This window comes from Bizionia sp. (assembly GCF_048259285.1).
Taxonomy (GTDB): domain Bacteria; phylum Bacteroidota; class Bacteroidia; order Flavobacteriales; family Flavobacteriaceae; genus Algorimicrobium; species Algorimicrobium hallyeonense.
On the sequence record NZ_JBLXHU010000002.1, the window covers coordinates 115343 to 173013 of the forward strand.

Annotated in this window: 51 protein-coding genes, 1 tRNA gene and 6 pseudogenes (2 of these 58 running past the window's edge); 29 read left to right on the plus strand and 29 right to left on the minus strand. The window is 35.0% G+C overall.

Going from position 1 to position 57671, the window contains the following annotated elements; translation table 11 throughout:
- The 3 genes from ACN0QX_RS01515 to ACN0QX_RS01525 form a co-directional block, all read right to left on the minus strand.
- Positions 1 to 1055, minus strand: the start of a protein-coding gene (locus ACN0QX_RS01515; RefSeq protein WP_417195147.1) for a M56 family metallopeptidase. Its footprint begins 1108 nt before the window's first position; only the first 1055 of its 2163 coding nucleotides appear in the window; it begins with the start codon at positions 1053 to 1055; its stop codon lies beyond the left edge, outside the window.
- Between the two features lie 88 nt (positions 1056 to 1143).
- Positions 1144 to 1512, minus strand: coding sequence for a BlaI/MecI/CopY family transcriptional regulator (locus tag ACN0QX_RS01520; RefSeq protein ID WP_248396094.1), 369 nt, complete (start codon positions 1510 to 1512; stop codon positions 1144 to 1146).
- Between the two features lie 228 nt (positions 1513 to 1740).
- On the minus strand, positions 1741 to 3129 hold the full coding sequence (locus tag ACN0QX_RS01525) for a dipeptidase (protein WP_417195150.1): 1389 nt from the start codon (positions 3127 to 3129) through the stop codon (positions 1741 to 1743).
- Positions 3130 to 3288: 159 nt separating this feature from the next.
- Between ACN0QX_RS01525 and ACN0QX_RS01530 the strand changes: the two genes are divergently transcribed.
- The 4 genes and pseudogenes from ACN0QX_RS01530 (at position 3289) to ACN0QX_RS01545 (ending at position 7131) form a co-directional block, all read left to right on the plus strand.
- Positions 3289 to 3370, plus strand: a tRNA-Leu gene (locus tag ACN0QX_RS01530).
- A gap of 257 nt (positions 3371 to 3627) precedes the next feature.
- Entirely contained in the window at positions 3628 to 4611 is a 984-nt protein-coding gene (locus ACN0QX_RS01535) for a DNA topoisomerase IB (protein ID WP_248396089.1), read from the plus strand.
- A 349-nt stretch (positions 4612 to 4960) separates the two neighbouring features.
- Positions 4961 to 6070, plus strand: a pseudogene (locus tag ACN0QX_RS01540) (MFS transporter).
- A 461-nt stretch (positions 6071 to 6531) separates the two neighbouring features.
- Complete coding sequence (locus tag ACN0QX_RS01545) at positions 6532 to 7131, plus strand: class I SAM-dependent methyltransferase (protein ID WP_417195152.1); 600 nt, start codon at positions 6532 to 6534, stop codon at positions 7129 to 7131.
- A 145-nt stretch (positions 7132 to 7276) separates the two neighbouring features.
- On the opposite strand, the pseudogene ACN0QX_RS01550 reads toward ACN0QX_RS01545, so the two are convergent.
- The 9 genes and pseudogenes from ACN0QX_RS01550 to ACN0QX_RS01590 form a co-directional block, all read right to left on the minus strand.
- Positions 7277 to 8524 (minus strand): annotated as a pseudogene (locus ACN0QX_RS01550) (amidohydrolase family protein).
- Positions 8525 to 8677: 153 nt separating this feature from the next.
- Positions 8678 to 9562, minus strand: coding sequence for a pirin family protein (locus ACN0QX_RS01555; protein ID WP_248396069.1), 885 nt, complete (start codon positions 9560 to 9562; stop codon positions 8678 to 8680).
- Positions 9563 to 9736: 174 nt separating this feature from the next.
- Positions 9737 to 11020, minus strand: a complete 1284-nt coding sequence (locus ACN0QX_RS01560) for an OFA family MFS transporter (protein WP_417195154.1) — start codon at positions 11018 to 11020, stop codon at positions 9737 to 9739.
- A gap of 162 nt (positions 11021 to 11182) precedes the next feature.
- Positions 11183 to 11656: pseudogene (locus ACN0QX_RS01565) on the minus strand (Dps family protein).
- A 192-nt stretch (positions 11657 to 11848) separates the two neighbouring features.
- Positions 11849 to 12748: a 2,3-butanediol dehydrogenase gene (locus ACN0QX_RS01570; protein ID WP_417195155.1), complete on the minus strand. Its 900-nt coding sequence runs from the start codon at positions 12746 to 12748 to the stop codon at positions 11849 to 11851.
- 104 nt (positions 12749 to 12852) lie between these two features.
- A pseudogene (locus tag ACN0QX_RS01575) lies at positions 12853 to 13763 on the minus strand (DUF5996 family protein).
- Between the two features lie 58 nt (positions 13764 to 13821).
- Positions 13822 to 14139 (minus strand): annotated as a pseudogene (locus tag ACN0QX_RS01580) (GNAT family N-acetyltransferase).
- Between the two features lie 231 nt (positions 14140 to 14370).
- Positions 14371 to 14574 (minus strand): (4Fe-4S)-binding protein, encoded by a 204-nt coding sequence (locus ACN0QX_RS01585; RefSeq protein ID WP_417195157.1) that lies wholly within the window; start codon positions 14572 to 14574, stop codon positions 14371 to 14373.
- Between the two features lie 19 nt (positions 14575 to 14593).
- A complete protein-coding gene (locus ACN0QX_RS01590; RefSeq protein ID WP_417195159.1) occupies positions 14594 to 15388 on the minus strand; it encodes a DsbA family protein in 795 nt (264 codons plus the stop codon).
- 310 nt (positions 15389 to 15698) lie between these two features.
- On the opposite strand from ACN0QX_RS01590, the gene ACN0QX_RS01595 reads away from it, so the two are divergent.
- Positions 15699 to 16061, plus strand: coding sequence for a winged helix-turn-helix transcriptional regulator (locus ACN0QX_RS01595; protein ID WP_376858048.1), 363 nt, complete (start codon positions 15699 to 15701; stop codon positions 16059 to 16061).
- 98 nt (positions 16062 to 16159) lie between these two features.
- Here the strand turns inward: ACN0QX_RS01595 and ACN0QX_RS01600 are convergent, their stop codons facing one another.
- From ACN0QX_RS01600 to ACN0QX_RS01670, 15 genes and pseudogenes are all read right to left on the minus strand, one after another.
- Positions 16160 to 16540, minus strand: a complete 381-nt coding sequence (locus ACN0QX_RS01600) for a nuclear transport factor 2 family protein (RefSeq protein ID WP_417195162.1) — start codon at positions 16538 to 16540, stop codon at positions 16160 to 16162.
- A 70-nt stretch (positions 16541 to 16610) separates the two neighbouring features.
- A pseudogene (locus tag ACN0QX_RS01605) lies at positions 16611 to 17102 on the minus strand (YceI family protein); the annotation flags it as partial.
- A gap of 131 nt (positions 17103 to 17233) precedes the next feature.
- Positions 17234 to 17794, minus strand: coding sequence for an NADPH-dependent FMN reductase (locus tag ACN0QX_RS01610; RefSeq protein ID WP_417195235.1), 561 nt, complete (start codon positions 17792 to 17794; stop codon positions 17234 to 17236).
- A gap of 219 nt (positions 17795 to 18013) precedes the next feature.
- Positions 18014 to 19186, minus strand: a complete 1173-nt coding sequence (locus ACN0QX_RS01615; protein WP_417195163.1) for an ABC transporter permease — start codon at positions 19184 to 19186, stop codon at positions 18014 to 18016.
- Positions 19187 to 19192: 6 nt separating this feature from the next.
- Complete coding sequence (locus tag ACN0QX_RS01620) at positions 19193 to 20158, minus strand: HlyD family secretion protein (protein WP_417195165.1); 966 nt, start codon at positions 20156 to 20158, stop codon at positions 19193 to 19195.
- The gene (locus tag ACN0QX_RS01625; protein WP_417195167.1) at positions 20148 to 21548 is read right to left on the minus strand and encodes a TolC family protein; all 1401 of its coding nucleotides are present in this window, start codon (positions 21546 to 21548) and stop codon (positions 20148 to 20150) included. The genes ACN0QX_RS01620 and ACN0QX_RS01625 overlap by 11 nt, the downstream gene beginning before the upstream one ends.
- 326 nt (positions 21549 to 21874) lie before the next feature.
- Positions 21875 to 22321 (minus strand): DIP1984 family protein, encoded by a 447-nt coding sequence (locus ACN0QX_RS01630; RefSeq protein ID WP_417195169.1) that lies wholly within the window; start codon positions 22319 to 22321, stop codon positions 21875 to 21877.
- 48 nt (positions 22322 to 22369) lie between these two features.
- Positions 22370 to 23905 carry a catalase gene (locus ACN0QX_RS01635; protein ID WP_417195170.1) on the minus strand — a complete coding sequence of 512 codons (1536 nt, stop codon included), beginning with the start codon at positions 23903 to 23905 and terminating at the stop codon, positions 22370 to 22372.
- A 156-nt stretch (positions 23906 to 24061) separates the two neighbouring features.
- Positions 24062 to 25306: a threonine ammonia-lyase IlvA gene (ilvA, locus tag ACN0QX_RS01640; RefSeq protein WP_248396037.1), complete on the minus strand. Its 1245-nt coding sequence runs from the start codon at positions 25304 to 25306 to the stop codon at positions 24062 to 24064.
- On the minus strand, positions 25306 to 26349 hold the full coding sequence (ilvC, locus tag ACN0QX_RS01645; protein WP_417195172.1) for a ketol-acid reductoisomerase: 1044 nt from the start codon (positions 26347 to 26349) through the stop codon (positions 25306 to 25308). The genes ilvA and ilvC overlap by 1 nt, the downstream gene beginning before the upstream one ends.
- Before the next feature lie 19 nt (positions 26350 to 26368).
- Complete coding sequence (ilvN, locus tag ACN0QX_RS01650) at positions 26369 to 26902, minus strand: acetolactate synthase small subunit (RefSeq protein WP_417195174.1); 534 nt, start codon at positions 26900 to 26902, stop codon at positions 26369 to 26371.
- A gap of 6 nt (positions 26903 to 26908) precedes the next feature.
- The gene (gene ilvB, locus ACN0QX_RS01655) at positions 26909 to 28603 is read right to left on the minus strand and encodes a biosynthetic-type acetolactate synthase large subunit (protein WP_417195176.1); all 1695 of its coding nucleotides are present in this window, start codon (positions 28601 to 28603) and stop codon (positions 26909 to 26911) included.
- 26 nt (positions 28604 to 28629) lie between these two features.
- Entirely contained in the window at positions 28630 to 30306 is a 1677-nt protein-coding gene (ilvD, locus tag ACN0QX_RS01660) for a dihydroxy-acid dehydratase (protein ID WP_417195236.1), read from the minus strand.
- Positions 30303 to 31205, minus strand: coding sequence for a branched-chain amino acid transaminase (locus ACN0QX_RS01665; protein ID WP_417195178.1), 903 nt, complete (start codon positions 31203 to 31205; stop codon positions 30303 to 30305). The genes ilvD and ACN0QX_RS01665 overlap by 4 nt, the downstream gene beginning before the upstream one ends.
- A gap of 559 nt (positions 31206 to 31764) precedes the next feature.
- Positions 31765 to 33357 carry a T9SS type A sorting domain-containing protein gene (locus ACN0QX_RS01670; protein WP_417195179.1) on the minus strand — a complete coding sequence of 531 codons (1593 nt, stop codon included), beginning with the start codon at positions 33355 to 33357 and terminating at the stop codon, positions 31765 to 31767.
- Positions 33358 to 33554: 197 nt separating this feature from the next.
- Here ACN0QX_RS01670 and ACN0QX_RS01675 point away from each other — a divergent pair, with 197 nt between their 5' ends.
- Positions 33555 to 35936 (plus strand): GAF domain-containing protein, encoded by a 2382-nt coding sequence (locus tag ACN0QX_RS01675; protein WP_417195181.1) that lies wholly within the window; start codon positions 33555 to 33557, stop codon positions 35934 to 35936.
- Here ACN0QX_RS01675 and ACN0QX_RS01680 read toward each other — a convergent pair.
- Positions 35923 to 37122: a Pycsar system effector family protein gene (locus tag ACN0QX_RS01680; protein ID WP_417195182.1), complete on the minus strand. Its 1200-nt coding sequence runs from the start codon at positions 37120 to 37122 to the stop codon at positions 35923 to 35925. The two genes, ACN0QX_RS01675 and ACN0QX_RS01680, sit on opposite strands and share 14 nt — an antisense overlap.
- Positions 37123 to 37328: 206 nt before the next feature.
- On the opposite strand from ACN0QX_RS01680, the gene msrB reads away from it, so the two are divergent.
- From msrB to ACN0QX_RS01740, 12 genes are all read left to right on the plus strand, one after another.
- Entirely contained in the window at positions 37329 to 37778 is a 450-nt protein-coding gene (msrB, locus tag ACN0QX_RS01685) for a peptide-methionine (R)-S-oxide reductase MsrB (protein ID WP_248396018.1), read from the plus strand.
- Positions 37779 to 37797: 19 nt separating this feature from the next.
- Positions 37798 to 38037: a glutaredoxin family protein gene (locus tag ACN0QX_RS01690; RefSeq protein ID WP_248396015.1), complete on the plus strand. Its 240-nt coding sequence runs from the start codon at positions 37798 to 37800 to the stop codon at positions 38035 to 38037.
- A complete protein-coding gene (locus tag ACN0QX_RS01695; RefSeq protein ID WP_417195184.1) occupies positions 38022 to 39596 on the plus strand; it encodes a protein adenylyltransferase SelO in 1575 nt (524 codons plus the stop codon). The genes ACN0QX_RS01690 and ACN0QX_RS01695 overlap by 16 nt, the downstream gene beginning before the upstream one ends.
- A gap of 19 nt (positions 39597 to 39615) precedes the next feature.
- Positions 39616 to 39864, plus strand: coding sequence for a peptide methionine sulfoxide reductase (locus tag ACN0QX_RS01700; protein ID WP_417195186.1), 249 nt, complete (start codon positions 39616 to 39618; stop codon positions 39862 to 39864).
- 12 nt (positions 39865 to 39876) lie between these two features.
- Positions 39877 to 40371, plus strand: coding sequence for a peptide-methionine (S)-S-oxide reductase MsrA (gene msrA / locus ACN0QX_RS01705; protein WP_248396009.1), 495 nt, complete (start codon positions 39877 to 39879; stop codon positions 40369 to 40371).
- A 30-nt stretch (positions 40372 to 40401) separates the two neighbouring features.
- Positions 40402 to 40686, plus strand: a complete 285-nt coding sequence (locus ACN0QX_RS01710; RefSeq protein ID WP_248396006.1) for a DUF427 domain-containing protein — start codon at positions 40402 to 40404, stop codon at positions 40684 to 40686.
- 3 nt (positions 40687 to 40689) lie between these two features.
- Positions 40690 to 41199 carry a peptide-methionine (S)-S-oxide reductase gene (locus ACN0QX_RS01715; RefSeq protein WP_417195189.1) on the plus strand — a complete coding sequence of 170 codons (510 nt, stop codon included), beginning with the start codon at positions 40690 to 40692 and terminating at the stop codon, positions 41197 to 41199.
- A 4-nt stretch (positions 41200 to 41203) separates the two neighbouring features.
- Positions 41204 to 42421: an alpha/beta fold hydrolase gene (locus tag ACN0QX_RS01720; protein WP_417195191.1), complete on the plus strand. Its 1218-nt coding sequence runs from the start codon at positions 41204 to 41206 to the stop codon at positions 42419 to 42421.
- A gap of 1 nt (position 42422) precedes the next feature.
- Positions 42423 to 43568: an ergothioneine biosynthesis protein EgtB gene (egtB, locus tag ACN0QX_RS01725; protein ID WP_417195193.1), complete on the plus strand. Its 1146-nt coding sequence runs from the start codon at positions 42423 to 42425 to the stop codon at positions 43566 to 43568.
- Position 43569: 1 nt separating this feature from the next.
- Positions 43570 to 44508, plus strand: a complete 939-nt coding sequence (locus tag ACN0QX_RS01730) for an L-histidine N(alpha)-methyltransferase (RefSeq protein WP_417195194.1) — start codon at positions 43570 to 43572, stop codon at positions 44506 to 44508.
- A 48-nt stretch (positions 44509 to 44556) separates the two neighbouring features.
- Complete coding sequence (locus ACN0QX_RS01735) at positions 44557 to 48231, plus strand: metallophosphoesterase (RefSeq protein ID WP_417195196.1); 3675 nt, start codon at positions 44557 to 44559, stop codon at positions 48229 to 48231.
- Positions 48232 to 48305: 74 nt separating this feature from the next.
- A complete protein-coding gene (locus tag ACN0QX_RS01740) occupies positions 48306 to 49175 on the plus strand; it encodes an acyl-CoA thioesterase (RefSeq protein WP_248395989.1) in 870 nt (289 codons plus the stop codon).
- Here the strand turns inward: ACN0QX_RS01740 and ACN0QX_RS01745 are convergent.
- Complete coding sequence (locus ACN0QX_RS01745; protein ID WP_417195198.1) at positions 49172 to 49975, minus strand: hypothetical protein; 804 nt, start codon at positions 49973 to 49975, stop codon at positions 49172 to 49174. The two genes, ACN0QX_RS01740 and ACN0QX_RS01745, sit on opposite strands and share 4 nt — an antisense overlap.
- Before the next feature lie 57 nt (positions 49976 to 50032).
- On the opposite strand from ACN0QX_RS01745, the gene ACN0QX_RS01750 reads away from it, so the two are divergent.
- From ACN0QX_RS01750 to ACN0QX_RS01800, 11 genes are all read left to right on the plus strand, one after another.
- Positions 50033 to 50725 carry a glycerophosphodiester phosphodiesterase gene (locus ACN0QX_RS01750; RefSeq protein WP_417195200.1) on the plus strand — a complete coding sequence of 231 codons (693 nt, stop codon included), beginning with the start codon at positions 50033 to 50035 and terminating at the stop codon, positions 50723 to 50725.
- Entirely contained in the window at positions 50722 to 51933 is a 1212-nt protein-coding gene (locus ACN0QX_RS01755; RefSeq protein WP_417195202.1) for an NAD(P)/FAD-dependent oxidoreductase, read from the plus strand. The genes ACN0QX_RS01750 and ACN0QX_RS01755 overlap by 4 nt, the downstream gene beginning before the upstream one ends.
- A 45-nt stretch (positions 51934 to 51978) precedes the next feature.
- Positions 51979 to 52224 (plus strand): hypothetical protein, encoded by a 246-nt coding sequence (locus tag ACN0QX_RS01760; RefSeq protein WP_066250464.1) that lies wholly within the window; start codon positions 51979 to 51981, stop codon positions 52222 to 52224.
- Positions 52214 to 52486, plus strand: a complete 273-nt coding sequence (locus tag ACN0QX_RS01765) for a hypothetical protein (protein ID WP_066250461.1) — start codon at positions 52214 to 52216, stop codon at positions 52484 to 52486. Before ACN0QX_RS01760 ends, ACN0QX_RS01765 begins: the two co-directional genes overlap by 11 nt.
- Positions 52487 to 53017 (plus strand): DUF1697 domain-containing protein, encoded by a 531-nt coding sequence (locus ACN0QX_RS01770; protein WP_417195204.1) that lies wholly within the window; start codon positions 52487 to 52489, stop codon positions 53015 to 53017.
- A gap of 9 nt (positions 53018 to 53026) precedes the next feature.
- Positions 53027 to 54136 carry a diphosphomevalonate/mevalonate 3,5-bisphosphate decarboxylase family protein gene (locus ACN0QX_RS01775; RefSeq protein ID WP_376858010.1) on the plus strand — a complete coding sequence of 370 codons (1110 nt, stop codon included), beginning with the start codon at positions 53027 to 53029 and terminating at the stop codon, positions 54134 to 54136.
- 64 nt (positions 54137 to 54200) lie between these two features.
- Positions 54201 to 55130 carry a mevalonate kinase gene (locus tag ACN0QX_RS01780; protein ID WP_248395967.1) on the plus strand — a complete coding sequence of 310 codons (930 nt, stop codon included), beginning with the start codon at positions 54201 to 54203 and terminating at the stop codon, positions 55128 to 55130.
- An 11-nt stretch (positions 55131 to 55141) separates the two neighbouring features.
- Complete coding sequence (locus tag ACN0QX_RS01785; RefSeq protein WP_417195206.1) at positions 55142 to 56047, plus strand: geranylgeranylglycerol-phosphate geranylgeranyltransferase; 906 nt, start codon at positions 55142 to 55144, stop codon at positions 56045 to 56047.
- Positions 56048 to 56141: 94 nt separating this feature from the next.
- On the plus strand, positions 56142 to 57017 hold the full coding sequence (locus ACN0QX_RS01790) for a pseudouridine synthase (protein WP_248395963.1): 876 nt from the start codon (positions 56142 to 56144) through the stop codon (positions 57015 to 57017).
- Between the two features lie 12 nt (positions 57018 to 57029).
- On the plus strand, positions 57030 to 57182 hold the full coding sequence (locus tag ACN0QX_RS01795) for a hypothetical protein (protein ID WP_248395961.1): 153 nt from the start codon (positions 57030 to 57032) through the stop codon (positions 57180 to 57182).
- A 171-nt stretch (positions 57183 to 57353) separates the two neighbouring features.
- Positions 57354 to 57671, plus strand: partial view of an arginine decarboxylase gene (locus ACN0QX_RS01800; protein ID WP_248395959.1) — the 5' end (the start) only. It continues 1083 nt past the right edge of the window; only the first 318 of its 1401 coding nucleotides appear in the window; the start codon lies at positions 57354 to 57356; its stop codon lies off the right edge, out of view.

Below are 57671 nucleotides of genomic sequence, written 5' to 3' on the forward strand. Positions count from 1 at the left end.
GATGAAATAGTTTCGGTTGTATTGGTTTCTATTTTTAGGTTTTTTACGAGAGCTTTATCAAAACTAAACCTGCAATCTTCGCAAATAACATCATATATTTTTAGAAGTAATTTAGTTTGATCTTTCTTGCTTTCTATGGCTTCGGTAGTTTTAATAATTCCAGGCTTTGATGGTCTAAAAACTTCTTTGGTGCTACTGAAACTGTAAATTAATACAGCCAATACGGGCAGGATGATGAGTCCCTTTACCCATTTTACGGTGTTTGATGTGTGTGATTTCATAACTGTAAATCGTTTTTTGATTAATGAATAATTAATAGCATTCGCCAGATGATGAGTCTGTGCGTCTTCCATAGTCTTGGAAGCTGAAAATGCCAATAAGATATGCTGATAGGTTTTGGTGTCCGTTCCCGTTTTAAGAACAGCCTGATCAGCTAAAAATTCGTGGTTTAATTTAATGTCTTTTTTAATAAAATAAAGAAGCGGATTAAACCAAAATATAATTTGCATAAGCTCAATAAACAAAATATCTAAAGCGTGTTTTTGCTTGGCATGAGTTTCCTCGTGAAGCAGAACTTCTTGTGGGATTTTATGCGCTTCATATTTTGATTTATTTAAAAATATGTATTGTAAAAAGGTGTGAGGATAAATTAAATCCGACAATAAAACATGGACTAAATTGCCCTTTTTATGCTTTGGATTTTGTTTAATACGATTAATAAGTTTTATAAAATTATTGGTGAAACGCCCCGCAAAAATTAGGACACCTAAATAATAGATAGACCATAAAATGGTTGGTAAATAGTAGGAAAAGGATGGTGCTATTTCTGTAGGCGTACTAATCGTTTCTAAATTGCTAAAAACAATTGGATTTCCAAATGCGGAAGCATCTACAAACGTGGTAAACGTAATAAATGGTATGGCAACAGAACCCAAAAGAGCTGCCAATAAATAGAAGCGTTTAAAGTGGTGAATGCTTTCACGCTCCAATACTAATTTATAGAACAACATAAAAACAGCCAAACAAGCACTAAATTTTAGAATGTAGATGTCCATAATTATGTAATTTGTTTATATTTATTTTTAAAAAGATCGTGTTGAATCTTACTAAATTCTCGGTGTCAACCTTTTGTAATCTTGACGACTACGGTTTGTTTTTAATTTGCTGATCTATCAGTTTTTTTAAATCTTCCAACTCCGTTTTAGATAAGTTGGTTTCTTTGGTGAAGAACGATGCAAATTGTGACGCGCTGTCATTAAAAAAATCTTTAATCAATCCGTTAACATGCTTGGAGAAATAGGCCTTCTTTTTAACTAGCGGGAAATATTCTCGAGATTTCCCAAAGGTATTATAAGCAATAAACCTTTTATCCGTCATGCGTTTTAAAAGCGTGGCAACAGTGGTTGGAGCAGGTTTAGGATCTGGATAGGCATCTAGCAAATCTTTCATAAAGCCTTTTTCCATTTTCCAAAGGTGATTCATTAACTCTTCTTCCGATTTTGATAACTGCATGTTCTACAAGTTTAGATTGTGTTCTACAAACATAGAATATTAATTTGTATTCTACAAGTGTAGAGGTGTTTTTTTTAATTTTTGAAAGTGCTATTCGTAGAATTTAATTGTTTAATTTGAAACAAAAAAAGTATAGAAAAATTCAACAAAGCGTTAAATCTCGATACTTTTTTCTTCTTACTAACACGAAAAATCAAGCGATTTGACGATTAAATTTCTATGTGGTATTTATTTAGAAAGCTCCGTAAAATATTTATAAAACAACGGAATGGTTTCAATACCTTTTATATAATTCCATACACCAAAATGCTCGTTTGGCGAGTGGATAGCATCACTATCCAAACCAAAGCCCATTAAAATAGTTTTGCTTTGAAGTTCTTGTTCAAACAAGGACACAATAGGAATACTTCCGCCAGAACGTTGAGGAATTGGTTTTTTTCCAAACGATTCTTCATACGCTTTACTTGCCGCTTGATAGCCTAAACTATCAATAGGTGTTACGTAACCTTGTCCGCCATGATGTGGTTTTACTAAAACTTTGACACCTTCAGGCGCAATACTTTCAAAGTGTTTTTTGAAAAGTTCCGTAATTTCTTCCCATTCTTGATGTGGCACCAAACGCATAGAAATTTTTGCAAATGCTTTACTGGCAATAACCGTTTTAGCGCCTTCACCAATATAACCACCCCAAATACCATTCACGTCTAATGTTGGTCGAATGGAATTGCGTTCGTTTGTTGTAAATCCAGCCTCGCCATAAACAGCGTCAATGTTTAGTGATTTTTTATAAGCATCGAGTGAAAAAGGCGCTTTGGCCATTTCCGCACGTTCTTCTTTTGATAACTCTTCAACTTTATCATAAAAACCGGGAATGGTAATATGGTTGTTTTCATCGTGTAAAGCAGCTATCATTTTGGTTAAAACGTTGATAGGGTTTGCAACAGCACCACCATATAATCCAGAATGTAAATCACGATTCGGACCCGTTACTTCCACTTCAACATAGCTTAATCCGCGCAAGCCTGTTGTAATACTTGGCACATCTTTCGCAATCATGCCTGTATCTGAAATAAGAATCACGTCATTCTTTAATTTTTTGTGATTGTTTTTTACAAAGGTTGAAAGGTTAACCGAACCAACTTCTTCTTCACCTTCTATCATGAATTTTACATTACAAGGTAATTGATTTGTTGATGTCATGAATTCCATGGCTTTTACATGCATGTACATTTGGCCTTTATCATCACAAGCACCACGAGCAAAAATGGCGCCTTCCGGATGAATGTCTGTTTTTTTAATAACGGGTTCAAAAGGAGGAGACGTCCATAATTCAATTGGATCAGCCGGTTGCACATCATAATGTCCATAAACCAAAATGGTTGGTAAATTTTCATCAATTATTTTTTCCCCAAATACAATTGGATAACCCGCAGTTTCACATATTTCAACATGATCACAGCCTGCTTTTTCTAAACTAAACTTGACAGCATCGGCTGTGCGAAGTACATCATTTTTGAAGGCAGAATCGGCACTAACCGACGGCATTTTTAATAATTCAATGAGTTCATTTAGAAATCGCTGTTTATGTTCAGCAACGTAACCTTGTATGTTTTTCATAATTGTATGTTTTGCTATTTCTGAATGCGTTGAAATAGATTGATTGTGTTTCTTCAAAAGTACAAAACAGTCTGAACTTTTTATGATAAGATGCGTTTGATTATTCAAACTATTGTTTATATTTGCATCCCGATTGCGGATTTTTGCAATCTTATTAATGCGGGCGTGGTGGAATTGGTAGACACGCTAGACTTAGGATCTAGTGCCGCAAGGTGTGGGAGTTCGAGTCTCCCCGCCCGCACAGCGACTCGAGAAGCTTCAGTGAAAACTGAAGCTTTTTTTATGTAAATATTTTAAATAAATCTTCAACTATTTAAATCTGTAAACTATTTATAATCAATCCAATAGATGGCGAATTAGTATGACTATGATCTAAACTTGATTTTTAAACATATATCAATAAAATAATTAGAGGTATTACGTTTTTTTTTTTTTGAGTTAATAATAAAATGAAATAGTGTTTAATTTTTTTCTAAATTCGTTAATCAAAAAAGGCTTATGTACTTTAGAAAAAAACATGGAAAGGGATTTCGGTATGTAGATGGTTCCAATACCACCGTTAAGGATAAAAAACTGAAAGATTGGTTTAAATCTTTAGTTATCCCACCGGCTTGGACTGATGTGGAAATAAACACGAAAAAGCATGCTAAAATTTTAGTTACAGGTCGAGATGATAAGGATAGAAAGCAATATATCTATAATCAAGAATTTGTAGAAAAACGAAATCAAGAGAAATTTGATCGGATTCTCAAATTTGCAGAACAATTGGAACACATGCGCCGTGTTACAGGTCAGCACCTCCGAAAACGCTCCTTAACCAGAGAAAAGGTTTTAGCATGCATGGTTCGTTTGCTAGAAGCAGCTTACTTTAGGCCGGGTAGTGATTACTATACTCAAGAAAATGAAACCTATGGTTTAACAACCATGCGTAGTAAACATTTGAATATTGAAGGCGACGAATTGATTTTTAGTTATGTAGGTAAATCTGGGAAAAAGCAAGAACGAAATATCGTGGATGAGAAGCTTGCAAAAATAGTACAAGAAATAGATGATTTGCCCGGTTATGAAATTTTCAAATTTATTGATGAAAATGGGGCGAAGCAAGACGTAAAAAGCGAACATTTAAACGACTATATAAAAGAAGTTATGGGCGAAGCGTTTTCGGCTAAAGATTTTAGAACTTGGTCGGGAACCGTAATTGCCGCTATGGCTTTGGATGAAATTGGAGCTTTAGAAGAGGAGGACCAACAAATGTTGGATAAAAACATTCGTGACGCCGTAGTGCGTGTTAGTGAGCATTTAGGAAATACACCGTCCGTGGCCAGAAGTTCATATATTGATCCACGCGTAATTGATGAATATACACATGGAAAAACTATTAATTATTTTCAAAATGAAGTTAACCGATTAATTAAGGAAAATAAAAATCTATCTCGAGAGGAACTAGGTGTTTTATGTATGCTGAAGAAAAAATTGAAATAATTAAATTACAGCTGAACGAAGAACAATTTTTACATGTAACATGTTTTTTTTAAAACTATAGTTTATCACCATACATTTCTATAACCATTTTTAGCTTTAAAGTCTTCCTTTTATTCGCAAAAGGACTAGCACAATTAGCACTTAACTACACCGTATGGATAAATTTAAACATGTGTTTTATTATTTTGTACTATGTTTATTATGTACGGATTTATAGCTATTCAACTGAATAATGATTACCTTTAGGATAATTGTTAGGCGTCATTTTAATCCAAAAAAAATAGCTATGAATAAACAAAATGTCACTGAAATAACCAAACGTGCTTTTCCATGGCTGATTATGATTTTGATGTCTTCCGTAACCTTTGTCGGAATACTATCCGAGTTAATGCCTTCTGGAGTACTTCCTTTAATGATGGCTGATTTAAATATCAGCGAAGTGCAAACAGGAAATTTGGTGGGTTACTATGCGATAGCTTCGGCTATTTTTGCAATCCCTCTTATTTCAATAACCATGCAATTCAACAGAAAATATTTGTTGCTAATATTACTCGGTGGATTTGCTATTTCTAATATTATTTCAGGACTTGTTTAAAATTATTCCATTATTATAATTCTTCGTGTAATTGGATGTATTTGTGCAGGTGTTATGTGGCCAATGATTGCCGCTTACGGCATGCGACTCGTAGATGAAAAGTATCATGGGAGAGCTATAGCTGTAATTATGGCAGGAACTACATTGGGAATTAGTATCGGTATGCCCATTATGACCACTATTGGTAATGATTATGGTTGGCGCACAGAATTTATAGGGCTAGGTGGGTTTATTATTGTTATTGCTTTAATTAGTTTTTTTGCATTACCTTCTATACCTGGTGAAAAACTTACTAAAGGTTCTTCTCCATTTGCTCTGTTAAAAATACCAGCCGTTTTAATTGTCTTATTGCTAACGCTATTTGGCGTAATAGCACATTATGGTGTGTATGTATACATTACAAGCCTTGTTGATGAAATTCAGTTGGCAGGCGGTGTTGAAAGTGCCTTATTGTTTTTTGGAATAGGATCTCTGATTTCTGTGTTGTTGGCTATAAAATATACCGATAAATATTTAAGGCTATTAACCATAGCCATGTTTGCCTTACTAATCTTTTCTATGGGTGTTTTTCTAATGTTTGGTGGCACTAAGGGTATGGGGCATTTAGCTTTCTTTTTGTGGGGACTTTCATTTGGCCCATTAGTAACTTTGTTACAAGCAGCCGTAAGCCGGCAAGTAGAAACAGCCAAAGATGTTGCTACATCAGTTCAGTCTTCTGTTTTTAATTTATCCATTATGATTGCATCCTCTGTTGCTGGACTGTTGCTTGGTGTATATTCTCCAATGAGCTTGGTTTATTTTGCAATTGCTTTGTCTGTTCCAGGCTTAATTATTTCCTTTTTATCTAAAAAAACTTTAGGTTGATTTTTGTAAATAATTTAGAGATAATATTTAAAAATAGTAAATCACAATTATGAAACGAAAAAATTATGATACCGTAACCGAAGCAATGGCAGATCTAAAAAAGATGGGTTATACCATTGATTTTTCAATTTTGACAGAAAGGAATGTTTAATATGTCATTTTACTGCAACGGAATTATCACCAGAAGATTTTGAAATAGACCAATTTTATAGGTTTGAAGGCGATAGCGATCCAGGAGATGAAATGATAGTTTATGCCATTTCTTCAGCTAATAAAAACCTGAAAGGAATTGTGGTAAGTGCATATGGAATGTATGCAGACAACGCCTCGTCAGCAATAGTAAAAAAATTAAATACGCATCCTAAACATTAAAACGAAGAGTCATTGCCTGAAGGAGCTTTTTAAATTTATTGGGATACCCACCATTATGACAGGAAAATAAGGGATTTAACTTATAAATAATGACAGAATTTTGGGAACAAACATTTAAAGATAAACAGGAATTGTGGGGTTTTGAACCCTCAAAATCTACGGTATTAACAAACAGTTTCTTTCTTGAACAGCAGATTAAAAACGTACTCATACTTGGAATAGGTTATGGACGAAATGCTCAAATATTTCAGGAGCATGGAATAACTGTTACAGGAATTGAAATTTCTAAAACGGCGATTGATTTAGCTCAAAAGCATTTTGGAAATGATTTAACAATACATCACGGCTCTGTAACAGAAATGCCATTTGATGAAAATTTGTATGATGGAATATATGCGTATGCTCTAATTCACTTTTTGAACAAAAACGAAAGAGGAAAGTTAATCCAAGACTGCATGAACCAACTTACGGCAGGTGGTTTTATGGTTTTTGCAACGGTTGCAAAAGATGCCCAAATTTATGGTCGTGGAACTTACATTTCTAAAGACAGATTTGAAATATATGGAGGTTTAAAAATGTTCTTCTATGACGAAGAGACTATTCGAGAGGAATTTGGTAAAGTAGGATTATTGGAAATAATAGAAGTGGATGATATTTATCCCTTTTATCTAATAACATGTAAGAAATGAAAATAGTTAAAGTCACTTTTCCAAGTGTGCTAACATATCGAGAAATGATATTAAAATAAATTGGATTGAAATAAAAAGGACTGTTATCGTGTTGGTAACAGTCCTTTTTTATCTGAATCCATGGACTAAACATTTTAGAAGCTTATTATAAGCTTAAAGGAACATCATAAGCCATTTCTTTTCTACGGAATAAGAAGTTGCCATCGCGAACAGAAGCTAATACATCTACTCGTTTACGCATAGCTTCATAAACAGTGCTTTCATTTAAAACGATAAAGTTTGCTGTTTTACCAACCTCTAAACCATAATTGTCTTGAATATTTAAACAACGAGCTCCGTTATAGGTAATTAAATCGAAATTAGTTTTTACATCTTCCGAAGACATAATTTGAGCCAAGTGAATTCCATTATCCAAAATATTCATCATATTTCCATTCCCCATTGGGTACCACGGATCATTGATTGAATCTTGTGCAAAAGCCACATTAATTCCGTATTCAATAAACTCTTTAACTCGCGTTAAGCCACGACGTTTAGGGTAGGTGTCTTGACGGCCTTGTAAATAGGCATTCTCCGTTGGTCAAGCAATAAAGTTCATCTTTGTCTTTTGGAAAATATCTAGCATTCTAAATGCATACGAATCGTCTGCCGAACCAAATGAGCAGGTATGGCTCGCCGTTGTTCTAGTACCATAATCTTCCATATAGACAAGTCCATTTAATAACTCAACAAATCGTGAATGTGGATCATCGGTTTCATCACAATGCACATCAATCATCTTATCATATTTTAAAGCAAGCTTTACAATATCATGAACCGATTTTTCTCCAAATTCTCTAGCAGGCTCGTAATGTGGAATGCCGCCAACAACATCAGCGCCCATTTTCAACGCTTCTTCTACTAACTCAAGTCCACCTTTGTACATATACATGCCTTCTTGTGGAAACGCCACAATTTGAATATCAACCGTATCTTTCAGGTCTTCTTTCATTTCCAACATGGCTTTTAATGCCGTAAAGTTAGGATCGGTAACATCTATTTGAGTTCTAATATGCTGTACGCCTTGGGACACTTCGTCTTTAATTCCCTTCATAGCCAATCTTTTTACACTTTCTACCGTCAGTGTTTTTTTGAATTGGGGCCATAACTCAATAGCTTCAAATAATGTACCGGAACCTGCGCCTTCCTGTCCTAGTTCTGATAATGTATATACATAATCCAAATGCAAATGTGGGTCTACATAAGGAGGTAAAACAAGCTTGCCGTTGAGATCAATTTCTTCATCGCATTTTGGTAAATTAGTTCCGAGATGCGTAATTTTCCCGTTTTCTACAATCATTTCGGTTGCAGAATCGTTGCGATAAATTTTCGCATTAAAGAATTTTTTTTTCATTTTACATTGATATTATGTTAATACTACCAGCTATATTTTCAGTAACTAATTACATTCCGAGCATAGCGTTGGTTTTCTATAAGATACCATTTTTAATTTGATATTTTATGATAAATCCCACGCCTAAAACTAAAATGATTTTTGGAAGCCTCCCTATTTTCTATTAAATGTTGGGTACGGAATAAATTCAGTTTCGTCTCCTTTAATTTTAGTAAAAGATTGGGTTTTCCATTTTTCTTTTGCTTCTTTTATCAATTCTTTATCTGAAGAAACAAAGTTCCAATCAATAAAGCGTTCTTCAGGAAAAGGTTCACCGCCAAAAATATAGATTGTGGTGTTTTCCTGAATCGTGAACTCGCAAAGTGTACTGTCCTTTGCCACCAATAATTGTTTAGGTTGATAAACGTTGCCTTCACTTTCAATAGCGCCTTCCAAAATATACATACCTGCTTCGCCAAAAAGGTCGTTACCAATATTTACAACCTGTTTTGATTTACTTTTTATTTCAAGCATAAACAGTTTGCTAAAAACGGGAACTGGTGATTTTTTCCCAAAAGCTTCACCTGCCACTAGTTTAAACTGCAAATCTCCCTCTGACCAACTCGGAATTTCAGCTTCTTCAATATGAGAGAATGCTGGCTCCATTTGCTCCAAATGTTTTGGCAGTGCCACCCAAATTTGTAAACCGTGCATAAATAATGGCGAGTCGCGTAAATACTCTGGTGTGCGTTCGGAATGTACAATGCCCTTTCCTGCAGTCATCCAATTTACAGCACCAGGTTTAATTTCTACTTCATTGCCTAGAGCATCACGATGCATAATGCTTCCTTCAAATAAAAAAGTAAGGGTGGAAAGTCCAATATGTGGATGTGGCAGCACATCAAAATTTTCACGTTCATTAAGCTTTACAGGCCCCATGTGATCTATGTAAATAAAGGGGCCAACCATTCGTTTCTGTCTAAATGGTAACAAACGACCTACCATAAACTTTCCTATGTTGGCAGCTCTTTCTTCTATTATCAATTTGATATTTGACATAATATAAATCTTTTTAAAGTTTATCCTTTTTTATTTTAAGCGGAAGCTCTAGCTGTACAGTCTCTTCTTGCTTAAGATTTTGGTCTTTTTAATATTTTTTTACTTTGAATGTTTTTTTTAATGGGATCTAGATCCAATTTAAAAAAACAACCATATATTCTCTACCTACAATAATCACACGCTCATTTCGGTTATAGATTTATTAGAAAGTGTTAGACTTACCAATAAACCAATACTCAATAAAACAGTACCAGCCATGTACGTTCGTGGGCCAATTAGCTCTGGTGTATGTGTATAATAATCGCGAATAAATGCAGCAACTTGAGGTCCCACAATTCCTCCTAGTGCCCATGCGGTTAAAATAACACCATAAATAACAGGCATAAGCTTCGCATGAAAAACATCCAATACGTAAGATGGCATAGCACCAAAACCGCCACCATAACAAAGCAAGACATAACAAACCAACGCCCCAAAAACCCATGGATTAACCGTGAATATCATGAATGTAAAAACCAATATTTGGGTACTCAAAATTAATCGGAATACTTGAATTCTTCCAATTTTATCTGATATTCCGCCCCAAAAGAAGCGCCCAATGCCATTAAACAATGAACTAATAGCTATTAGTGTTGCACCTGCCACAGCAAGAGACTCTGTACTTATTGAAGCATCTTGGATTCTAAATAAATCCTGAATCATAGGAGACTGCAAGCTAATAAACATTATTCCTGCCGAAATATTAAGAAAGAAAATAAGCCACATGCCTAAAAATTTTGTTGATAACAAACTTCTTGTAACTGTTAAATTATTTTCGTGATCTTGACTAATTGCGCTTTTTACGGGTGGCGTATAGTTTTTTGGCACAAATCCCGATGGTGGATTTTTCATACTTAATCCCGCGGGAATTCCAATGACCATTAGTACTATGGCAATGTAGAAAAACACGTGTACCATATTATCATTGGTCATGTTAATTAACAGAGGTGCAATTAGTTTTGACATGGCAAGTGCACCCAAACCAAAACCCATAACTACCATGCCCGTGATAAATCCTTTTTTGTCCGGGAACCATTTTGAAACGGTTGCCACGGGCGTAACATAACCTAATCCCAAACCAATCCCGCCAATCACTCCAAAACCTATGTAAAAAAGAGATAAACTACTAATATGCATAGCGTAAGCACTCATTAAATAGCCTAAACCATATAGAAAAGCTCCAAGAGAAGCCAACTTTTTGGGTCCATATTTTGGAAGAATTAGCCCTCCAACTGCAGCGGACAAACCTAGAAATAGAATAGCTAAACTAAAGATCCACATCGTTTGAACGTTGCTCCATCCATACTCGGAAATAATTGGCTTTTGAAAAAAACTCCATGCATAAACGGTTCCCAGTACGAGCTGAAGAAGCGTTCCCATAATTGCAATAAACCAACGATTTAAATAAAGGTTATTCATTAAATGAAGAATTTAGTTCTAAAATTAATTTCAGGTTTCAAATTACATAAACTTCCCTATGTTGGCTACTCTTTCTTATAATTTTCCAGTACATCGGTTAAAATTTTACGAAAATTATCACCTTACTCTGAAGCCACCTGTAATCTCACATATTTAATAGAACTATTTTAAATATGCAGAATACATCCAAACTAATTTTTCCTGCTCACTAATGTAATCGCTCATAAGTGCATTTGTTCCTTCATCTTCAGCATCTGCCGATAGTACCAGAAGTTCACGTTGCAGTGTGATGATAATTTTGAATGATTCAAGCGTGTCTTTCATATCTTGAATTCCATCCGCCTCTTCAGAACTTTCTTTGATTTTGGCTTCTTTCTGATAGATTGAGAATTTATGGTTTGGTGTGTGACCAAGGGTGCGAATTCGTTCAGCTACTTCATCAATTTTTATAAATTAATCTTCATAAAGTTCTTGAAATTTATCGTGTAACTCGAAAAATTTATCTCCTTTTATATTCCAATGATACCCTCTAACATTTTGATAAAATATGGAATAATCAGCCAAGAGTTCATTCAATTTATCTGCAAGTTTTTTGGACTTTTCCATGTCCAAACCAATTGGATTTAATTTCGTCATAATTATTGTTTTTAGATTTATAGTTTAATTAATTAGCGGTTGATATCAACCAATATTTTCACTTCTGAAGGGTCGTTAGTCAATGCCTCAAAGCCCTTTTCTACAATCTCGTCTAATGAGATGACGCTCGTAACCAGCTTTTCTACTGGTAATTTTCCGCTACTAATTAAAGCAATTACTTGAGGGAAAATATTACGATAGGGCTGTTCCAATAATGGTCAATTCTCTTAACGTTTGATTTAATGCATCATGCGTCACCTTTTTACCAAAAAGTGCAACCAAAACTGCTGTTCCTCCGTTGCGAAGACTATTTATTCCGGTATCAAATGAGGCTTGAGCTCCAGCGGCATCAATAAAAATATCCACACCATTCCCAGTCATTTTTCTAATTTTTTGAGGAATATCTTGATCTCTTGCGTCAAAAGTATGAGTCGCACCAACTTCTTTAGCTTTTTTCAACCTGTTCTCTGAAAGGTCTGAAACAAAGATTTGAGAAGCACCTGTAGCCACGGCAACTTGAACCGTTAATAAACCAATAGGACCTGCGCCTGCAATCAATACAGTGTCGCCCATTTTCATGCCACTTCGTTGTTTAGCATAGGTAGCAACGGCTGCTGGCTCAACAATAGCACCTTGCTCAAAAGTCATAGAGTCTGGCATTTTATGAACCATATAGTCTTCTGCTACTATGTATTTAGCAAAACCACCATTGGACGTTAATCCCACAAACCCTAGCGGTTCAGAAAGGTTGTATTCTCCAGTTGTAATAAACGGACTTTCAGGGTTTCTAAAAATTGGCTCTACTGTTACGCGATCCCCTTTTTTAATGTTTTTCACGTTTTTACCAACTTCTTCAACGACTCCAGAAAATTCGTGTCCAAGCGTTGTAGTTCCCTGATGGCCGTTAGGTGCATATGGTTCATCTACAGGAATTAATTGTGGACCATCTAAATATTCATGTAAATCCGATTCACAGATTCCTGTGAATTTCACGGCTATTTTTACTTGATTGTCTTTTGGTGTTGGAATTGAAGTTTCTTCTACTCTAATATCTTTTGCTGCATGCCAGCGCGCTGCTTTCATCGTCTTCATAGTCGTTAATTTAAATGTTAAGAATTTGTTCTTATTGTTAATCTATGACCTTGTCGTCATAAATCGTTTGATTCTAGCTTGTTTTAGGTGCTTCAAACGAAAATTTATTTCGGATCGACCTTCAAGGTTTCAATATCCCAACCAGCCAATTTTGCTCCAGCTTGATAGCTACTTTCCAAGAAACCTAAAATCTGTTGTTTCGGGTTATCACTTTTTAATAAATCGTTGTAAAGTAATAAAGCCATTGGGCTACCATTGGAATCTTGCCATTTGGCAGTATTAGGTTTCAACGGTTCTTTATCTATACCTTCTGGTGACGGATATGTATAAGAATAAAATGCAGGTTCTTTAATGGTATCATCTCCAAACCAGAATCCAAAACTTATCATTTCATGGGAATAAGCTTCCAATTCCACTTGAGATGAGGTGTTCATCTTTGGACCTCTTTTGCCTGAAAATCGTGAAACCACCAAATCAAAGTGATGCCAATAAATATGTACCGGACAGGTTTTGCTGTAAGATCTACCGCTAAATTCCTGAAAAACCATAGCAATTTGCAGTAAGATTTTCCAAGCTTTATGAACGGCCTCTTTATCGTAGGTATGGTGTTCTATGCATGTATCAAAAGGAATTTTATCAGAGAGGTCAAATGGTATTTCCAATATATCGAACGTGATATGGAGTTCTTTTAGAATAGCTTCCAATTTTTTTAAAAATCAGCTACTGAAAGTCCATCCTGCAATTTAAACGAACGCTGTTCTCCGTTACTTGTTGAAACATTCAGGGTATGGTTTATAAAATCAAACAATATTTCAAACGAAATATCATTAAAAGGAATCGCGCGTGTGGTAACGCCTCTTGTTGTGGTATACAATGTTAAGTGCCACCAGTGGTTCTTTTTCGGATTCAAAGACAGTCGCAATTTACCGACAATTTGAAAATAACGATGTAATGTTTCCTTGGTGTCTAGCCATTCTGATAATGGAAATGCTGGAAATACGGTTTGATTACTCATGGTTTTTTGGTTTAGTTATTAATGTTTTAAGTCTAATTTAATGGATTGTGCCATAAGCTTAAAGCTCATCATAACCTTTAAAATCTGGACTCACGATGCGTTTCCATTCCGGATGTTTTTTTATATATGCAAACACATAAGGACAAAAGGGAAGTAATGTAATTTTGTAATCATCAAGATAATGCAGTGTTTATTCCACCACAGCACTTGCTGCACCTTTTCCCGCTAACTCTGGATCGGTTTCGGTATGTATCAACGCAATTTTATTGCGAGGTTCTTTATAATCTATGAATGCGTAGTGACCATCAACTTCAATTTCGAAGCGTTTTTTTTCTTCGTTTTTAACTAATGGGATAGTATTATATTCAATTTTCATATTTATAATTTTAGAGTATTTAGATGTAAAATCTTTTTTATCGTGCTAATGGCTAAAACTATTCCTTCAAATATTTCATATTTGATTTTACCGTTTCAATCACATCAGCGACTTGGCCGTTCAGCATTAATTTTCCCATACTTGTAGCGAAGCCTTTTATTTGAATGAATTCAACTTTTGGAGGCATGGCCAAAGCGTCAGGATCTGTAAAAATGTTTATGAGCCTAACGTTTATTTTATGCTCAATGCGCCTGAAGGACATTTTGAAACTTGGTCTAGTAACGCCGCCGTACTGGCATTGTTAGGTTTAATCCAAGGCCTCTCTTTAGGGTTATAAACCTTTGGCAATGTTTTTACGCATATTCCTGCATGTATACATTTTTCAGGTTTCCATAAAATGGTTATCTCTCCGTTTGAATATTCGTTTGTTTTCATAATTTAGTGGTTTATAAATTTATTTAACGAGGGTCCAAATAGATCCATTTTTAGTTGAAAATTTCTCTAAATTACCTGTTTTAGAAAGTTGATTTAAAACCGCTTCACTTTCGGTTCGCGGTGTTCCTGAAAGTTCAGAATACTCTTTTGCCGTGAGTGAAGGGTAAATTGAGAAGAGAGATTCCCAGTTTTTACGATATTCACTTTTAGTAGCATTCGGATTTAATTTTAAAATCGCCATTTCATAAAAAGCATAGGGTCTGGTGCCATACACGGTTTCTTGGTTGCCAGCTTCATCAACAAAAAATATGGTTGGAAACCCTCGAACACCTAGTTTTCTTCCTAATTTTAAATCAGCTTCAAACAGCGTTTTGGCTTGGCCATCAAAATCCGTTTTTAATTGAGCCACGTCCAAACCTACATTGTCAGCTGCCATAGCCAAGTTTTCCCATTTAGCCATATTTTTCTTTTTCAAAAACATCAATTCTCTCATTTCCCGCATGTATAAAACGGCCTTCTCCTTATCTTGAAGTTGGGCTGCCTTAAACGCAATAGAGGATGGGTAAGATGAATCCATTGGGTCTTCCAACCAAAGGTCTCCATCTATAGGCATATCATAATGAACACTTACTTCGTCCCAATGACTGGCAACGTCTGAAGGACCACTTATTCCACCACTATTGTAATTCCAGTCTGGTAGTAAACCTCCCATTCTATAATCAATCTCCACAGCATTGCCGTATTCTAGTTTCAATTTACGTAATTGAGGTTCAATTCCCCAACAGGACGAACAAATTGGATCTGTGTAATACATTAGTTTTACAGATTTCTCTGTGGATTGCTAATTACTTTTAGTTGAAGTGTTTAATTCACCATCTGTTGTTTCACACATTCCAGTTTCGATATCGCATAAAAGTGGATTATTTTTTGATGTTTCGTTCGTCATGATTTTTGTTTTTAATAATTATCTTCAGTTAAAATATAGTCTAAATTCCTATTTATTAGCCGATTACTTCAAGTATAAGGAAAATAAGTGTATATTTAATACTTAATTCCTTTTAGAAAGTGGTTTCCTCAAGGAAACTACCTTAAGGCTATTTTATATTTAAATTAACGTTTTAACAATGAATAAAAAATCAATAATAAATAACACGCCTATTTGCCAAATTAGGATGCAAGCTATTAGCGACACGATGAGCATTTTATCTGGAAAATGGAAATTCCATATTTTAGGCACACTTATCGAAGGCAACAAAATGGGATTTATGGATTTGCAGCGTGAAATAAATGGCATTGGTAGTAAAATGCTTTCCAAAGAACTTCAAGATTTAGAACTAAACCACTTAATAAGCCGCACCGTTATGGATACAAAACCTATAACGGTTGCGTATGCTATTACTGAACATGGTGCAACACTTTCGCCTTTAATTAATGAACTAGCCAAATGGGGAATTGCATATCGAAAGTCCGTGCATGGTTCAAAATAAATTAACTATTAGATTTCACATAGGTCAGAATAGGCAATACGGATAGCTTTTCTGGTTATGGTTTTTAGCCTATCTCCTAATGTTGAAAGACTTTTGTGTTACGTTACCTCCTCGGAGGTTGCAAACTCTTCCATTCTAGTTATTAAATCGTTTTCAACCGTATAAATCTGAACCCATTTTTGTTTCAGCTCCCTTCCAGACCGTTTTACTTTTTGATGTTCCTTTCCTATTACCACAACCATATTATTTTCAACGATATATTGTTGAGGTTCAAAGTTGATAATTTCAGTACGTTCCATAATATTGGTGAAAAATGTTCTGACACCTTTTTTATGTTTAAAAGTTCCTGCCGGAATAATTTGTGTGCCATGATAAACCCATACCGTATCTTCTGATACTGTGGCAACAAATTTATCGGCATCGCCACTACTAAAGGCTTTAAACATATTTTCTACTACTGTTTTTGCTGAATTTTTCATGGTTTATTATTTTTCAATTTTAAAATACCTAGGTTAATTACGTCGAAGTTTACCTGAAAACAAATTACAGTTACTGTTTTGCAAATTGAAGGTGAATCACAATATTAACCTCCTTCCCAACGCCTGTAGCAGTAGGGTCATAATCAATATTATAGTCAAATCTATTTATCGTTGTTTCAGCTTTCATTCCTAATTTTTCACCTTGGTTGTTTTTCACTTTACCGCCATAATGAACATCAAAAACGACGTCTTTCGTCACACCTTTAATAGTTAGTTCTCCTTTTAAAATATATTGATTACTTTTTTCGGTAGCTGAAATTTTCGTGCTTTTAAAAGTCATTTCAGGATATTTTTCAACTTCAAAAAAATCAGCACTTCTTAAATGGTTATCTCTATCTTCTACATGGGTATTAATACTTTCAATCTTAACCGTAAAATCGAAATTTGCATCGTTGAGCGCATCTCCTTTTGTAGTTAAGCTTCCGGTATAATCTAAAAATTTCCCATTCACGATACTAATTCCAGAATGCGAAATGTTGAAATTTAATGAGGAATGATATGGATCTACAGTCCATTACGTTTGTGCGAAGGTGCTGATCGAAAAAAAGACCAAAGCAACTAATGTGATAATTTTCTTCATTTTAAGTGGTTTTAATTATTAGTAAAATTTCAACAGTAAATGGCTATTTCGAATTACTCGGAAGCGATAGTATGAACCCATTTTTCGAATGATTCCATAAAGCTCTTTAAGAAATCTTTAGTAGAATCATTTATTAGTTCGCCATTATCATCAAATAGATCGGCAGCATTACCAATATAAGCTTCAGGTTGCGCCATAGTAGGGGCATTAATAAACGTTAGTGATTGTCTTAAATGGTGGTTTGCGCCAAAACCACTTATTGCCCCAATGGAAACACTTACAATTGCCGCAGGTTTTCCATCCCATGAATTTTCTCCATAAGGTCGGGACCCTACGTCAATAGCATTTTTTAAAACAGCAGGCACCGAGCGGTTATATTCAGGGGTTAAAAATAACAGACCATCTGTATTTTGAATTTTTTTGCGTAACGCTACCCAGGCTTCAGGTGGATTTCCTTCTAAATCTTCATTAAACATAGGAAGACCAGATATGTCTAGTAGCTCTGTGGTTAAGGATTCTGGAGCTAGCTCCATAAGTGCTTTGGCTGTTTTTAAATTATAGGATTCCTTACGTAGACTTCCTACAATTACAGCAATTTTATATTTTTTCATAATTGGATGTTTTCTATTGCTATAAGATACCAAATTAGGAAGGATAAATGGGTGGCTTTACAGAACATTTAACAGTTGTCAAGCTGAAAGGTCAAATCTTTATTTTTCTGTTTAGAAAAGGAGCGTGTTTTTAATTAAATAGAATGAATTATATGGCAAGGACTCTATGATACCAATTAATAGTATTGGTTATTTAAACCTAATATCGGAACAATTTTCGTGTTAATTAATCTCTTCAGTGGAGTAATTTTTTACCTTTTTAATTTTATAATGCAAAATGATTGCTGACAACGATAAACAAATTACGGCAATAATACTCATGGCTATAACTGGCGCATAAATATGTGAAACACTAGCGTGGTTAAGATAAAGTATGCGAAAGGTTTTTAAATAATGCGTCAAAGGAATTAACTCGGCTATAAATTGGACCCAATTTGGCATCTGACTTAAAGGCCAAGTAAATCCGCTAAGTATAAAACTTGGCGTAGCTACTACCATTAAAACTTCAGTAGCTTTTAATTGATTAGGTAAAACAATACTCACCAATACACCTATGCCACATACGGCGAGAATAAAAACAAAGGTGCTTAAAGAAAAGGCCCAAAAAGCGCCACCTATTACCATATTATAATATTTAGAAAAGCCCCAGTATAGCAGGAGTATACCAACAGACATAATCATGTAAGGAATTATCTTTACAGCTAACATGCCTAGAGGATTTGGCATTTTTCTGACTAATTCTTCAAAAGTTCTATTTTCATATTCTGATGCAAAAGTAAGTGCTAAACCCAATAGTAAAATTTGCTGGAAAACTGTTAAAAGCACACCTGGCAACATAAAGTATAAATAATTTCCACTGCGTATGCTTTGCTTAATAATGGTTGTTTTAAAGGGTTCGTAATTTTGTGTTGCCACATATTCTGGAACACCCTTTTTCATTTGAGATTCGATTTGGATCCCTGCTTTTATGGTCATTGCTACACCATTTACCGCCATCAATGCCGTGTTAGAAGTTAGGGTGTTGGAGGCATCGACAAAAATGGTGATTTCGGGTAACTTATTTTGTTGAATTCCAGAGGTAAATCCTCTGGGAATATTTACTATTACTGAAGCGTCTTCATCTATTGCTTTGTTTTTTACATTAGTAAGGTCGGGAAAAACGCTAACAACCTGAATGCTTTCCGTTTCCTCAAGCATATCAATAAATTTCACACTCATGAGACTTTGATCCTGATCGACGACAATTATTGGTAAATCGGTTATTTTACCTTTTTGATAAACCGCACCAATTAGTATTCCATACAAAATAGGAGCTCCAATAAATAGCAGTCGCAATACGTTGTTGCTAAAAAAAAGCCTGAATTCTCGTTTAATTAAGTGTATAAATTTCTTCAAAACATATTATTTATTAAACTTTAAAGAAACCGAAGCTTTTGTAATCAAATCTTTAACCTTTTCTGGATTTGTAGGTTTTACTTCTACCTCAAATAAGGTTTGTTGCATGTCAAAGTCGGGATAAGCTGTTGCTATATTGGCATAAGAACTTAAAGCTTTAACGAGAGTTATCTGGCCATTAATAATTTCGGAATCCTTATAAAGAACTTCTATTTTAACGTTTTCTCCCCGTTTAATTTCGCCTAATTTGCTTTCTGCAATGGTAAAACGAAAATAAACGGATTGATTAATATAGCCACTTATAATTGGATACCCTGGTAAAGCAAGCTCGCCAATTTTTAAATTGATGGTTTCAATGGACATATCTTGAGGGGCTATTACATACTTTTCGCGTTCAGCGGCACCAACTTCTAGAATAGCTCCCGAGGCTTGTAACTGTTGCCCCAAAGCCATGCTTTGCTGTTCGGTCCGAGCACCATTTTTTGCTTCTTCCAATTCTGTTTTTGCAGCGTCATATTGATTTTTGGCACCTTGATATTTCGCGTAAACTTCATCAAACTGTTGTTGCGGTATTAGACTATCTTGCAACATTTTATTAAGTCTGTCTTTGGATTTATTGGCAAATTCAAATTGCTCTTTTAATCCGTTAACTTTGTTCTGTAATTGTTTTAGTTGCCCATCAGTTGCGCCCTTAATGGTCATTTGGTATTGCGCTTCTGCAGATTTTAAAACACCTTCCGCTTGCTGCTTTTTGGCATCAACTTCAGGAATATCTAAAATAGCCAGAGTGTCTCCTTTTTTAACGAAATCACCCTTTGATACCAATAGTGATTCCACGGTTCCTGGTATTTTAGTAACTACAGAAATTTGTTCCCTTTCAATTTTCCCCATAAAAGCTGGGTCTATTTTCTTATCTGAACAAGAAAATGAAACTACTATTACAAGTAGGAGTAAAACATTTTTAATTTTCATAACCGTTATAAATTTTGCCTAATAACTCACCTGTCGCTATTAAGAGTTCTAATGTTGCGTGTCGCTGATTTAGAATTTGGTTGTAATAATTCAAGTTTACTTTATAAAAATCATTTTCGGAGGCCAAACGCTCCGTTAAATCCACAAGACCGGCGTTGTATTGCTTGGTTGCCAATTGTAAGTTGTTTTCAGCTATTTGTACACGCTGTTTTGCCACTATAACTTTTTGTTCGGCTGTTTTAAAGTCAGATTTATTTTTAAACAACAACAATTCAAATTTCTCTCGTGTATCTTTTAATTTGGTGTCAATGATTTCAACTTCAATTTCAGCCTTCTGTGCACTTTTACTATTTTCTCCGCCTTTAAATAAATCCCATTTCATTCCAACGCCAACTGCTGCGGCTGGTTCTAGAGTTATGTTTTCCGTGTCTAAAGTTACATTACCTGCAAGTGGAACGTCTTTAAGCTTTAAGCGCGTGTCAAAAGCATTCAAATATGTTAGGTTTCCAAAAGCAAATATGGTGGGGAAATAAGTGCCTTTTTCTTTGTTATAAGCAAATTCTTTAGCCTTTTTTCCCGCTTCCAAAGCTTTTAATTCTGCGCGATTATCGACATCTAACGCATCTGTATCTATTAAGAAAGCCTGTAAGTTGTAAGTAATAGTTTTTAGTTCATTTGCCGGTATTCGGGTGAGATATGCCAGTTTGGCAAGCAAAACATTTCTATTGCCTATAGCTTCCAGCTTTTTTTCTTCTAGCTCTAAAACGGCTAATTTTATTTTATCACGATCATAAGGAATTGCCAAGCCGTTATCAATGGCTTTTAGAACTTTTTTATGCTCTGTATCCAATCGTTTTTCAGAATCTTCAATGAGTTTATCCACAGCATTTAATAGCATTAATTGATCAAAGGTTTGGATGACCTCTTTGGCAATTTCTTCCTTTCCAGCTTCGGCTAAAAACCGTTCGGCTTTTTGCTTTTCCTCTAATGCTTTAATGCCGCTGTTAATTTGATTTCCTGCAAAAATTATTTGTCGGGTAGATAAACCTCCCATTAAAACATGCGTTTGAAAACTAGAGGCTAATGGGTCTTCCAAAAAGGGTGTTCCGCTTATGGGTAAATATTGAGTGGGAAATTGTAGGCTTAATTGTGAGTACAAAAAGCCATAGCCACCCAAAAATGAAAGTGACGGTAGTCTTTTTCCTTTGGCGATTTCCATATCTAATTCCGTATTATTACTAGTCATTTCTTGAATGCGTATGTCTGCACTTCCAGTAATTGCTTTTCGGATAGGTTCTTTTAAAATGTCTTCTATAAAACTCTGGGCATATAATGGTGTACTTATTAAAAAAAGTGTTCCAAAAACCGAATAGAATAAATTTTTAGTCATGAAAATCTTATTGTAAGAGTTTACTAATTTAATATGCTTGCACTATAAGTTAGGGCTTTTTAACAGGTTGCTTTTTATGAATATTAAATTTATTTCATCTTAGATTTGTTAATCTATAGCTTCAAATATAAAAGAATGATCGGTCAGTACCTGGTAGTAAATTTTAATCAATACACTTGTAATTTGTAAGCAGTAATGGGTCCTAACTTGTACATGTTTGCCACAACCCAAGCAGCTCTGGGTGGTAAAGTTTTCAATTTGCCCCGAAAACCTACCACAAAAAAGGGCTGGCACTCGCTCCGATCATTCCGCCCGAAGGCTAAATTTTAATTTTTTAATTCTGTAAGCCAATTAATTTCTTGAATTTTACTGTCAATTTCTCTAAAAGATCGTCCTGTTTGATCCATTTCAACTTGTAGTTTTTTAATATCAATGGTTGCTTTAAGATTAGAGTCGCCGCTATTATTTATTTGTGCCGCATTTCTAATATTTCTTAACTTTTCAGAAAGCATTTTTAAAGAATCACGTTTGGCTAGCGCTTCCATTAAAATGCCTTCACCTTCCACAACCGTATCATTATTGGTTTTATTAATCCGAATTATTATCGCTTCCAAGTCGGTTATGGCTTTTCGTAATTGCGCCAATAATTTAATAGGATCTTCCTGGGGAAGCTTATCATCGGAAACGATTAAAACAGGTCTAATTCTATTTTGAAGCTGCTCTATTTTCTTCATTAAATCAGCTCTTAATAAAAGCGCTTCAGCAAGTTTCATTTTTTTATTTTCTTCTAACATGAATTCAATTAAAATTTTTACAAACTATTATCTTGGACATTTAGATATTGGATTGTTATCTGGTTTGGGAGCCCATTTATTATAAGGTGTCATATCAAAATTATTCACCTCATCCATAGATAAACCTAATGCTTTAGCTACACCTTCTCCGTATTCCGGATCTGCCTTAAAACAGTTTCTAATATGGCGAATTTGAATAAATTTCTCGGCGCCACCTACTTCAGCTGCAGTATTTTTAAAGAGTAAACCGTCTTTTCCATCCGCTTTAATAATGCGAAATAAATTACCAGGTTGTGTATAATAATTTTCATCATCGTCTCTAAAATTGTGTGCATAAGCGTCACCATTTAACTCTAAAGGTGGTTCTTTAAATTCTGGTTGTTCTTGCCATTCACCGTAACTGTTAGGGTTATAGTGTAAAGTGCCTCCATGGTTTCCATCTACTCGCATGGTTCCGTCTCTATGGTTAGAATGGTAAGGACACGTTGGTTTATTTACTGGAATTTGATAATGATTAACGCCTAATCTATAACGTTGCGCATCGCCATAAGAGAATAGTCTTCCTTGAAGCATTTTGTCTGGAGAGAATCCAATACCTGGAACAATATTAGTCGGGTTGAAAGCGGCTTGCTCTACATCTTGAAAATAATTTTCTGGATTTCTATTTAATTCAAATTCTCCCACAGGAATCAATGGGAAGTCTTTTTTAGACCATACTTTGGTTAAATCGAAAGGATGAAAACGGTATGTTTTGGCTTCGGCTTCTGTCATTACTTGGATAAACATTTTCCATTTTGGGAAATCCTTTCTTTCTATAGCATCAAACAAATCAACTTGCGATGATTCTCTATCCATACCAACAACTTTAGCAGCTTCTTCATTAGATAGATTTTCAATACCTTGTTGCGTTACAAAGTGAAACTTCACCCAATGTCTAACATTATCTTTGTTGATCAGGCTGTATGTGTGACTACCAAAACCGTGCATATGTCTGTAACCTGTTGGAATACCACGATCACTCATTACTATAGTAACTTGATGTAAAGCTTCTGGTAATAATGTCCAAAAATCCCAATTATTATTGGCACTCCTTAAATTGGTTTTAGGATCGCGTTTTACAGCACGATTTAAATCTGGAAATTTCATTGGGTCGCGAAAGAAAAATACTGGTGTATTGTTTCCTACCAAGTCCCAAATACCTTCTTCGGTATAAAACTTTAAAGCAAACCCTCTAATATCTCTTTCGGCATCGGCCGCACCTCTTTCTCCTGCAACCGTAGAAAATCTGGTAAACATATCCGTCTTTTTACCAACTTCACTAAAAATTTTTGCTTTGGTATATTTGGAAATGTCATGAGTGACTGTAAAAGTTCCAAACGCACCTGAACCTTTGGCGTGCATTCTTCTTTCTGGAATGACTTCGCGATCAAAGTTTGCCATTTTTTCAAGAAACCATGCATCTTGCATCAACATGGGGCCTCTTGGTCCTGCGGTTTGCACGTTTTGATTATCTCCAACTGGTGCTCCAGTCTGCCTTGTGAGTTTTGGTTTTTTATCCGCCATTTTTTTGGTTTTTATAAGGTTTTGTCAAGTCATTCAAGTTACAATTTTTAAGCTACTTTACAAATAGCTTTAACCATTATTAGCAGGAGTGAAATTGGCATTCATTCTCGGGTTGGACTTTTTCATTTTACTTCCGCAAAATAGCTTGTGTGGTTGTTATGAAATTAAGGCAGTAAACAAATCTGCATTGTCATTTAAGTATTGATAATTAAATTTTCTGTGTTTTAATTGGTCTTCTATTTTTTGAAAATCTCCTTGGTTTTTTAATTCAATTCCAACCACTGCCGGACCACTTTCTCGATTCGTCTTTTTTGAAAATTGAAAATAGGTAATGTCATCATTTGGGCCTAAAATATCATTAACAAATTCTTTTAATGCACCTGGTCTTTGTGGAAACTGGACAAGAAAATAATGCTTCAAGCCTTCATATAGTAAGGATCGCTCTTTTATTTCTTCAGTTCGGGAAATGTCATTATTGCCGCCACTAACAACGCATACTACATGTTTTCCTTTTATTTTTTCCTTATAAAAGTCGAGAGCAGCAATAGTTAATGCGCCTGCTGGCTCGGCCACAATTGCTTCTTCATTATACAAACGTAAAATAGTTGTACATATCTTCCCTTCTGGGACAAGGATAATATCTTCCAAATTATCTTTACAGATTTCAAATGTTTTATCTCCTACACGTTTTACAGAAGCGCCATCTACAAATTTGTCAATCTTTTTTAATGTTGTATTTACACCTTTTTTGATGGAAATTGACATGGATGGTGCACCAGCTGGCTCCACCCCAATAATTTTTGTGTTTGGACTTAATTTTTTAAAAACCGAACTGACTCCTGCTGCTAAACCGCCACCGCCTATTGGTACAAACAAATAGTCAATAGGTGTGTGGTGGTCTTCCAAAATCTCTAAAGCGGTTGTTCCTTGGCCTGCCATTACTTGTTCATCATTAAAAGGATGAATTAAAATAGCGTCAATTTCTTGACAAAAACGGTTAGCTTCCTCAAATGCTGCGTCAAATGTATCACCTAATAAAACCACTTCAACCTTATTCTTACCAAAGAGTTTAACTTGTTTTGTTTTTTGAAGAGGGGTTGTGACAGGCATAAATATGGTTGCTTGAATGTTTAATTTATAACAAGCATAAGCAACGCCTTGCGCATGGTTTCCGGCACTAGCGCAAACAATAACTTTGGCTTTATCTTGGTTTGAAAGTGACATTATTTTATTGTAAGCACCTCTTAATTTGTAAGAGCGCACAGGCTGTAAATCCTCGCGTTTTAAATAAATTTGGGCAGAAAATTCTTCGCTCAAGTTTTCGTTTTTCATTAGTGGCGTATGCATAGCAATACCTTTTATGCGCTCTTTGGCTTGATATACTTTATCTAATAACTCCATTACTTAGTGGGTCTTAATTTACGTACTTCTAATCCTGTTTGCCACAGTTCGCTGTTTTTCATCGCAGTTAATTCTTCTTTTAATTTTATACGGTAATCCGGTTTGCTATTGGCTTCAATCACTATTTCAGCTTCTTTGCCAGAAACGACATTGTCGTACAATTTATTCAATATAGGTTCAGTAGCTTCGCGAAATTTACCCTTCCAATCTAATGCGCCGCGTTGTGCAGTTGTTGAACAATTGGCAAACATCCAATCCATACCATTTTCGGCAATAAGCGGCATTAAACTTTGCGTAAATTCTTCTACAGTTTCATTAAAGGCCTCACTTGGTGAATGCCCACGTTGGCGAAGTACATTAAACTGTGCTTCAAAAATGCCTGCAATAGCACCCATTAAAACACCGCGTTCTCCTGTGAGGTCGCTATAAACTTCTTTTTGAAAAGTGGTTTCAAACAAATATCCTGAACCAATGGCAATACCTAATGCCAAGGCGCGTTCTTGGGCGTTTCCGGTAGCGTCTTGGAACACGGCATAGCTGGAATTCAATCCTTGCCCACTTAAAAATAAACTTCTAAGTGATGTGCCTGAACCTTTTGGGGCCACCAAAACAACATCGATATCCGAAGGCGGAACAATGCCTGTTTTATTATGAAATGTCACGCCAAATCCATGGGAAAAATAGAGTGCTTTTCCTTTGGTTAAGTGTTTTTTCATGCCTTCCCAAGCTTGTATTTGCCCGGCATCTGAAAGTAAATTCATGACGATAGTTGCTTTTTTGCAGGCCTCATCTAATTCGAAAAGTGTTTTGCCTTCTTCCCAACCATCAGCTCGTGCCTTTTTCCAGCTCGTTGTTCCTTTTCGTTGTCCAACAATCACGTTGATACCATTATCTTTTAAGTTGAGTGCTTGCCCTGGACCTTGAACACCATAACCGATAACGGCTACGGTTTCACCTTTTAATACGTCTTGTGCTTTTTTAAGTGGAAATTCGTTACGTTTTACAACGTTTTCTTGTACGCCTCCAAAATTTATTGTTGCCATAATTCTTATTATTTATTGTTTATAATTTGTGATTTAATTCTTCTAACTCTTTTAAATAGGTGCTAAATTCTTTCATGGGTTTTGTTACTGCTACACGTCCAGAACGTGCAAATTCAAGTACACCATAAGGTTGTAAGTTTTCGAACAGCAATTGGGTTTCTTTTACATGTCCTGTTTTTTCTATGACCATAAATTTTGGGTCTACCGTAAGTATTCTTGCATGATGTTCCCGAATTACTTTTTCCACATCACCATTAGTTAAAGTGCCTGTTTTTATTTTATACAATGCGATTTCTTGATGTACGACTTCAGAATCTTCATGTGCGAATGCTTTAAAAACATCTATTAGTTTTTCGAGCTGTCCGATAACTTTTTCTACTTGCTCTTTTGTTGTTCTTAAAACAATGGTATATCGAAACACTCCCTTTACTTCCGATTCGGAAGCTGTAATACTATCGATATTGAGGTGGCGACGCGTGAAAATAATTGTTACCCGATTCATCATCCCGATGCTGTTTTCTGTAAAGACGGATACTGTATATGTTTTTTTCATTTTTTTTTAGTTTAAACGAACTTCTGATACAGAGGCTCCGGTTGTCATCATTGGAAATACATTTTCCTCTTTAGCGACCATGACTTCTAACAAGTAAGATCCGTTGTGATTTAGCATTTTTAATAGATTTTCTTTTAAGTCTTTTCTAGCTTCAATTTTGGAGGCTTCAATACTATACGCTTTAGAAAGGGCTATAAAATCAGGGCTGATCATATTTGTAAATGAATAGCGTTTCTCAAAAAATAATTGTTGCCATTGACGTACCATCCCAAGAAATCGGTTATTTAAAATGATGATTTTTATATCTACATCACTTTGCAAAATGGTCCCCAATTCTTGTAGCGTCATTTGAAAGCCTCCATCTCCAATAATGGCTATTACCGGTTTATCCGGTGCACCAAATTTTGCTCCAATAGCAGCCGGTAGCGCAAATCCCATGGTTCCCAAACCTCCAGATGTAATGTTGCTTTTTGTTTTATTGTATTGATAATAGCGCGCTGTCATCATTTGGTGTTGACCCACATCGGTAACGACAACTGCTTCTCCGTTGGTGATTTCTGAAAGCATTTTGATGACCTCATCCATTTTCAATTCTTCGGAATGTAATTCGTTGGCACTTTCTTGCAATGTGTCTATTTCAACTTGTTTAGCGTCTTTAAATTCCTGAAACCAAGAGCTATGGACTTTTTTATGAACCAATGCTGTTAATACTTTTAAGGCTTCTTTGGCATCCGCATGAATTGGAACATCTGCTTTTATAATTTTATTTAATTCCGAAGCATCAATGTCTACATGAATAATTTTTGCCTGTCTGGCATACCTAGAAACATCGCCAGTAACTCTATCGTCGAAGCGCATACCGATGGCGATTAGGACATCGCACTCATTTGTTTTTATGTTTGCGGCATAATCACCGTGCATGCCTAAATATCCGGCATAAAGTGGGTGATTATTGGGAAATGCGCCTAATCCTAAAAGGGTTGATGCTACTGGAATTCCTAACTTTTCAACAAACTCCACTAATGCCTGCTCTGCATGAGATAGCATAATTCCCTGTCCAATTAGTAAGTACGGTTTTTTTGCGGCATTAATTAATTTCGCTGCGGCTTCTGCAACCGATTTGCGCAACTTTGGCCTAGGATAATAACTTCGGATATTCGTACATGTCTCATATTTGAAATTGGTTTGGCCAAATTGCGCATCCTTGGTAATATCAATCAGTACAGGGCCTGGACGTCCAGATTGTGCAATGTAAAATGCTTTTGCAACAGCGGCAGAAATATCGTCTGCTCTGGTAACTTGACAGTTCCACTTGGTTATGGGCATGGAGATTCCCACCACATCCGTTTCCTGAAAAGCATCGGTGCCCAAAAGATGGGATGATACTTGGCCTGTGATACATACCAAGGGCGTGGAATCAATCATAGCATCTGCTAAGCCAGTAATTAAATTGGTTGCGCCTGGTCCAGAAGTTGCGAATACCACACCTGTTTTCCCTGATGTTCTAGCATAACCTTGCGCGGCATGAATGGCGCCTTGCTCGTGACGGACTAAAATATGATTTACGGATTCTTCATAGTCATACAAGGCATCATATATGGGCATAATGGCTCCTCCGGGATACCCGAATATTGTATCAACTTGTTCGGTTACTAAAGACTCGACTACAGCTTTAGCTCCTGTCATTTTTATTGAGTTCATTTCTGTTTTTTTTTTTTTTTTAAGAATTATTTGTCAGTTACGCAACCTGTTGAGGCGCACGACACACATTTTGCATATTTATATAAGACACCTTTTGTGGCTTTGAGTTTTGGTGGGTTCCATTCCGACTTTCGTTTGGCTAGTTCTTGATGGTTTACGTTTAACTGAATGGTATTATTTTTTGTGTCAATGATGATTTTGTCGCCATTTTCAACTAATGCAAGTGTCCCACCGTCATGAGCTTCGGGTGTGATATGTCCCACCACAAATCCGTGTGTTCCACCAGAGAATCTGCCGTCGGTAATTAACGCCACGTTTTTCCCCAGTCCAGCACCCATAATTGCCGAAGTTGGTTTTAACATTTCCGGCATACCAGGTCCTCCTTTTGGACCACAGTAGCGAATCACCACCACATCTCCCGATTTTACTTCACCGCTTTTTATGCCGTCAATTGCTGCGTATTCATCGTTGTAAACTTTTGCTGAACCTTCAAAATATTCTCCTTCGTTTCCGCTGATTTTAGCAACACTCCCTTTGGGTGCCAAATTCCCAAAAAGGATTTGTAAATGTCCAGTCGATTTTAAAGGAGATTCCAATTGAAGAAACACATGTTGTCCTGCGGTTAAATCTGGAATTTCGGCCATGTTTTCTGCGACAGTTTTTCCTGTCACGGTTAAACAATCTCCATGAAGCAAGTTGTTGGCGAGTAAATATTTCATCACTGCAGGAACTCCACCAACAGCATGTAAATCTTCCATTAAGTATTTTCCACTTGGTTTTAAATCTGCCAAAACAGGAACTTTATCGCTGATTTTTTGGAAATCTTCTAACATTAATTCGAGATCTACGGAATGTGCCATCGCGATTAAATGCAAGACAGCATTGGTAGAACCACCCAAAACAGTGACCATGGTAATTGCGTTTTCAAATGCCTTTTTGGTCATGATATCTTTGGGTTTGATGTCATTTTCGAGCAAAACACGAATAGCTTTTCCGGCAGCTAAACACTCTTGATTTTTCTCAGCGCTCAAAGCAGGATTCGAAGAACTGTAAGGCAAACTCATTCCCAGAGCTTCAATGGCAGAAGCCATCGTATTTGCAGTGTACATTCCGCCACAAGCACCAGCACCTGGACAGGCATTTTTGATGACGCCTTTGAAATCCTCTGGACTTATGGTGTTGTTAAATTTCTTGCCCAAGGCTTCAAAAGCCGAAACGATGTTCAAAGGTTTTCCTTTCCATTTTCCTGAATGAATGCTTCCACCGTAAATCATGATGGCCGGACGATTTAATCTGCCCATCGCTATGATAGAGCCAGGCATATTTTTATCGCAACCCACCACGGCTAAAACGGCGTCGTACCATTGTGCGCTCACCACCGTTTCGATTGAATCAGCAATGACATCACGGGAAACCAATGAAAATCGCATGCCATCTGTTCCGTTGGAAATCCCATCACTTACGCCAATCGTGTTGAAAATTAATCCCACAAGGTCTTCGTTTTGAACACCTGTTTTAACTTCTTTCGCCAAGTCGTTTAAATGCATATTGCAGGTATTTCCTTCGTAACCCGTGCTCACAATCCCGACTTGCGCCTTCTGCATGTCTTCTTCGGTTAACCCAATTCCGTAAAGCATAGCTTGTGCGGCAGGTTGAGATTCGTTTTGCGTGATGGTTTTACTGTATGTATTTAAAGTTTTCATGATAACGTTGTGCTGAATGTTGTTGCTGTTGTTGAACTTTCTCTCACCTTTTTCGAATAAGCATCTTGTAATTTCTTCCCCAATGAATCTTTCCATGCTTTTGGAAATACAGTTTCATCAACCGATGCAATTCCAATGACTTCAGCAGCTGTTCCACAATAAAAAGCGCTGTCTGCTGCAAATAATTCTTTAGGTTCAAAAAGTCCTTGTTTAATTTGGATTCCGTGTTCTTCGGCTAATTCTAACACTGTTGCGCGCGTAATTCCGGGAAGAATATTTCCCAATTGCGGCGTGAATAAAGCGCCATCTTTTTCGAAGAATAAATTAGCGCCCGGACCTTCTGCCAAGAAACCATCGCTATCCAAAAGCAAGGCTTCGTCATAGCCTTTATCTTTGGCTTCATTTGTAGCAAGAATCGAATTCACATAATGTCCGCACACTTTTGCTTCAATTTTGATTGAACGGGGATGAGGTCGGCAAAAAGAGGAAACCGTTAAACGCAATTGTTTGTCGCCTAAATAAGCGCCCCATTCCCAAGCGCAAATCATGATGGAAACATTGTTTGGGCCTGTCAATGACATGTTGGGATCGCAGAAAACCAAAGGACGAACATAAGCATCAGATAAATTATTTTTCTTTAACAGCATGTAAGTTGCGTCTACTAATTCTTGAACATCATAATGAAATGGAATTTGAATAAGCTCTGCCGATTTTTTCAAGCGTTCGTAATGTTCTTGAGATTTAAAAACACGTGTTCCATCTTCGGTTGCATAAGCGCGAATCCCTTCAAAAACACCGTATCCGTAGTGAAGTGTTTGACTGTACAAATCTGTGGAAGCTTCATTGGCTTTAACAAATTTCCCGTTTAAGTAGATTAGCGTGTCGTTGTTGTAATACATATTGGTTTGTTTTAAGTTTGACTTTAATTGAATAAAAAAAGCCTTTCCCAAATAAATGAGAAAGGCTTGAAATGGTGCAATACCAGCCTGACTCACTCGATAGAGTAAATAATAATAATGCTGATAATAATAATGTTAGTAACTGTTTTCATATGTTGATTTAATAAAAATAAAAAAGCCTTTCTCAAGTGTATGAGAAAGGCTTAAAATTGGATACTACCAGCCTGACTCACCCTGTGAAGCGAATAATAATGCTGATAATAATAATGTTTGTTTGTGTTGTCATTTTACACCAAAAAAAAGCCTCCTGATTTATCGGGAGGCTTTCTAAATATGTTATATATATTCTATAGCGTTCCCTCTGCAGATGTGATAATCACATTTGCAATACGAATTGAAGGAATAATAGAAAAATTTCTCATTGTTGTTTTTAATTTCGAGACAAATGTATTTAAATAAATTAAAACAAGACTAAAATAATTACAAAAAATAAAAATTGATTCTTTTTAAGTTGAAACTGTAATTATTTAATAGCGGAAAATATCATTCATAAAAGAGGTTAATTTTTAATCAATCTACCCGTGAATTTTGCCTGATAACTATTACGTGCTTTTACAATATACATTCCAGCTGACAATTCCGAAACACTGAAGTTTTGTTTGGCTTCAAATACTCCAGAAAATTCTTTGATAAGTTTCCCGGAAACATCATATAACTTCAATTCTGTAACTGAATGATTAATTGAAAACGTATTTTTTGTAGGTGACGGGTGGACTACTAGATTTTCATTTGTTTCGTTTAATGTGTCCATGGATAAAGTTGGGTTTAAAGTGCCTTCAAGTTCAATAGTTAACGTGCTATTGTTATTATAGGTTACCGTTACCGTACCATTTCTTATGTTTTGCGTGGTATTGGTTAGAACTGCCTGAATATTAATACTAGCGTTAGCACCAAGTAGCTGATTGGTATACGTGCTAGCCAAAATATAATCTGTTCCTGTAATGGAAATAGTATCAATATAGGTGCCTGTTGTTCCGCCTGTATTACTTAATTCCATATCAATAGTTACCGAGCCATAGTCTAGACCATATTCAAATGTTTTGGTTGTTTCATCTGTTGCAAATGTGCTATTAACATTTGCCGTCCCTGAAGCGTCATCAGGGCCCAAATATTCCATATTTCGGATAATTACACCTCCTGATGAACCGCCTGCAACATATAAAGTATTACCGGAAACAATAGGTTGAAACCCATGTCTAGGGTAGTTTAAACTACTTCGTGTTGTCCATGTATTTGTTGTTGGATTAAAGGATTCAACTATGGAAACCTGACCATTATTGGGTCTGTTAAATGTAGTTTCGCCACCAAGGGTATATATTTCATTATTGTAAATTATAACACCCAAACCTGCTCGGGGATTAGGTAAATTGTGACTGCTATTTAATGTTGTCCATTCCGCGGTGCTAAAATCATACACATCTACTTCGGGCACTTGTGGTTCAAATAATCCACCTGGACCACCAGTTAATCGGCCCCCAATGGCATAGAGTTTATTGGCAAAAACTGCAGCTTGAAAATGATCGCGCTCATGTGGTGCATTAGTTAATGGAGTCCAAACGCCTGTGGTAGGATTAAATTCATCAAAATACGAAACATAACCCCCGCTATGTCCATTATTATTACCACCTACAACATAAAATTTATTGTTGTAAACGGCCAATCCTGCCGCTCCGCGCTTGCGTGATTCAGGGATTTCCATACCTTGAATCCATTGTTCTGTGGCAGGATTATACATGTAAATATAATCAGCACTTTCTTCAGGATTTGGAACATTTGTTTTAAAGGCTCCAATTACCCAAATAAGCCCTTCGAAACTGATGGCTTGAAAGTGGTTAAATGATTCTGGAGCTATGCCACCTTGTTCCCATGTATTCGTGGTATAATCATAAACATCCAGTCTTTGTGATGATTCTCGTCCACCAAACATGACAAATTTATCGCCAGCTTGAACAAAACCAAATTCATGCCGCGCTACATAATTTTCACTTTCGTTTTTTTCAGTCCAAGTTTGTGAAAACCCATAATTAAACTGTAAAAAGCTTAGGCAAAATATGGTGAACAAAAAAGGGCTGTATAATCTTGTGATTAGCATTGTTTTAAATTCGATTTAATTATTGCGAAAAAGTATTTCAAGGTATTGATTTTGAGTGTAAACCATGATTAATTGATGGATAAATCGTTAAACATGCTAATTTCATCGTTTATTTTAATTTTTACAAAACTCCTGTTAGTGTTATATCTATTTTTCGACCAAGAAGAATATTTGTATTTTTGAATAAATATTTTGGCATGGCACTCAATAACAACACTAGTTCACCTATAAAATTGCTTATCAGTTTTCATAAGCTCTTTGATCAATATGAACTACTGGCTCAGAGTGAAAATGTATGGATGGCGGAAAAAGCCAAATCTGTTCTTAAAATTGCGGAAATGTACCCGGAATTGAAAGCTGGTTTTTCGGATATGTCTCTAATTAAAAAACGAGAAACACAAATTGCTGAAATTCTTCAAGACACTTTTAATCCCTTACTCACAAAAAACGAAATTAAAGCAGCGACGGCACCGTTTAACGATGCTATTTTTAATCTTTCAGAGCGCTTTAAAAGTATTATAGCTGCTGCAGGTAAGGATTTTAAACTTGAAATTAAAAACATGCCGGATGATGATAAATACATCATGGCATGTACTATTATTTTGAATACTTATTACGGTTACGATTTTAATTTTAGGAGGCCATTTCATTATGAAATACCGGATAAAAATGGCATTATTCGTTTTTATAAAATCCTTTATAATGCTGATTTTACGGAAGTCATAAAATCGAGTAACGCACCAAACATTACACAAGAGGATATTGATTCACTTCTGGATAATTTTGATGATATTACACTTTGGAAAAAACTATTTCCTGAAAATGGATATACGCTAAAAGGATTTGTAATCTCTAATATATTTGATGTTACTGATGATTTTGCCATTTCCGAAATCAAATCAAATCTAATAGCAGAAAACAAACGACAGGATAAAAATTTTATTAAAGATCTTCAATCTATATTTCAATCGTTTTTAAAAATTACAGATATCAAGGTCGGATTTTCGGTTTACAATAAAGATGAAGGCATCTTTGAGCGTGTATACGGTGAAGGTATGCACAGTTTTCTATTAAATGATAATCCTATGGGTAATTGTGCAGATATGTTGTGCAAATCGTCTTATAAAAAATTACTGGAAGAGAACAAGCATGTTGCTGTATCTAATGTTGAAAAGACCTTTCATTTAACGCAAGGAAAAGTTCCTCATATAAAAATGTTATATGAACAAGGATTTAAAAGTGCCATTTTTGCGCCTATTGCAAATAAAGACGGCTTGATGGGGATTTTAGAATTAGTTTCTAATCAGCCAAAGGCTTTAAACAGCATTAATGCAAATAAGTTGGAAGATGTTATGCCATACATTGTTGCAACGGTGGAGCGTAGTAAAACTGATCAGGAAAATTTAATAGAAGCCGTTATTCAACAGGAATGTACATCTATTCATAAAAGCGTTCATTGGCGTTTTAAACAAGCAGCGCAAGCATTTATTAAAGAAAATATACTTCAAAATAAAAACATTCCCTTTAGAGAAATTGCGTTTGAAAACGTTTATCCATTATTTGGGCAAATTGATGTTAAAGGGTCATCTGAAGCCAGAAATTTGGCAACACAAAAAGACTTGACTGATCAGTTAGAATTAGCAAAAGCCATTATAGATAAAGCGAATACAGATTTAAATATGCCAGTTTATGATCAGGTGGCTTTTCAAATCAACGCCTTTCTAACGCAAGTTAAAAAAGCTTTTAAAGTGGATAGTGAACATGTTATTTCATTGTTTTTAAAAAATGAAGTTTCATCAATGCTAAATCTTATAAGGAAAACAAACGCCAATTTAGTGCCAGAAGTTGATAATTATTTTGAGCAAATTGATAAGGACCTAAAAGTGTTGTACACGCACAGAAAGAACTATGATGAAACCATTAGTTTAATTAATAAAAACATGTCCACAATTATAGATGACAGACAAGTGGAGGCGCAAAAAATATACCCTCATTTTTTTGAACGCTATAAAACAGATGGAGTAGAACACAATATGTATATCGGTGAATCCATTACACGAGAAGATAGTTTTAGTCTTATTTATCTCTATAATTTAAGACTTTGGCAAATTCAAGTTATGTGTGATATGGAAAACGCGTTTTATAGCAATCAAGACTTATATCCTTTAAAATTGGATATGGCTTCAATGATTTTGGTTTTTAATCAACCGTTGTCTATCCGTTTCCGCATGGACGAAAAACAGTTTGATGTAGATGGCACTTATAATGCACGTTACGAAGTTGTTAAAAAACGTGTGGATAAAGCTTTTATAAAAGGTACCGAAGAACGGGTTACCGAAAAAGGGAAGTTAAGTATTGTGTATTCGCAGCAGGACGATGAGGAGGAATACTTACAGTATGTTCGGTTTTTTCAATCTAAAAATATGCTCGATACAGATTTGGAGGTTTTAGAATTACAGGACTTACAAGGTGTAACAGGTTTGAAGGCTATTCGCGTTAGCATTTTATATCGTAACAATAAAACGGATAGTACAAACTACTATACTTACAATGACTTAATGGATGTTATAGAAAATTAAAATTTTGCATTTTAAATGAAATAGCAAATGCTAAAACAGAAATTATAATACCAATCATAAAGATAGAATAAGTAATTCTTAAAATACGATACTTTCTATCTAGAACCTTCCCAAGGTAGTAAAGATCTTTAGTTAAAGAGCTGTATACGTAATTCTTGTCCTTTAATAACTCATCTATAGCCCATTCAAATTCTTCTAATTTCATTTTATGAAAGTTTCCAAAAAAGGTTAAATTAACCCGTTTCTCGGCAACATCCTCTTTGGTGAATTCGCCACGTGTAACATTTGGCCTAGTAGCAATAACTGATAGGATAATAGAGGTGACGCTAAACACCACGAATACCATAGTGGGAATTATTAAATAAGCATTGGATGGATTGTCTAATTTTGAAAATAAGTTAGAAATAATTAAGGATAAAATAATGGCATTTACCGATAGTAAAATATTGGCTTTTGTATCTGCAATATCGCTTAATTTTATGTGGTTCCGTAAAGCAACACGATAAAATGTTTGGATACCACGCTCGGGACTTTCGTTTTTATATTGCGCTTTGTATTTCGCTTTTAGTTTTTCTTTTTTTAATTTCTTATTAAACTTATTTTTTGCACTAATCAGGTCCGAAAGGTTTTTGTCTTTCTGTTCTTGCCAGTTTTTAATGGCGTAATCCGTTAGGAATTCATGTTTTTCAGAAAGCATTTTAATGTTTTCATCTAGCCATTCGCTAGCCGAAAAATTGACTATACCTTGAATTTCTAATTCTTTACGAAGAAATTCACTTGTTTCATTAAAATAATCTTTCCCAAAATGAGAGGAATCGGCATCACGCATAATTTTTTCGTGAAGAGTTTTTGGTACACACTCAAATTGTGTTGCTAAAATGCAGTTGCTTATGGCACCGATTGTTTCTGGATCTACATGATTTTCAGTTAAAAATGCTTGGGCAATTTTAACGCTTTCTTGTTCATGATCATCAATGGTTTTGGTATAGCCTGTATCATGAAAAATGGCAGATAATTGGAGCATTTCGGCATCTTTTTCAGAAATATCAGTATGTGCTATAATTTCTCGAAGACTTTTCAAAACCCGCTTTGTGTGTTTTAAATTATGATATAAGAAAGAAGAATCTAATTCATCTTTAAATAAATCAAAAACATAGGCTTCAGCTTTTTCTACAATATTTGTCATAAGTTTAATTCAAGATACTTTAGACGTACAAATTACTAAAAAATTACTATAATTTAAGGCTAATTGTATTTTGTAAGGAATAAGATAATACTGCGACAAATAAATTTCTTGTTTATATGTTTTACTTCGTTGTTTTGTCGGAGTTTTTATTTTACACGGATTAAACAAAAATGAACTATTTTATCAATTAAAGAAAGTACAAGCTTATGTTAACGTGGAAAGAGGTTATCAGTTTTAGTGTGAATGGAAATCCAACACCAGACCGTCGTGTTGAAAAAACAGAAGCCGAATGGCGTGAAATTTTAACCGACGAGCAATTCAGAATTACCCGTAAAAAAGGAACAGAAATGGCTGGAACCGGAGCGCTTTGTAGTGTGTATGAGGCTGGAAAATACAATTGTGTTTGCTGTAACACACCTTTGTTTGATTCAACAATTAAATTTGATTCTAGTTCTGGGTGGCCAAGTTTTACCCAGCCTATAGAGGAAAATGCTATTAAATATGAAAAGGATTCTACCTTCGGCATGGTGCGTGTCGAGGTCATGTGCAATACCTGCGATGCGCATTTAGGTCACGTATTTCCTGATGGACCAGAACCAAGCGGCTTGCGTTATTGTGTAAATTCAGAATCGTTGGTTTTAGAAACAAATACATAAAATAGAGAAAGGAAAAACAGTGAAAACCATCACTTTATTTGGTAGTGAAAACTGCCATAAAACAATTTATTATCAGAATTTTTTTGAGTCCCGAAATCTTAAATTTACGTTTCATGATGTGCTAATGAATGACAACTTTGCACAAGAATTACGTAACTTATACCCAAATGGAAATTTGCATTTCCCCACAATTTTAATTGATGAAAAACGATTGCGAAACCCAAAAGACAAGGACTTATTAAAATGGCTAAACAAATAAAACTCAATATTAACGATAGCTTCAATAAAGAACTACCCGCAGATCCTATTATAGAAAACACGAGAAGGCAGGTTACTAAAGCATGTTTTTCGTATGTAAAACCGAAACAAACCGCAAATCCGAAAATGCTTCATGTATCTCCAGAGATGTTAGATAATTTAGGTTTACCGGAAGCCGATAGTCAATCAGATTCATTTTTAAAGGTTTTTACAGGTAATACCGTATTAGAAAACACCAAGCCGTATGCTATGTGTTATGGTGGCCATCAGTTTGGAAATTGGGCAGGACAGTTGGGTGATGGTCGCGCTATTAATTTATTTGAAGTCCAACATAATAACAAAAGTTGGGTAGTACAATTAAAAGGTGCTGGAGAAACACCGTATTCCAGAACGGCTGATGGCTTGGCTGTATTGCGTTCATCTATTCGGGAATATTTGTGTAGCGAAGCCATGCATCATTTAGGTGTGCCAACTACCAGAGCGCTTACTTTAGCCTTGTCGGGAGATGCCGTGTTGCGGGATATGATGTATGATGGCAATGCAGCTTATGAAAAAGGTGCGATTGTTTCAAGAGTTTCTCCAAGCTTTTTACGTTTTGGCAGTTATGAAATTTTAGCAGCAAGACAAGATGTAGAAACATTGAAAACCTTGGTAGATTATACCATCAATCATCATTTTTCACATTTAGGGAAACCATCAAAAGACACCTATATTCAGTTTTTTTCTGAAGTTTCACAACGAACCTTACAAATGATTATTCATTGGCAACGTGTCGGTTTTGTACATGGTGTTATGAATACGGATAACATGTCCATTTTGGGTTTAACAATAGATTATGGACCTTTCGGTTGGTTGGAGGATTTCAATTTTGGATGGACGCCAAACACAACAGATAGTCAACATAAACGCTATAGATATGGCAATCAGCCAAATATTGGGCTGTGGAATTTATACCAATTAGCTAATGCTCTTTTTCCATTAATTGAAGATGCTGAAGCTTTAGAAGCGATACTTAATCAATACAAAATTGATTTTGAAACGCAATCGCTACAAATGATGCGGAACAAATTAGGTTTAGTAATAGAAGTTGATTTGGATGCCCAACTCATTCAAGAACTGGAAGATAATTTACAACTATCCGAAACCGATATGACTATTTTCTTTCGAAGTTTAGGTGATTTTAAAAAAGAAAACCCATTAGACGGCTTAAAAGTAGTAGCCAACTCATTTTATAATCCGACAGATATTTCAGATGCCATCAGACAAAAATGGAATTTATGGTTCACACATTATGCTGCAAGACTGCATAAAGAATTGAAATCTGAATCGGAACGAAAGGAACAGATGAATATGGTAAATCCAAAATATGTGTTGCGAAACTACATGTCGCAATTGGCCATTGATGCAGCAGATAAAGGTGAATATAGTTTAATTAATGAGATGTTTGAGTTACTCAAGCAACCGTATGCTGAACAGCCACAAAATGATAAATGGTTTGCAAAACGACCAGATTGGGCTAGACATAAAGCGGGATGTTCCATGTTGTCCTGTAGCTCTTAATCTAAAAGAAAGGATATTTATGCTTTTAAAGCGCATACAAAATTTACCAATTGGTTATTCTGAAGTGTTTTTCAATAATGTTAAATACGGAGTAACACGTTCCGATTTTAACAATGGGAAGAGTTATAAAATTTATGCTGAAGCCTTAAATGGTAACGATTTTGTCAGCTTAAATTATTATATTACGAATACAAAAGAGCACCTAAAGCCTTGTGAAATGGCAGAAATTAAGGTGGTTAATTTTTTAAATAATTATAGATTAATTTAATAATACAATACAATGAGCAATTATAAAAAAGCATATATAGCAGGTGGTTGTTTCTGGGGAATGGAAGATTTATTTCGCACCCAAAAGGGAATTAAAGACACAGAAGTGGGTTACATTGGAGGTGAAAATGATAATCCAACTTATAAAAATCATCCAGGTCATGCGGAAGGTATTGAAATTACCTACGATGAGAATGAAACCTCCTTTAAACACATCTTGGACTATTTCTTCCGGATACACAATCCAACAACGGTTGATAGGCAAGGTAATGATATTGGGTCTAGCTACCGTTCGGCTATATTTTTTCAAAATGAAGATGAAAAAGTTCAAGCTGAAGAAATTATTAAAATTGTAAACGATTCTAATAAGTGGGAAGGTAAAGTAGCAACCACATTAGAGCCGTATTCAAAATTTTGGGCGGCAGAACCGGAACATCAAGACTATTTGGTTCGGAAACCAGATGGTTATACCTGTCATTTTGAGCGATTCAGTGATAGTTTTATATAAAAAGTACTATAAACAGATAATAAATTAATTATGAAAGCCATTTGGAACAATCAAATATTAGCCGAAAGTGATAATACTGTTGTAATTGAAAACAACCATTATTTCCCGCACGACAGCATTAAGAAAGATTTTTTTAAATCTAGTAATACCCATACTAACTGTCCTTGGAAAGGCGAAGCCTCCTATTATACCTTGGAAGTTGATGGAAAGCAGAATGTAGATGCTGCTTGGTTTTATCCTGAAGTTTCATCATTAGCCAAAGGCATTAAAAATCACGTGGCTTTTTGGAAAGGTGTGGAAGTTGTAAAAGACTAATGCATGAGTTCTATTTCTAAAATTGCTTTAGGAGGTGGCTGTCATTGGTGCACAGAAGCTGTTTTTCAATCTTTAAAAGGTGTGGAAAAAGTGGAGCAAGGGTATGTGGCTTCCATAGGCGAATATGAGTCGTTTTCAGAAGCCGTTATAGTCCATTTTAATTCCAATTGCGTTAATTTAAAAACACTAATTAATATACATTTGTTAACGCACAAAAGTACGGTAAATCACAGCATGCGAAACAAATATCGTTCGGCTGTATATACGTTTTCAGAGGCTCAACATTTAGAAGTAGCCATGCTCATTGAAAGTTTTCAGCAGGATTTCGACCAAAAATTGGTAACACAGGTTTTAACTTTTTCAGATTTTAAAGCGTCGCGAGAAGCCATTCAAAATTATTATCGAAAAAATCCTGAAAAACCATTTTGTGAAACGTTTATTAACCCTAAACTAAAGTTGCTTTTGCAACAATTTTCTACCTATACGGATCAGGAAAAATTAAAACATTTATAAGCAGATGAAAAGCACGAAACTCAATATTCAGAATGAAAAAGGCCATAAACTACAAGCATATTTAGAGTTGCCTGCTAATCAGAAACCTAATAATTACGCTGTTTTTGCACATTGTTTTACCTGCTCAAGTACCTTAAGCGCTGTTAAAAACATCAGTCGGGCGTTAACCAATCATGGTTTTGGCGTGGTGCGTTTTGATTTTACAGGATTAGGAAGAAGTGAAGGCGAATTTGCTGAAAGTCATTTTTCAGCTAATGTTTCGGATTTGTTGGCTGTAAATACCTTTTTAGAAGAAAATTATAAAGCACCTAGTTTATTGGTTGGGCATTCATTGGGTGGTGCAGCCGTTATTACAGCTGCCTCAAAATTGGACAACATTAAAGCCGTTGCAACCATTGGCGCACCAGCAACCGTGGGTCATGTTACTAGATTGTTTTCACATGGGTTGGACGAGGTTAAAGATAAAGGAGATGTTGAGGTAAATATTGGCGGACGACCATTTAAAATTAACCAAGAGTTTGTGGACGATTTTAGTAAAACCAATCTTCCAGAAATCACAAAAAAATTACGCAAAGCTATACTTATCATGCATGCGCCTTTTGATAAAACAGTAGGAATAGAGAATGCCGAAAAACTATATCATAATGCGCACCATCCTAAAAGCTTTGTTAGTTTGGATGGCGCCGATCATTTGCTATCTAATTCGCGGGATAGCGTTTATGTAGGAAATATGATTGGTCATTGGGTGCAACGTTATTTTGAGCCTCAAGAAAACACCATGTTAGATGCAGGTGGAGAACAATTAGTTGCCCATTTAAATTTAGAGGAAGACCATTTTACAACGTCAATTCAAACCAAAAGACACAGTTTTATTGCGGACGAACCAGAATCTGTAGGAGGAGATGATTTTGGACCGTCACCATACGATTATTTAAGTGCGGGATTGGCGGCTTGTACAGTGATGACGTTAAAATTATATGCCGAACGAAAGAAATGGGATTTGCAAGAGGTTTATGCTTATATTACCTATTCAAAAAAACATAGCGATGATTTAATGCTAGATATTGAAAAACCAAAACGCATAGATCACTTGCAAAAACGTTTGAAATTTGTAGGTAATTTGGATGAAGATCAAAAGAACCGATTAAAAGAAATTGCCTCAAAATGTCCTGTGCATAAAACCTTGCAAAGTGAAGTAATTATAGAAACTGAACTTATTTAAGATGACTTTAAAAGAGCAATTCCAATATACTCGTAGCCGATTTTTAGAAATTTGTAAACCGCTAAAAATTGAAGACTATTCAGTACAACCTGATGTTTTTGTGTCACCACCAAAATGGCATTTAGCGCATTCAACATGGTTTTTTGAGCAGTTTGTTTTGTGCAAATTTGTTGAGAATTATCAGGTTTTTGATGAAGATTTCGCATACCTATTCAACAGTTATTACAACAACGCAGGAAAACGGGTTTTACGTCCTAACCGTGGATTAATGACGCGTCCTTCAGTAAAAGATGTATATAAATATCGGGATTATGTTGATTTGAAAATGTTGGCTTTCCTAAATGATAATCCATCACAAAAAGCATTAGATATTGTTGAATTAGGTATTAACCATGAACAGCAACATCAAGAGTTATTTTATTATGATATTACCTATATTTTAGGAAATCAGCCCACGTTCCCAACTATTAAAAATAAAATTGAATTAAAGTCGCTTTCTTCAAATTCAGCATTCATTAAAATTTCCGAAGGACTATACAATATTGGTCACAAAGGCAAAGGGTTTTGTTATGATAATGAGCTAGGGAATCACCAAGTGTTTCTCCAAGATTTTGAAATTAGTAATCAATTGGTCAGTAATGGCGAGTTTTTCGCGTTTATACAAGCCGGCGGATATCAGGATTTTAATTTATGGCATGCCGAAGGGTGGGATTTTATTCAAGAAAATAACATTACAGCTCCATTATATTGGCATGAAGTGGATGATGTTTGGTTTCATTATACCTTAAATGGATTTGTGCCTGTAGATAAAAATAAACCCGTAACCCATATTAGTTTTTATGAAGCATTTGCCTTTGCCGAATGGAAACAAATGCGCTTACCGACAGAATTTGAATGGGAAGTAGCATCCCAAAAAATTGATTTCGGGCAATTATGGGAGTGGACCAATAGTGCGTATTTACCGTATCCAAACTTTAGTAAAGCGCCAGGTGCTTTAGGCGAGTATAATGGTAAATTTATGATTAATCAAATGGTACTTCGTGGTGCTTCCGTAGCAACCGTAAAAAACCATAGTAGAAACACGTATCGGAATTTTTTCCATCCAGACATGAGGTGGCAATTTTCGGGAATTAGACTTGTAAAATAATATGAATGAAACGTTTGCAAAAGATGTGGTGGCAGGTTTAACGGCCAAAGAAAAACACCTGTCTTCTAAATATTTTTATGACACGAATGGTAGTCGCATTTTTCAGGAAATAATGAATATGCCTGATTACTATTTAACCGACTCTGAATTTGAAATTTTATCACTCCAAGCCAAACAAATTGTTGATGCTGTAGCGTTTAATAAACCGTTTAACATTATAGAACTGGGTGCTGGTGATGGTTTTAAAACCTTCAAGCTATTAGAATATTTGGTTAATGAGCACATTGCTTTTAACTATGTTCCCATTGATATTTCACAAGAAGCAATTGATATACTTTCAGAAAAATTGCATGAACGTTTGCCGGAATTATCAATACAGCCGCAAGTAGGTGATTATTTTGAAATTTTAAATGAAAAATTTCAGGGAAACACGCCCAATTTATTACTGTTTTTAGGAAGTAATATTGGAAATTACTTAAAGGACGATGCTATAGATTTATTAAAGCTGTTTAACAACGTTATGAATTCGGGTGATAAGCTTTTAATTGGTATGGATTTAAAGAAAAATCCAATCACCATTAAGAATGCTTATGATGATAAAGAGGGTATCACGAAACGTTTCAATTTAAACTTATTAATTAGGATGAATCGGGAATTAGAGGCGGACTTTAAAATTGATGATTTCGATTTTTATTGTTATTATAATCCAGAAACAGGTCGTGTAAAAAGTTATATTGTTAGTTTAAAAGAACAGACAGTTTTGTTTAAAAAGCTTAATAAAACGATCCAATTCAATCAAAATGAATTGATTTGGACCGAATTATCCAAAAAATATAGTCTTTCGGAAATTGAAAAATTAGCGACAATTTCAGGATTTAAATCAAAACAACATTTTTTAGATTGTAAACATTACTTTACGGATAGTCTTTGGGAAAAATAAGGCTGAAATAATCTAACGTGTTTTTTAAATATAGATATTAGAGGTTCTATGAATACATTTTACAAAATAGGTTTTTGCTGTCTTTTTTTATTGACTTTGTACGGTTGTGCAACGTTTAAAACCCAATATCGGGAACCTTATGTTCCCATTGCGGAATCTGAAAACCCTATTGAACATACGTTTTATTTAATAGGTGATGCCGGAAATTCACCAATGGGTACCAAAACAGTAGCGTTAAAAGCCTTTGAGTCTGCATTGAACAAAGCAAGCGCCAATAGTTCTGCCTTTTTTTTAGGTGATAATATTTACCCAAGTGGTTTACCAGAAAAATCAGCTGATGGTTATGCATTTGCTAAACACCAATTGGATGTACAAATAGATGCCGTAAAAAACTTTAAAGGCAAAACGGTTTTTTTACCAGGAAATCACGATTGGTATTCAGATGGTTTAAAAGGTTTGGAACGTCAAGAGGATTATATTGATGATGCTTTAGGAAAAAACTCATTCCAACCTGAAAATGGTTGTCCCATTGAAAACGAAACAATAACCGATAATATTGAATTAATTTATGTGGATGCCAAATGGTATATGGCTAATTGGGATAAACATCCAACCATAAATGATAAATGCGATATAAAAACTCGTGAAGCTTTTTTAGATGAGTTTGAAAGCCGCATAAAAAAAGCGCGAGGTAAAACGACCATTGTTGCTATGCATCACCCTGTTTTTACAAATGGACCACATGGCGGACAATATAGTTTTATGGAACACATGAAGCCCTTTCCAATTTTAGGAACCCTAAAAAATATTTTGAGAAAAACTACAGGTGTAAGTCCTGAAGATATCCAGAATAAGCGTTATAACGAATTTAGAAAGCGCATTATAACATTAGCACAGGAAAATGACCATGTTATTTTTGTGGCTGGTCATGATCATAATTTACAGTATTTAGTCCAGGATAATTTAACACAAATAATTAGTGGATCCGGTTCTAAATCTACGGCTACCAGAAATGTTGGTAGCGGTTTGTTTTCGTCCAGCGAACCAGGATATGCCCGTTTGGATGTGTTTAAAGACGGCTCAAGTCAAGTTCGGTTTATAGAAGCTAAAACAGAAACCGTTTTGTTTTCTAAAGATGTGTATCCAGTTCAAAAACAAGAACCACGCAATTATGCAGCAAACATACCTCAAACCATTCAAGCATCTATTTACACGGATGAGGAAACAGAGAAAAGTAATTTTTATAAATTTCTTTGGGGAGAACGCTACTCGCAGGATTTTAGTACAGCTATTCAAGTAAAAACGGTCCTGTTAGATACGCTTTATGGTGGCTTAAAACCGGTTAGGAAAGGTGGTGGAACACAGTCAAATTCCTTGAGACTCGCAGATTCAACAGGACGCGAATTTGTGATGCGTGGTTTACGTAAAAACGCGTTAAATTATATACAAGCATTCGCATTTAAGGATCAATATGTTGAGGGGCAATTTGATAATACGGTAGCTGAAGAATTAATACTTCACGTTTTTACAGGATCTCATCCCTATGCCCCATTTGTAACCGCGACTTTGTCTGATGCTATTGGGGTTATGCATACTAATCCTGTTTTGTATTATGTGCCACATCAAAAAGCAATTGAGCCTTATAATGATACATTTGGTGATGAAATATATATGATTGAAGAACATGCAGGTGATGATCATGGCTATCAGAAAAGTTTTGCATTTTCTAATGAACTTATAGGTACGGATGATATGCTAGCAGAAATTCGTTCAGATGAAGATATTGTTATCGATGAACCTGCATACGTGCGTGCGCGTATTTTCGATATGCTCATTGGCGATTGGGATAGACATCATGATCAATGGCGTTGGGCAACAACCCAAAAGAATGGCAAAACAGTATATGTACCAGTGCCAAGAGATCGCGATCAAGCTTTTTCCAATATGAATGATGGCTTTTTACTGGGCATTGGATCTAGAATTATTCCTACTGCAAGATTATTACAAGGTTATGAAGACAATTTACGCAGTCCAAAATGGTTTAATTTGGAACCATACCCATTGGATGTGTCATTAATCAGTCAATCCGATAAATCAGTTTGGGATGAGCAGGTAAATATAATAACATCCCAATTAACGGATGCCGTTATTGAAGAAGCTTTCACAAATATACCTCAAGAATTACAAGGGGAAACCATTGAGGATATTAAAAGCAAATTACGCGCTAGACGTGGTAATCTACAAGAAATTTCAGACACCTATTATGCACATGTCAATAAATTTGCAATTATAAAAGGTACCGATAAAGATGATTATTTTGATATTGAGCGTTTACCAAATGGCAAAACGGCTGTTACGGCATATCGTATAAAGAAAGGTGAAAAAGCTGATATATTCCATAAGCGTACTTATAGTAAGGACGAAACAAAAGAGATATGGATTTACGCATTAGATGATGACGACGTACTACACGTTCATGGCGAGGGAAATAAGCTTATTAAATTGCGATTAGTTGGTGGGCAAAACAATGATATTTATAATATTGAAAATGGCAAGAAAACGCATTTTTATGATTATAAGTCGAAAGATAACACCTTCAAAACAACCAAAGGCAAGAAGCATTTGACCAATAACTATGATATCAACACCTATAACTATCTGAAATTAAAATATAACGCCAATCAGGTTATTCCAATTATTGGTTACAACCCAGATGATGGTGTTAAACTAGGCGTTAAAGACACCTATACAGTTTACGGCTTTAATCGAAATCCGTTTACCTCGCAACATAAATTATCAGCAGCTTATTATTTCGCAACTAATGGTTTTGATTTATCATATAGCGGTGAATTTGCAAACATAATTAATGATTTCAATTTAGGAGTTGATGTTATTTTTACAAGTCCAAATTACAGTGTTAATTTCTTTGGCTATGGTAATGAAACCATAAATCCAAATGCTGAGAACGATGCTATTTTTAATAAAGATTATAATCGTGTAAAATTACGAACCTTGCGTTTTGCACCTTCCTTAATTTATAAAGGCTATTTGGATGGTGTTTTTAAATTAGGATTGGCCTATGAAACCATAGAAGTGGAGGAAACTAAGGGGAGATTCATTAACGATTATTATTTATCAAGTTTAATAGAAAACAGTAATTCCTTTATTGGTGCTTTTACGTCCTACCATTTCGAAAACAGGAATAATAAGGCGTATCCATCTATTGGTTTTGAAACGAATTTAAAATTGGGTTTTCGTACTAATTTGGATGAATCTACTAGCATGGGTTATATTATTCCAGACATTAGTTTTAATTATAAATTAGAACCAACAGGAAAGCTGGTTTTAGCAACTAAATTAAAAGGTCATATAACATTGGGAGATAATTATGAATTTTATCAAGCGGCTTCAATTGGTGCTAGTGATGGACTTCGTGGTTATAGAAATCAGCGGTTTACAGGAAAAAACTCTTACTACCAATTAACCGATTTGCGGTATATGTTTAGCAAAATAAAAACAGGAATTTTACCAATTAACCTAGGTGTTTATTCTGGTGTGGATTATGGTCGTGTTTGGCTTAAAGATGATCCTTCAAAAAAATGGCATAACTCCTATGGTGGTGGTTTATTAATAATGGCCGCTGAAGTATTTACAGGGAATGTGTCCTTGTTTAACAGTGATGATGGCTTACGGTTTGCTTTCGCATTGGGATTAAATTTTTAAGAGTTTTATAAAATTTGTTTGGCTTTATTTTTATAAAAGCGTCTATAAATAATACCTTGTAAAAAAATATAATTATGAATTCTGTAGATAGCTTACTAGAAATCCTTGAATTAAAACACCTTGAAGAAAATCAGTTTGAAGGCGTAAGCGAGTCCGTAGGAAGTCCCAATGTTTTTGGAGGCCAAGTTTTGGCTCAAGCACTGAATGCTGCTTATAGAACTATTCATAATAATCGTGTTTTACACTCTCTACATGCCTATTTTTTAGAAGCTGGCCATTTGGATTACCCTATTCATTATGATGTGAGTATTATGCGTGATGGAGGCAGTTTTTCAGTACGTCGTGTAACGGCTAGTCAGAATAATCAAACTATTTTTATTTTATCCGCTTCATTTCATAAAACAGAAGAAGGATATTCGCATCAAATAGAAATGAAACCGGATATGAAGCAACCGGAAGAACTGATGAGTTGGACCGATATTTTAAATGAATATGGGAGCATGTTGCCCTCTAAAACCAAAGCGTTTTTAGAAATCCCGCGTCCTGTTGAGTTCAAACCAACCTATCTCCCGAACCCTTTAGATAGAAAAGATTTGCCGGCATTTGCCGATGTATGGTTTAAGTTAAAAGGAGATGTAGGCGATATGGAATTAGCAATTAAGCAACAAATTCTGACGTATATTTCAGATTATAATATTTTGTCTGTGGCACTACAACCACATGCCAGTAAAGCGCATTGGGGAAACTTATTAACCGCCAGTTTAGATCATTCCATGTGGTTTTTCCGTGAATTTGATTTGAATGATTGGTTATTATTTTCGCTAGAAACACCAAGCACAGGAAACGCTAGAGGTTTTGCTAAAGGAAATATCTTTACGCGTGATGGCGTTTTAGTAGCCTCTGTTGCACAAGAAGGTTTAATGCGTCCAATTAAGAAATCTTAATCTAAAGTTAACTCATATAGGTTTCCACCCTCATTTTTCTTGAACTCATCGGTAATATAAAGTGTGTTATTAATTTCAAAAACGCCTTCTTTTTGAGTGTTATGATCAAATGGGATGCTTATTACTTTTCCTTCAAAAAAATGGTCATTTTCAAAATCTGAAATCTCCCATACTTTATCATGATTTAGTAAATACATACGTTTGCTATCTTGGCTCATAGCGGCAGAGGTAATTTTATTGTTTTTGCCTTTCAAATTAAATTCAGAAATCAGTTCGGCTTCATGATTCCCAATACGATTGGGGATTTTTAAGGTTCTAAATTTTTTCGATTCTTTACTAAACACATAAAAATAATCGTTGTGTAGAAAAAAAGCTTCAAAATCTTTGGGTTTTACATCCTTTGGCAAACTAAACCGAATAAGTTCTGCTTTAGTACTTTTTATATTAGCTTGTGGATTCGTTATTTTTAAAATGGAAAAAGTGGTTTTGTCTTTATTATTGTTTCCAAAATCGCCAATATAAAGGTTGCCTTTTTTATCGGAAGTCAAATCTTCCCAATCCCGATTATTTGCATTTTCAACAATAATATCCGCTTTAATGCTGCCTTTTTCATCTAATCCATATATATGGTTGTTATTTCCAGCATCTTGGATTACCCAAAACAAATCGGAATTCGTCGTTTTTTCAATGGCAGAAATCTCTGGTAAACTGCTAGGTAAATTAGCAATGACTTTCGGATTTCCGTTTTGGCAAGCTATAAATATGGATGCAAATAGTGTAAGCGTGGTTTTAATTTTCAAATCCTGTTTATTTTACCATAAATTTACAAACATAAACTGACACTAAAAATTTTGAATATGCAGAATGCTTCAACCCGTGTTTTTGGTCATCGAGGCGCTAAAGGTTATCTAGCGGAAAACACTATAGAATCCATTGAAAAAGCACTGGGTTTTAATGTGGATGGCATTGAAATAGATGTGCATCTGTGCGCTTCTGGTGAATTAGTTGTTTTTCATGATTTCACATTAGATAGAATGACAAATGGAACTGGTGAAGTTGGTAAACAAACTCTAGAAGCCTTAAAAAACCTAACAGTCAACGGTGGGTTTCAAGTTCCGACTTTAGAAGATGTATTAAATTTAATTGATAAAAAATGCATTTTAAATATTGAATTAAAAGGAAAAAACACAGCCATTAAAACCTGTGAAATGGTTGATAATTATGTTCGGAATTATGGTTGGAAATATGCTGATTTTATTGTGTCTAGTTTTCAGCATGCTGAATTAGAAGCCGTATTTCAAACCAATAAAAATATACCACTAGCCGTTTTAACAAAAGCCAGTGTTACCGAAGCAATAGAATTTGCTGAAACTATTAAGGCTAAAATTATTCATCCTAATTATGCTTTATTAACAAAAGATAATGTGAAGCTGGCTCAAAATAGAGGTTTTGAAGTTAACACCTGGACGGTAAATGATGCCGATACTATTCTACGTATGAAAGATTATGGTGTTAATGGTATTATTTCAGATGTGCCAGATAAAATATGAAACAACAAGATGTACTTATTATTGGAGGTGGAGCTGCGGGGTTTTTTGCAGCCATTAATATGGCGGAATTGAACCCAGAACTATCTATCACCATTTTGGAGAAAGCCAAAGAAGGTTTACAAAAGGTGAAAATTTCTGGAGGAGGCCGTTGCAATGTTACCCATGCCGAATTTATTCCGGCAGAATTAACACAGAACTACCCACGAGGTGAAAAAGAACTATTAGGACCCTTCCACCAATTTATGACAGGTGATACGATTGCCTGGTTTGAGAAACGAGGCGTGGAATTGAAAATTGAAGACGATGGTCGCATGTTTCCCGTTTCAAACTCATCTCAAACTATTATTGATTGTTTCCTAAATGAAGTCCAGAAACTAAAAATTAACGTGCAGTATAGTCAGAATGTTACGGCAATTGTCGTTCAAAATAATTCTGAAGGTTTCATCGTTTCAACAAAAGATGAAACCTATCAAGCTGATAAACTACTTATAGCAACAGGTAGTTCTGTCAAGTTTTGGAAGTTAGTGGAAGGATTAGGACATACTGTTGTGCAGCCCGTTCCATCTTTATTTACCTTTGATATTCAAGATGAACGAATCCAGGATATTCCTGGCGTTGTAGCGCTAGACGTAGGTGTTTCTGTTGTTGGAACAGATTTACATTCCGAAGGGCCTTTGCTAATTACCCATGTTGGAATGAGTGCGCCAGCTATCTTAAAATTATCTGCTTTTGGTGCTTTGGAATTAGCGAAACGCAATTATAATTTTAAAATTGAGATTAATTTTATCAAGCAATCTTTTGATGATTGTTTGAATCATTTAAAAGAACTCAAACAACAGTTTGCTAAAAAAACCGTTTATAAAGCCGCACAATTGGATTTACCAAAACGCTTATGGCGAAAACTGGTTTTGGCTGCAGGAATTTCGGAAGCTGATCGTTGGGCAGATTTAAACAAGCAACAATTGGAAGATTTGAGTAATCAATTGACCAGCGCTATTTTTCAGGTTACAGGAAAAAGTACGTTTAAAGATGAATTTGTAACAGCTGGAGGGATTAATTTAAAAGAAATTAACTTCAAAACTTTTGAAAGTCGCATTCATAAAAACCTCTATTTTGCAGGGGAAGTTCTTAATATTGATGCGGTCACTGGTGGTTTTAATTTCCAGAATGCCTGGACTGGCGCTTTTATTGTAGCGAAATCTATATAGATTCGATATATTTTTTTTATATTTAGTATATAGAATCTATATATCATGGGAAAGACAAAAAAATTAATTGAACTAGACGATAAAGCCATTGCTATTCTTGAAAAGCAGGCAAAACTTGAAAAGCGTTCCTTGAAAAATTATCTGGAATATATGATAGAAGATACGGCTTTACGTTATAGCGAACCATCAGAAGAATATAAAAAAATGATGGATGATATGATTGAACGTCACGAAAAAGGAACACTTAAAACCTATTCTTGGGAAGAGATAAAGAAAGAATATGGACGTTAAAACTGTTGAGTTTACTGAAGAAGCCAGGCTAGAATTTCATAAAGCAAAATGTTTTATGGAATTCAATGGTTACGAAAATGAGTTTTGGTCAGATGTAAATAGACAAATGGATTTAATATTGGAATTTCCCTATGCTTTTCAAATTCGTTATAAGCACGTTCGTGTGGTGTCTTTACAGAAATTCAATTATTCCATTCATTATGTGCAAAAACCAGATGGTATTTTAGTTTATAGATTTTTAAATCTAAAACAAGACTATTAAATGACAACTTTTGTCTTGCTTTTAAAAGGGATTAACGTTGGTGGACATAAAAAAATCCCGATGGTTGATTTACGGGATTTATTAACTAAATCTGGGTATAAAAACGTGAAAACCTATATCCAAAGTGGGAATGTTATTTTAGAATCGGCAACCAACGATATAGCAGAAATAGAACCGGATATTACGGCGGCTATTTTAAAACAATTTGGTTTTGAGGTATCAGTTTTAGTGAAAACACGTCATGATTTAGAACGTATTTTTAATTCGAGTCCCTTTTCCGAAGAAAAAAAGAAAGCCAGTTATTTTATCATGCTTCATAAAACACCAGATGCTGATTTAGTACGTGAAGCTTCAGAAAAAGTCAATGAAGGTGAAGAATACGAAATTATAAACGACTGCATTTATTTTTTTTGCGAAAAAGGCTTTGGGCAGGCGAAATTCAATGTAAGTTTCTTCGAACAAAAATTAAATACATTTGCAACCGCTAGAAACTATAACACAATGCTAAAGTTATTATCTTTGTCAGCATAAAATGAGTCGATGACAGAACAACATTTCATTCCGGAAAATTTTTCAGAAACACGTCCAAACGGTCAAGTTGCTTGGGAATCACCTAGTAATATTGCTTTAATTAAATATTGGGGAAAACGTAAAAATCAAATTCCTGAAAACCCTTCTATCAGTTTTACATTAAGTAATTGCAAAACTATTACCACGCTTTCGTTTAAAGCGAAAGATACCAATGATACTTTTTCATTTGATGTATTTTTAGAGGGTAATAAAAAAGAAGATTTTAAGCCAAAAATTCAAACCTTTTTTGAACGCGTGGAGCAGTATTTGCCATTTTTAAAAGATTATCATTTTATTATTGAAACCAAAAACACTTTTCCACACAGTTCGGGAATTGCTTCGTCTGCATCTGGTATGAGTGCTTTGGCCTTGTGTTTAATGAGTGTTGAAAAACAAATTATTGAAAAAGATGTCACCTTGAACGTAGTTGAGAGTTCTTATGATGAAAAATACTTTAACCAAAAAGCATCATTTTTGGCACGTTTAGGATCAGGTTCCGCTTGCCGAAGTATTGAAGGCGATGTAATTGTTTGGGGAGAAACGAACGTCGTGGAAGGAAGTAGCAATTTATTTGGAACAAAATACCCGTATCCAGTTCACGATATATTTAAAGAGTATCAAGACACTATTTTACTCGTTGACAAAGGCGAAAAGCAGGTAAGTAGTACGGTTGGCCACAATTTAATGTATGATCATCCGTATGCGCAAAATCGCTTTCAGCAAGCACATGATAATCTAGAAAAAATGAAAATCATTTTGGAATCAGGCGATTTGGACGCATTCATTGGTTTGGTTGAGAGTGAGGCATTAACGCTTCATGCAATGATGATGACAAGTATGCCGTACTTTATTTTAATGAAGCCTAATACCTTAAAAGTAATAAATGCCATCTGGGATTTCCGTGAAAAAACGGGTTTACCAATTAGTTTTACATTAGATGCTGGAGCAAATGTACATGTGTTATACCCTAAACGCGATGCTGTTCCAATTCTAGAATTTATTAAGAACGAGCTTGTTACATATTGCCAAAACCAGCATTTTATTTCAGACCAAATTGGTTTTGGTGCTACTCAAATATAATTTTATTACGTATCTTTGTTATACGGTTTCTGTATACTGAATGCTGATAACTGAATACTAATTTATGAAAGGACCCCTTTTTTACTCAAAAATATTGCTCTTCGGAGAGTATGGAATCATTAAAGATTCCAAAGGTTTATCTATACCATATAATTTTTATAATGGTGCTTTAAAGGTGGCCGAAAACCCCACAGAATCCTCTATTAAATCTAATTTAAGTTTAAAACGTTTTGCTGATTATTTAGAGCAAATTAATCCGGAATTAGTCACTTTTGATATAGCAACTTTAAAAGCAGATGTGGAAGCAGGCATGTATTTTGATTCGTCCATTCCGCAAGGGTACGGCGTTGGTAGCAGTGGTGCTTTAGTAGCTGCACTTTATGATCAGTATGCACAAAATAAAATCACGGTTTTAGAAAATTTAACACGTGAAAAACTCATTCAATTAAAAACTATTTTTTCTGAAATGGAATCGTTTTTCCATGGTAAGTCTTCGGGTCTCGATCCGTTAAATAGTTATTTAAGTATTCCAATCCTTATCAACTCTAAAGATAATATTGAAGCTACTGGAATTCCGTCGCAAACGGCTGATGGTAAAGGTGCCGTTTTTTTATTAGATAGTGGTGTGGTTGGCGAAACGGCTCCCATGGTACGTATTTTTATGGAGAATATGAAGCAGGAAGGTTTCCGTAATATGCTTAAAAATCAATTCATAAAACATACCGATGCTTGCGTAGACGATTTTTTGAAGGGAGATGTAAAATCACTTTTCAAAAACACCAAGCAATTATCAAAAGTTGTGTTGAATCATTTTAAACCAATGATTCCATTGCAATTTCATGAGCTGTGGCAAAAAGGCATTGAAACCAATGAGTATTACTTAAAACTTTGTGGCTCCGGTGGAGGCGGTTATATTTTAGGTTTTACTGAAGATATTGATCAAGCCAAAAAATCACTTTCGGATTATAAATTAGAAGTCGTTTACAACTTCTAAATTTTTCAAACATGTTTTCTCGCAGGCAAAAACACATTTTACTAAAATTTTTTAGTCTGTTTTCGGTTATTCGTGGGTATAATATTCTCATTATAATCATTGCGCAATATTTAACCGCTATTTATATTTTAGCTCATGATTTACCGCTTCGTGAAGTTGTTTTCGACTTAAATTTATTTATGCTCGTGCTAGCATCGTCAGCAACTATTGCCGGTGGATATATTATCAATAGTTTTTACGATTCTGAAAAAGATTTAATAAACAGACCTATTAAGTCTCAACTTGACAGATTAGTAAGCCAAAATACCAAGCTTTCCTTTTACTTTTTATTAAATTTTATTGCCGTCATCATGGCCAGCTATGTGTCCTTTAGAGCGGTCATTTTCTTTTCGCTTTATATTTTTGGAATCTGGTTGTATTCGCATAAACTTAAAAAATTACCTTTTATTGGCAATCTAACATCTGCCATTTTAACTATTACACCATTTTTTGCCATTTTCATTTATTATCGGAATTTTGAAACGGTCATTTTTGTACACGCTACATTTTTGTTTTTAATTATCTCTATGCGCGAATTGACAAAAGATTTAGAAAACATAAAAGGAGATTTGGTTCAAAATTACCATACAATTCCCGTTGTTTACGGCGAAAAAGCATCTAAAATTATGCTAACAGTATTAACATTACTAACCCTTATTCCTAGCTATTTGGTGCTGTATAAATTTGAAATTGGCCATATGTACCTGTTTTTCTATACCTGTATTTTGTTGCTCGTGGTGTTTCTTTTGTTGCTTTGGCTTTCTAAAACAAAAACACACTATCTCATACTTCATAATATTTTGAAGTTTATTATTGTTGCTGGTGTATTTAGTATTCTTCTAATTAATGTGGATTTGGTCCTATCTAGAATATTTTAAGAGACTATATATTCAATGTTTAGCCAATTGAATCTGTAGGTTAATTCATTAAAATGTCAACTATTGTATTACCTTTGCCTAAAATTTAGTAATCATGAGCAGACAGCAAGGAAGTAGCGGAAAAGGAAAATCCGCAGGAAGAGGACAGCAAGACGGAAAAGATAAAGTTTCGGGACGTGGTTCTAACAACGAAAAAAGTAAAAGTTTTGCACGAGGAAACGCGCCAATAAAGCCAAAGGCAACACCTAACAAAAAGAAGGATTCAGGAGAAATCCGATTAAATAAATACATTGCTAATTCAGGAATTTGTTCCCGTCGTGAAGCCGATGAGCATATTGCTATTGGATTGGTAACCGTTAATGGAAAACCTGTTATTGAAATGGGTTATAAAGTGAAATTGGAAGATGATGTTCGTTATGATGGCAGACGTATAAATCCAGAAAAAAAAGCTTACGTTTTATTAAATAAGCCAAAAGGTTTTGCTACCACAACGAGTGAAGGTAAAGGGAGAACAGTTATGGATTTAGTGGCAAACGCTACGGATTCTCGTATAAAGCCTATTGGACGCTTAGGAAGAAATTCCACGGGTTTATTATTGTTTACCAATGATGAGGAGATTGTGAAAAAATTCACAAATTCTAAACATGGTGTACCGCGTTTATTCCAGGTGGAATTAGATAAGAATCTGAAATTCGAAGATTTAAAAAGTATTCAAGAAGGTATAAAAATTGATGGCAAGTTAACACCTGTAGAAGAGATTAGTTATATTGAAGGTCAGAGCAAGAATCTGATTGGTTTAAAAATTAAAAATACAGGAAACACAATTATCCGAACTATTTTTGAACACCTAAATTACGATATCATTAAGATTGATTGTGTGGCTATTGCGCATCTTACCAAGAAAGATATTCCAAGAGGTCATTGGAAACATCTTACAATTCAAGAAATCAACACGCTTAGGATGCTGTAAAACAGCATTTTAATGCAATTAAAAAAAGATAAAAAAAAAGCTCGAAATTCAAAAAAATATATTTCATTTGCACCGCATTTAGCTGAACAAATTGAAAACTGTTTTTATTTTCGGGCTTTTGACTTTCAGGAAGTCATTTTCAAAAGCCGCTTACAGATTAAGTAACCGAATTTTAGAGCTAACTTCCGTTTCATATATTTTATCAAGCCAACATTTATTTGGCTTTATTCCTACGACTCATCCTCAAATTCAAGTTTGATTATTTTATAATTTAATGTTATATTATCGCTGAAAATAATATCAGTTCGTACCTTTAAATTTTAAACATCAAAATTAATGAATACAAAATATATTGATCTAATCAATCAAACCTTTGATTTTCCACAAGAAGAATTTAAACTGGAAGATAAAACACTAGAATTCCATGATGTAGACCTTATGCAACTGGTTGAGGATTATGGAACTCCCTTAAAATTTACCTATTTACCGCAAATATCAAATAATATTCAGCGCGCAAAAGGTTGGTTTGCAAAAGCCATAAAAAATAATAAATATAAAGGCAAGTATAATTATTGCTATTGTACAAAAAGTTCCCACTTTAAACACGTCTTAGATGAAGCGTTAACAAACGACATTCATATTGAAACATCATCT

Excerpts from the sequence above, each read along its gene's own strand:
- ACN0QX_RS01545 (WP_417195152.1), top strand. The coding sequence starts at position 6,532 with ATGACAGAATTTTGGGAACAAACATTTAAAGATAAACAGGAATTGTGG.
- msrA (WP_248396009.1), top strand. The coding sequence starts at position 39,877 with ATGAGCAATTATAAAAAAGCATATATAGCAGGTGGTTGTTTCTGGGGA.
- ACN0QX_RS01720 (WP_417195191.1), top strand. The coding sequence starts at position 41,204 with ATGAAAAGCACGAAACTCAATATTCAGAATGAAAAAGGCCATAAACTA.
- ACN0QX_RS01590 (WP_417195159.1), bottom strand. The coding sequence starts at position 15,388 with ATGTATTACACAGATCCAATTTGTTCGTCCTGTTGGGGAATTGAACCT.
- ilvA (WP_248396037.1), bottom strand. The coding sequence starts at position 25,306 with ATGGAGTTATTAGATAAAGTATATCAAGCCAAAGAGCGCATAAAAGGT.
- ACN0QX_RS01635 (WP_417195170.1), bottom strand. The coding sequence starts at position 23,905 with ATGGCGGATAAAAAACCAAAACTCACAAGGCAGACTGGAGCACCAGTT.
- ilvD (WP_417195236.1), bottom strand. The coding sequence starts at position 30,306 with ATGAAAACTTTAAATACATACAGTAAAACCATCACGCAAAACGAATCT.
- ACN0QX_RS01765 (WP_066250461.1), top strand. The coding sequence starts at position 52,214 with ATGGACGTTAAAACTGTTGAGTTTACTGAAGAAGCCAGGCTAGAATTT.
- ACN0QX_RS01760 (WP_066250464.1), top strand. The coding sequence starts at position 51,979 with ATGGGAAAGACAAAAAAATTAATTGAACTAGACGATAAAGCCATTGCT.
- ACN0QX_RS01570 (WP_417195155.1), bottom strand. The coding sequence starts at position 12,748 with ATGAAGACGATGAAAGCAGCGCGCTGGCATGCAGCAAAAGATATTAGA.
- msrB (WP_248396018.1), top strand. The coding sequence starts at position 37,329 with ATGTTAACGTGGAAAGAGGTTATCAGTTTTAGTGTGAATGGAAATCCA.
- ACN0QX_RS01560 (WP_417195154.1), bottom strand. The coding sequence starts at position 11,020 with ATGAATAACCTTTATTTAAATCGTTGGTTTATTGCAATTATGGGAACG.
- ACN0QX_RS01775 (WP_376858010.1), top strand. The coding sequence starts at position 53,027 with ATGACAGAACAACATTTCATTCCGGAAAATTTTTCAGAAACACGTCCA.
- ACN0QX_RS01525 (WP_417195150.1), bottom strand. The coding sequence starts at position 3,129 with ATGAAAAACATACAAGGTTACGTTGCTGAACATAAACAGCGATTTCTA.
- ACN0QX_RS01665 (WP_417195178.1), bottom strand. The coding sequence starts at position 31,205 with ATGTATTACAACAACGACACGCTAATCTACTTAAACGGGAAATTTGTT.
- ACN0QX_RS01785 (WP_417195206.1), top strand. The coding sequence starts at position 55,142 with ATGTTTTCTCGCAGGCAAAAACACATTTTACTAAAATTTTTTAGTCTG.
- ACN0QX_RS01730 (WP_417195194.1), top strand. The coding sequence starts at position 43,570 with ATGAATGAAACGTTTGCAAAAGATGTGGTGGCAGGTTTAACGGCCAAA.
- ACN0QX_RS01625 (WP_417195167.1), bottom strand. The coding sequence starts at position 21,548 with ATGACTAAAAATTTATTCTATTCGGTTTTTGGAACACTTTTTTTAATA.
- ilvN (WP_417195174.1), bottom strand. The coding sequence starts at position 26,902 with ATGAAAAAAACATATACAGTATCCGTCTTTACAGAAAACAGCATCGGG.
- ACN0QX_RS01735 (WP_417195196.1), top strand. The coding sequence starts at position 44,557 with ATGAATACATTTTACAAAATAGGTTTTTGCTGTCTTTTTTTATTGACT.
- ACN0QX_RS01755 (WP_417195202.1), top strand. The coding sequence starts at position 50,722 with ATGAAACAACAAGATGTACTTATTATTGGAGGTGGAGCTGCGGGGTTT.
- ACN0QX_RS01535 (WP_248396089.1), top strand. The coding sequence starts at position 3,628 with ATGTACTTTAGAAAAAAACATGGAAAGGGATTTCGGTATGTAGATGGT.
- ACN0QX_RS01675 (WP_417195181.1), top strand. The coding sequence starts at position 33,555 with ATGGCACTCAATAACAACACTAGTTCACCTATAAAATTGCTTATCAGT.
- ACN0QX_RS01620 (WP_417195165.1), bottom strand. The coding sequence starts at position 20,158 with ATGAAAATTAAAAATGTTTTACTCCTACTTGTAATAGTAGTTTCATTT.
- ACN0QX_RS01780 (WP_248395967.1), top strand. The coding sequence starts at position 54,201 with ATGAAAGGACCCCTTTTTTACTCAAAAATATTGCTCTTCGGAGAGTAT.
- ACN0QX_RS01700 (WP_417195186.1), top strand. The coding sequence starts at position 39,616 with ATGCTTTTAAAGCGCATACAAAATTTACCAATTGGTTATTCTGAAGTG.
- ACN0QX_RS01740 (WP_248395989.1), top strand. The coding sequence starts at position 48,306 with ATGAATTCTGTAGATAGCTTACTAGAAATCCTTGAATTAAAACACCTT.
- ACN0QX_RS01790 (WP_248395963.1), top strand. The coding sequence starts at position 56,142 with ATGAGCAGACAGCAAGGAAGTAGCGGAAAAGGAAAATCCGCAGGAAGA.
- ACN0QX_RS01595 (WP_376858048.1), top strand. The coding sequence starts at position 15,699 with ATGAATAAAAAATCAATAATAAATAACACGCCTATTTGCCAAATTAGG.
- ACN0QX_RS01585 (WP_417195157.1), bottom strand. The coding sequence starts at position 14,574 with ATGAAAACAAACGAATATTCAAACGGAGAGATAACCATTTTATGGAAA.
- ilvC (WP_417195172.1), bottom strand. The coding sequence starts at position 26,349 with ATGGCAACAATAAATTTTGGAGGCGTACAAGAAAACGTTGTAAAACGT.
- ACN0QX_RS01795 (WP_248395961.1), top strand. The coding sequence starts at position 57,030 with ATGCAATTAAAAAAAGATAAAAAAAAAGCTCGAAATTCAAAAAAATAT.
- ACN0QX_RS01680 (WP_417195182.1), bottom strand. The coding sequence starts at position 37,122 with ATGACAAATATTGTAGAAAAAGCTGAAGCCTATGTTTTTGATTTATTT.
- egtB (WP_417195193.1), top strand. The coding sequence starts at position 42,423 with ATGACTTTAAAAGAGCAATTCCAATATACTCGTAGCCGATTTTTAGAA.
- ACN0QX_RS01600 (WP_417195162.1), bottom strand. The coding sequence starts at position 16,540 with ATGAAAAATTCAGCAAAAACAGTAGTAGAAAATATGTTTAAAGCCTTT.
- ACN0QX_RS01750 (WP_417195200.1), top strand. The coding sequence starts at position 50,033 with ATGCAGAATGCTTCAACCCGTGTTTTTGGTCATCGAGGCGCTAAAGGT.
- ACN0QX_RS01670 (WP_417195179.1), bottom strand. The coding sequence starts at position 33,357 with ATGCTAATCACAAGATTATACAGCCCTTTTTTGTTCACCATATTTTGC.
- ACN0QX_RS01630 (WP_417195169.1), bottom strand. The coding sequence starts at position 22,321 with ATGAAACTTGCTGAAGCGCTTTTATTAAGAGCTGATTTAATGAAGAAA.
- ACN0QX_RS01710 (WP_248396006.1), top strand. The coding sequence starts at position 40,402 with ATGAAAGCCATTTGGAACAATCAAATATTAGCCGAAAGTGATAATACT.
- ACN0QX_RS01520 (WP_248396094.1), bottom strand. The coding sequence starts at position 1,512 with ATGCAGTTATCAAAATCGGAAGAAGAGTTAATGAATCACCTTTGGAAA.
- ACN0QX_RS01695 (WP_417195184.1), top strand. The coding sequence starts at position 38,022 with ATGGCTAAACAAATAAAACTCAATATTAACGATAGCTTCAATAAAGAA.
- ACN0QX_RS01770 (WP_417195204.1), top strand. The coding sequence starts at position 52,487 with ATGACAACTTTTGTCTTGCTTTTAAAAGGGATTAACGTTGGTGGACAT.
- ACN0QX_RS01715 (WP_417195189.1), top strand. The coding sequence starts at position 40,690 with ATGAGTTCTATTTCTAAAATTGCTTTAGGAGGTGGCTGTCATTGGTGC.
- ilvB (WP_417195176.1), bottom strand. The coding sequence starts at position 28,603 with ATGAACTCAATAAAAATGACAGGAGCTAAAGCTGTAGTCGAGTCTTTA.
- ACN0QX_RS01555 (WP_248396069.1), bottom strand. The coding sequence starts at position 9,562 with ATGTCAAATATCAAATTGATAATAGAAGAAAGAGCTGCCAACATAGGA.